This is a genomic window from Mycobacterium sp. IDUB_3 (genome assembly GCF_055419585.1).
Genome location: NZ_JBVAXZ010000002.1, coordinates 55,625 through 111,472 on the forward strand (window position 1 = coordinate 55,625; position 55,848 = coordinate 111,472).

A 55,848-nucleotide genomic window follows, 5' to 3' on the forward strand; every position below is an offset into this window, starting at 1 on the left:
ACACGGCACTGTCGGGGCCGAACCACCCCGGATCGCCGACGGGCGCGGCGAACTCCATGCCGCGGAAAAAGTACCGCCGCATGTTGTCGTCCAACTGCTTGTTGATCAGCTGCCCGACGATCTGGTGTGGCAGAAACACAGCGCACTCCCTCGAAAATTCTGGTCACGACTGTAGCCAGAATAAGTTTTGGCTACAGGTGTGACAAGACCCGGGCCATCCCGACTTACGCTGTAGGGATGTCGAGTCCCACCCGGTGGGCCGGTATACCGCTCAAGGACCGCCGCGCCGAGCGTCGTGCGCTGCTGGTCGATGCCGCCTATCGGCTGTTCGGCAGTGGCGGTGAGGCGGCCGTCTCGGTGCGTTCGGTGTGCCGCGAATGCGGGCTGAACACGCGGTACTTCTACGAAAGTTTCGGCGACACCGATGATCTGCTCGGCGCGGTCTACGACCGGGTGAGTGATCAGCTCAGCGAAGTGATCGAGGCCGCCATCGAACAGGCGGGAGATTCGCTGGGCGCCAGGACCCGGGCCGGCATCGCGGCGGTGCTCGGCTTCTCGTCCGCCGATCCGCGCCGCGGCCGGGTGCTGTTCACCGACGCGCGCACCAACCCTGTGCTGGCCGCCCGGCGCCGCGCCACGCAGGACATGCTGCGCGCGGGCGTGCTGACCGAGGGCTGGCGCCTGAATCCCGATTCCGATCCGGTGGCCGCCGAGGTGGCCGCCGCCCTGTACACGGGCGCCATGGCCGAGCTCGCGCAGCAGTGGCTCGCCGGGCATTTGGGCACTGACCTCGATGTCGTCGTCGACTACGCGCTGAAACTGGTGCTGCGGTAGGGAGCGGTTATGGGCGGAATCCAACACGCGATGGACCCGGTCCGGCGCATCCTCGGGCTCAAGGTCAGCGTCGGCGGGCTGATCGAGCTGGGGTTGTGGCTGTTGATCCCCTACCTGTGTATCGGGTTCGCGTGGACCGCTTTTCACCCCGAGCAGACCCAGAGAATTCAGGCGCGGATAGAAGCCGTGTCGCCCACCGCCGCCGACGCCGTGGCCTTCGGGGTGGCCACCGTGCTGTGGCCGGCGTCACTGCAGATCGCCGATTCCTGCCCGGCGCCGTGAGCGACTCTCGGGTGGAATGCGTGCACGATCGGACGGATTGCTCCTAGGCTCTCAGACCATGTCCATCGACCGGTTAGGCCTTCTTGCGGGCACCATCCGACTTGCCTCTGGCGTTTCCTTCCTCGTCGACCCGCTGCGGGCGAACAAGTTGTGGGGGGACCCGGACGAGCCGACACCGACCGCGCAGCTGTTGTTGCGGTCGATGGGCTATCGCGATGCGCTGATCGGTGGCCTGCTCGCTTCGGCGGCGCTGCGGGGTAAGAACACGCGGGGTTGGTTCCTGGCCTCCGCCGGTGCCGACGTGGCCGACCTGGTCGGCGGGTTGAGCGTGCACAGCGAGCTGAAGCCCTCGCAGCAGATCATCGGCCTCGGCGGTGCCGCCGTCGGCGTCGCCGCCGGCCTCTGGGGCGCGATACGTCCGAGGCCCCGTCAGGGCAGCCGGGCGGTGCCCGAAGAACAGCCGAGATACCGAGCGAATCCGTAAGTCTTTGCTGCCCTAGAACACGATGCAATCGGTACGCTCATTGCGTGCCGGAGACAGCGTATGCAGACTGCGGCGATCTCTGTCTCGCGTACCAGGTGTATGGCGACGGCCCAATAGACCTTGTCTTCGCTGGCTCATTCGTAAGTCACGTGGAAATGTTCTGGACGGTGCCCCAGTTCGAGGCGTTCATGGTGCGGTTCTCCAGCTTCTGCCGGGTGCTGCTGTTCGATAAGGCCGGGGTGGGCCTGTCCGACCCGGTTCCGAAAGTGCGCACGCTCGAGGATCGAGCGGCCGAGATCGAGGCGGTCATGGACGCAGCCGGCTTCGGGGAGGCGGTGTTGTTCGGGGCGAGTGAGGGTGGCCCCGCCACCATGCTGTTCGCCGCGACCCGTCCCGAACGGACGCGGGCGCTGGTCATCACCGGAGCCTCAGCGTTCGCCGGGTGGGGGACTTGGGACGACATGGAAAGCGACCCGGCTGCGCTCCGGGAACGGATGGCGCCTCTGTTGGGTGACGCCTATACGCCGTCCGTGGATCAGGTCGCGAGGTTCCAGACGTTCGGCAGGGCAATTCGCTCTTCGTGGGGCAGCGGTCAAGCGCTTCGGGCCCTGTTGCCGTCGATCCGCTCGACGCGCCAGCTCGCGATGCTGGAACGCATGAGCGCCAGCCCGGGAATGGCGCGCGCGACAATGGAATCCGCGTTCTCAATAGACGTCCGGGCGATTCTGCCGACGATCAGCGCGCCCGCTCTGGTCATCCATGCCACGAGCGATCTGGTCCCGTTGCAGTTCGGCCGGTATATCGCCGAGCACATCCCGAATGCGCGGATGTTCGAAGTGAATGGCAACGACCACGTACCGTGGCTCGCCGATCCGGACCGGATCGCAACGGTGATCGAGGAGTTTTTGACCGGCAGCCATGGCGCACCATCGCAATCACAACGCGCCCTGCGTACCGTGCTGTTCACCGACATGGTGGCATCGACGGAACGCGCCGCAGCGGCCGGTGACGAACGATGGCGTGCGGTCCTGCAGCGGTTCACTGAGATAACCAGCCAACTGACTGAGCGATTCGGCGGGAAGGTAGTCAAGAGCACCGGCGACGGTCACCTCACGACCTTCGACGGGCCGACCCAGGCGATCCGCTGCGCCGAGGCCTTACACGACGAGGCCGAGAAACTGGGTATCGAGATCCGCGTAGGCATCCACACGGGGGAGTGCGAATTGCTCGGTGCGGATATCGGAGGCATCGCAGTCCATATCGCCGCGCGCATCCTTGCTCTGACCGGCGCGGGCGAAATCCTCGTCTCCAGCACCGTCCGGGATCTGGTGGTCGGCTCGGGAATTCACTTCGAGGATCGTGGCAGCGTGCAACTGCGCGGTGTGCCGGGGACGTGGCAGATTCTCGCGGTCGATCCTCAGGGCGCGGACGCGTCATCGCGCGAGGTGCAGTTAGCGGCTGCGCCCACACCAGGTCCTCGAACGTCGATGCGACGATCGGACCGGGCGGTAGCGGTGCTGGCGCGGCGCACCCCGTGGATAATGCGCGGAATGGCGCGTTTGGTCCCGGTCACCGAGCGCGGCCAAGCAGCCGCCGGAACGACGTCGCGCTGACAGGCAAGCGATCATGCTGTTGACTGAGCGTCATGGGTTTCGGTGTGCTGACATTTGTTACCGACGACGGCGTTGGTCCCGTGGAGTTGGGGGAGGCGCTCGAGCAGCGCGGTTTTGAATCGCTCTTTATCGCCGAGCACTCGCACATCCCGGTCGACGCGAAGACCCCGTATCCGAGTGGCGGTCCAATTCCGCCGAAGTACTACCGCACGCTGGATCCGTTTGTGGCGCTGACCGCCGCGGCGGTCGCCACCGAGCGGCTCGTCCTGGGCACCGGGATCGCCCTGGTGCCCCAGCGAGATCCGATCCACACGGCCAAGGAGGTGGCGTCGCTGGACCTGGTGTCGCAGGGGCGTTTCCGATTCGGCGTGGGTATCGGATGGCTGCGTGAGGAGATCGCCAACCACGGCGTGAATCCCTCGGTCCGCGGGCGCGTCGTCGACGAGCGGCTTGACGCGATGATCGAGATCTGGACTCAGGAAAAAGCGGAGTATCACGGCGAATTCGTGAACTTCGACCCGATCTACAGTTGGCCCAAGCCGGTCCAGAAACCCTATCCGCCGCTTTACCTCGGCGGCGGACCGGCGGGCTTCAAGCGCATCGCCCGGCTGAACGCGGGCTGGCTGTCGATGACGGGATCGGCAGGGGAATTGTCTTCTCCACTCGAGCAATTGCGTGATGTGGCGGGCAAGGACGTGCCGGTGATCCACTTTCATGGCGGCAAGCCGACGGCGAAAGAACTCGAGGCTTATCGCGAACTGGGAGTGCAGCACCTTTTGGTGGATCTGCCGACCGAGCCTCGCGATGAGACACTACAACGCCTCGATGAGTTGCGGGCCGAGCTCGCCAAGGTGTCCTAAGGTCAAGTGCCGCAGAAGGTTTGATATTTGCCGAAGTCCTCGGGGGCGGGTGCGGCGTAGCGCTCCAGGCCGGGCCGTTCCGTATAGGGGTCTGTCGCTGCGGCGAGCAATTGCTGCAGTGGGCCGAGCTCGCCGGCCGTCGCGGCGATAAGCGCCTCCTCGACGAGATGGTTGCGCGGAATGTAGATCGGGTTGGTGCGATCCATCGTGTTGGCGTCGGGACCCAGTGCCCGCCAACGCGTCAGCCAGGCGTCAAAGCCGGCGAGGTCGGAGAACAATCCGCGCACGGGTTCGGCATCGGATTTGGCATCTCCACGCGCCGCCTGGCTGAGCCCGCGGAAGAACGAGGTGTAGTCGACGTGGTTCTGCTTGAGCAGCAGAAGCAGTTCCTCGACCAGCACCGTGGCGAGTTCGGCGTGGACGCCGTCGGGTAGGCCGAGTTTGGCGCGCATCCCGGAGCCCCACACGGCGTCGTAGCGGGTCTGGAAAACACCGAACGACTGTTCCGCGAGCGCGATGGCCTCCTCGGTGTTCTCCGCGAGCAATGGAAGAAGCGTCTCGGCGAAGCGGGCGAGGTTCCATCCGGCCACGACCGGTTGGTTGCCGTAGGCATAGCGTCCCCAGAAGTCGATCGAACTGAAGACGGTGTCGGGGTCGTAGGCCTCCATGAAGGCGCACGGCCCGTAGTCGATCGTTTCACCCGAGATGGTGGTGTTGTCGGTGTTCATCACGCCGTGGACGAATCCGATCAGCATCCATTGCGCGATCAGCGACGCCTGGACGGCAACCACCGCTTCGAACAGGGCCAGGTACGGGTTGTCCGCCTCGGCGGCACCGGGGTGGTGACGGGCGATCGCGTGGTCGGCGAGGCGGCGCAGCAGGTCCTCGTTCCCGGTGGCCGCGGCGAACTGGAAGCTGCCCACCCGCAGATGACTGCTGGCCACGCGGGTGAGCACTGCGCCCGGCAGTGTTTCCTCGCGATGGACCGGCCGTCCGGTGCCCACCACCGCCAGCGAGCGCGTCGTCGGCACGCCCAGCGCGTGCATCGCCTCGCTGACGATGTATTCACGCAGCATCGGCCCCACCGCGGCCAGGCCGTCGCCGCCGCGGGCGAACGGCGTGGCACCGGAACCCTTGAGGTGGATGTCCCGCAGCCGCCCGTCGCAGTCGGTGAGTTCGCCGAGCAGCAGCGCACGCCCGTCGCCCAACCGCGGAACGAAACCGCCGAACTGGTGACCGGCGTAGGCCTGGGCCACCGGGGTGGCCCCGTCGGGCACCGAGTTGCCGACCAGGAAGCGCAGCCCGTCAGGGCCGCGCAGCCAGGCGGCGTCGAGGCCCAGCGACTCGGCCAGCGGCTCGTTGAGCGCGAGCAGCTGCAACTCGGGGAACGTCTCCGCCTGCCAGCGGACCGCCATCTCCGGTAATTCGCGGAAGAACCGATCTTGGAGAGCAACGGTGGTATCCGGGGCAACGCTCATCTCATCGAGCCTACGGAAACCCGAAGGCGCTATCCGAGTGCTTTGCCGATGAGGTCGCGGGCGCGGTCGAGCATCGACGCGAACGGCCCGAGCGCGAAGTTCAGCTTCGCCGATTCCACGCCGGGGTGCGGGCGCGTCGGAGCGATCGCCTCAGCGGCGCGTACCGCCGCCCCCATTCGCTTGAGGTCGTTAGCATCTACCTTGCGATTCAAGACGGGGAATTCCTCGTCCTCCTCCTGCCGCGCGTGCTCAAGCACCGCTTCGCGCAATTTGGTGAGCTCAGCGATGAACTCGTCGGAGGTGATGTCGAGCTTTTCGATCGCCGACAGCAGTTCCTTGGCTTCATGCTCCTCTTTGAGACGCGCGTCGACGATGGCGTCGCCGGCAGCATCGTCCTCGCGCCGCACGCGCGGATGCACCACCATTTCCTCGGCCGTTTCGTGGACGGCCAGCAGCTGGCGCAACGTTGTGAACGGCTCCTCGCGCGCCTTGGGATCTGTAGCGTGCAGCACCTGGTCGAACATGTCCTCGATGAGGTTGTGCTGCGCTTTCAGAAACGCGACGACTTCGTCGGGCGACTCGATGATGAGGTCTGCCATCGCCGATACCTCCTGTGATTGGGGGGAAGTGGGAGACGCACATTGGGCTGTGTACGGCTTGAACGAGGCATACCCGCTGCACAAGTGGTCAAACGGACGCTGCGCTCCGCGCGACGCTCTGAGCCCCGAGGCAACAAATCAGAATCCACTGCGGCACAAGGTGTTTGTGTAGCAGCGTCGAGCACCCAGCAAGATCCCCGTCAGCTGCGTCGTAACTGACGGGGATCTTGGGGCTAGTGCAACGGGTTTTAAACGCGGGGGTCCCGGGTGGCGGCGGGTCCGACGCCGGTGCCGGCGACGTGGTCCTTCCGGCGCATCAGTCCGGCAAGTCCGCCCAGGCCCAAGAGGCCAACGAGGCCCCACAGCCCGTTGTTGTCGCTGTGGTGGTCACTGCTGTTGTTGCTGTTGTCCGCCAATGTCGTGGTGGTGGACGACGGTGCGGGCGCACTCGGACTGGCGGCGTTTGCGACACCGGCCCCACCGAACAACAATGCCCCGCTGGCTGAAACGATTGCTATGGCCCTACGCATATCTACTCCTTGTGGGTTTTCTCGGTCGAGCCCAGAGACGGGTGACCGAGACGCAGTTCGGGACCAGGTTGCTCTAGCCTCCGCAGGATCCGACGCACGACCGACGGTCGTAACGTGGTGAAGGGTGTTCTACCCCGGCTAGCCACGGTGGAAACGCGTCGAGCGGGCCCGTTTCGTTTGCTGGATGCCCCGGGCGAGGCCCGGCTCCGGCGGGTTTCCGGGCAGAAGCGAAAGGTGACACGGCCGTCCGGCGTGAGTTCCCACCCGGTCGGGCTACGGTAAAGGAGCCCAGGACCGCAACCACGAGAAGGCGACAGATCAGCGGACATGTACGAACAGGTCAACAGCACCGCCGCCGAGCCCGAAGACATAGGTTCTCGCATCGACCCGGTCCTCGCCCGGAGTTGGCTCCTGGTCAACGGTACGCATGCCGACCGCTTCCAATCAGCGGTGAACTCGCGCGCTGACATCGTCGTTTTCGACATCGAGGATGCGGTCGCGCCCAAGGACAAGAACGTCGCCCGCGACAACGTGGTGGGCTGGCTGGCTGCCGGCAACGTCGACTGGGTCCGCATCAACGGCTTCGGCACCCCCTGGTGGGCCGAAGACCTGGCCGCCCTGGCCACCACCCCGGTCGGCGGGGTGATGCTGGCGATGGTCGAATCGGTCGACCACGTGACCGAGACCGCGAAGCGACTGCCCGATGTGCCGATCGTGGCCCTGGTGGAAACGGCCCGGGGCCTGGAACGCATCACCGAGATCGCCGCGACCAAGGGCACCTTCCGGCTCGCCTTCGGCATCGGCGACTTCCGCCGTGACACCGGCTTCGGGGACGACCCGGCCACCCTGGCCTACACGCGATCACGGTTCACCATCGCCTCCAAAGCCGCCGACCTGCCCAGCGCGATCGACGGGCCGACCATCGGGTCCAATCCGCTGAAACTGATCGAGGCCACCGCGGTGTCCACCCAGTTCGGGATGACCGGCAAGATCTGCCTGACGCCGGATCAATGTGCCGTCGTCAACGAGGGGCTATCACCGTCGCAGGACGAAATCTCTTGGGCGAAAGAGTTTTTCGCCGAGTTCGAACGGGACGGGGGAGAAATCCGCAACGGCTCCGATCTGCCCCGCATCGCCCGGGCCACCAAGATCCTGGAGCTGGCCCGCGCGTACGGCATCGAGGCGTTGGACATCGACGAGGAAGAGCGCGATCACTCGCCCGCGCCGTCGGATACCTATCACTACTGAGCCGTGGCAAAGGGACGTGGGCGGCATGTCGAGCGAGTAAGACTCCGACGCGCAGGTCCACCTCGCTGGTGATCGTGAGTGTGGATGGCGGCACCACCGACCAACGCGCCGCTACGCTGGCAGGGTGAGCGCCAAGGGCCGGATCCGGGTGGCGCGGGTCTACGACGACGTCAGCCCCGACGAGGGCCAGCGTGTGCTGGTCGACCGCGTCTGGCCGCGAGGGGTACGCAAAGACGATCCGCGCGTGGGCATCTGGTGCAAGGACGTCGCCCCGTCGAAGGACCTCCGCGAGTGGTACCAGCACGATTCGGACCGGTTCGACGAATTCGCGGCACGCTACGAGCGCGAACTGCGCGACAGCAGCGCCCTGGACGAGCTGCGCACGCTCGCCAAGCGCGGTTCCGTCACGCTGGTGACGGCGACCCGCGACCTGGACATCAGCCAGGCGGCCGTCCTGGCCAAGCTGCTCAAACCTCACTGAACCGCGTTCGAACCAGCAACGTCGTAGGCTCGTCCCGTTGATATGACCAACCCGGACCCGATCCTCCCGCGGGAACTGACCGACCTTCCCGAGGCGATCCGCAGCGTCCCGCCACCGCCCATCCCGGAATTGCCCGCGCCGTACGGTCTGCGTGTCGCCGACCCGGACGACGACGCCGAGACGATCGCGGAGTGGATGAGCCGGCCGCATCTGGCCGAGGCTTGGGAGTCCAACTGGCCGGTGGCGCGGTGGCATCGCTACATGAAGGCGCAACTGGAGGGCGAGTTTTCTCGTCCGCTCGTCGCCGCGCTGGACGGAATCGACCGGGCCTATATCGAAATATACAGGGCAGCAAAGGATTCCATCGCCAGGCGGTATGAGCATGACCCCCACGACTTGGGTCTGCACGTCGCGGTCGCCGATCTGGACTACATCGAACGCGGGCACGTCAGTTACCTGCTGCCCTATCTGGTGGTCAGCACCTTCACCCTCGATCCGTTGTGTCGCCGCATCATGTTCGATCCCGATCACCGCAATGCGTTGGCACGCAAGTTCTGTGAGCGCAGCGGCTGCGCGTTTCTCGGCGAGCACGACATGTCGAATCGGCGGATGGCGCTATACGCGCTGCCCCGCACCCCCGAAGACGTCCCCCGTCAGTGCGACACCTGAACAGCCCATCAAAGCTGCTGTGCCAGCTGCTGTCCGATGAAGGCCGCCGCCTCACCGAGCAAGACGCTCACGACGATGTTGGCCAGCGCCGCGCGGAGTTGGCGTTCCTCGCCGAGCCGCTGCGTTTCCAGCATCCAGGTGGAGAACGTGGTGTAGGCACCGACGAAGGCGGTGCCGGCCAGCAGGGCCGCGTCCTTGTTCAACGCCAGGCCGCCGAGGAAGCCCAAAAGTGCTGCACCGCTGATGTTCACGGCAAGCGTGCCGAACGGAAACGGCCGGGAGAGCCGGCGCGCCAACGTGCGGTCGACGACGAAACGCAGCACGGACCCGATACCACCAATGAACACGACGCCGACCCAGACCAGAGCCGTCGTCACCGTCGCCGCGGTCATCGGCGCACCCGGACCCGGCGCACCAACTTGGTGGCAAGGTGCACCGCCAGCAGTCCGAGCACGATGCTGGTGACGGTGTAGCCGACGGCCAGGCCCCAGTGGCCGTGTTCGATCATCCTCAGCGTCTCGACCTGCATCGTCGAGAAAGTGGTTAAACCGCCGCACAATCCGGTGCCGAGAAGCGGCCGCCGATAGCTCGACGTCGGCAACCGCTCCAGCAGCCGGGTGGTGAAGTAGCCCACCAGGAACGCCCCGACGATGTTGACCGTGAACGTGGGCCACGGCCAGCTCGCCGGATCGCCGCCGGCGAGGGTGCTCAGCGCGGCACGGGCCAGGGAGCCCAGCGCACCACCGGCGAACACCGCGGCCAACTCGCGATAGTCCCGTTGAGCCACTGGCGTCGGTTCCCTTCGTTTGCCGGTGCGCTACGCAGCGTATGGCCGAAGTCCAGACCAGCGCAGCCCGGGGGACGCGGACACGGGCAGAATTGATAACCATGGTGGCCAACCCTCGCGCCGGTCAGCCGGCCCAGCCCGAAGACCTCGTCGATCTGCCCCACCTGGTGACGGCGTATTACTCGACTGCGCCCGACCCCGATGACGTCGCTCAACAGGTCGCCTTCGGCACGTCGGGCCATCGCGGGTCGGCGCTCAATGGCGCGTTCAACGAGGCGCACATCTTGGCGATCACCCAGGCGATCGTCGAGTATCGCGCCGCACACGGCGTGACGGGTCCGTTGTTCATCGGCCGGGACACGCATGGGCTTTCCGAGCCGGCCTGGGTGTCGGCAATGGAGGTGCTCGCCGCCAACGACGTCGTCGCGATGATCGATTCCCGCGATCGGTACACGCCCACCCCGGCGGTAAGCCACGCCATCCTCACCTACAACCGAGGCCGCACCGAGGCGCTGGCCGACGGAATCGTCGTCACACCGTCGCACAACCCGCCGTCGGACGGCGGCTTCAAATACAACCCACCCAACGGCGGCCCGGCCGACACCGACGCCACCAACGCGATTGCCAAGCGCGCCAATGAGATCCTGCGCGACGGGACTGGGGTCAAGCGCATTCCGCTGGCCCGGGCGCTGCGAACCGTGCAACGCCACGATTACCTGGGCAACTACGTCGACGACCTGCCCAACGTCGTCGACATCGACGCCATCCGCGCGGCCGGGGTGCGCATCGGCGCCGACCCGCTGGGCGGGGCCAGCGTGGACTATTGGGCCGAGATCGCCCAGCGGCATCGCCTGGACTTAACCGTGGTTAATCCGCTGGTCGACGCGACCTGGCGGTTCATGACCCTCGACCACGACGGCAAGATCCGGATGGATTGCAGTTCCCCGGACGCGATGGCGGGGCTCATCGCTAACCGCGATCGCTATCAGATCGCCACCGGCAACGATGCCGACTCCGACCGGCACGGGATCGTCACGCCCGACGAGGGTCTGCTCAATCCGAACCACTATCTCGCGGTGGCCATCGAATACCTCTATACCCGGCGGCCGTCGTGGCCGGGCGGCATCGCCGTCGGCAAGACCGCCGTCAGTTCGTCGATGATCGACCGGGTGGTCGCCGGCATCGGCCGCAAACTGATCGAGGTGCCGGTCGGATTCAAGTGGTTCGTCGACGGGCTGATCGGCGGCACCATCGGCTTCGGTGGCGAGGAGTCGGCCGGGGCGTCGTTCCTGCGGCGGGACGGCTCGGTGTGGACCACCGACAAGGACGGCATCATCCTGGCGCTGCTGGCCTCGGAGATTCTCGCGGTCACCGGGTCGAGTCCGTCGCAGCGCTATCAGCGGCTGACCGCCGAGTACGGCACGCCGTTCTATTCGCGGGTCGACGCGCCCGCCGACCGCGACCAGAAGACCCGGCTGTCGAAGCTCTCCGCCGACCAGGTGACCGCGACGGAATTGGCGGGGGAGCCGATCACCGCGAAGCTGACCGCGGCGCCGGGCAATGGCGCACCATTGGGCGGATTGAAGGTGACGACGGCCAATGCGTGGTTTGCTGCGCGGCCGTCGGGAACCGAAGACGTGTACAAGATTTATGCTGAATCCTTCATTGGGCCTGAGCATTTGGGCCAGGTGCAGGAAACCGCGCGCGAGGTGGTTAATAAAGTCATTGGGTGACCTTTTCCCTCCGTCGTGCCCGCTCGGGGGGGCGGGCGTCGCGTTCTGTCCGGCTGCCGCGCGAAGTCTGGATTCTGAGCTGGGCGAATATCATGATCGCCTTGGGCTACGGGGTGATCTCACCGGCGCTGCCGACCTTTGCACGTTCCTTCGGGGTCAGCATCAAGGCGGTGACATTCTTGGTCACCGTCTTTTCGTTGAGCCGGTTGTGTTTCGCACCGATCAGTGGCCTGCTCACCGAACGGTTGGGTGAGCGGCGGATCTATATCGGTGGTTTGCTGATCGTGGCGGTGTCGACCGCCGCGTGTGCGTTTTCCCAGGCTTACTGGCAGTTAATGCTTTGCCGGGTCTTCAGCGGCATCGGGTCCACGATGTTCTATGTCTCGGCGCTGGGTCTGATGATCCACATCAGCCCTCCCGACGCGCGCGGGCGAATCGCCGGGCTGTTCACCACCTCGTTCATGGTGGGTGCGGTCGGCGGTCCGGCGGTCGGCGGCCTGGCGGCGGGATGGGGGCTGACCGCACCATTCGTCGTCTACGGCGTCGCCATGCTGGGTGTCGCGGTGGTGCTCTTCTACGGCCTGCGGAATTCGGCGCTGGCCGCACCGCCGCCACCGTCCCGATCCACGGTGACGCTGCGCGAGGCGCTGCGGGTGCGCGCGTACCGGTCGGCGTTGCTGTCCAATTTCGCGACGGGCTGGTCGGCGTTCGGGCTGCGCGTCGCCCTGGTCCCGCTGTTCATCTCCGACGTCATGGGCCGGGGCATCGGCATCATCGGCGTGGTTCTCGCGGCGTTCGCGGGCGGGAATGCGCTGGCGGTCATCCCCAGCGGCTACCTATCGGACCGGATGGGGCGGCGCACCTTGTTGATCATCGGGCTGGTGACGTCCGGGCTGGCGACCGTTTGGCTGGGCTTTGTGTCATCGCTGCCGGTGTTCATGGTGGCGGCCGGCGTGGCCGGAGCGATGACGGGGATCTATATGTCACCGTTGCAGGCCGCCGTCGCCGACATCCTGGGCAATGAGGCGCGCGCGGGCCTTCCGGTGGCGACGGTGCAGATGATGTCGGACCTGGGTGCCATCGTCGGGTCGATGGCCGTCGGGTGGACCGCCGAGCAGTTCAGCTACACGTGGGGCTTCGTCATCAGCGGGATCGTGCTGCTGATCGCCGCCGTCGGCTGGGTGGTGGCGCCGGAGACCCGAATGGCTATGGATCTGGAGGCAGATCTGATGGCGTCCGAGTCGGACGTCGAGCCGGTATGAGCAGCAACTTTGAAGCTCAGTTACCGGTGGTGTAACTTCGATGGGCACGACTTCTTGGGGCTATGGCGCAGCTGGTAGCGCACCACACTGGCAGTGTGGGGGTCAGGGGTTCGAGTCCCCTTAGCTCCACCAAGAAACTGCAGGTCACAGCCTCAAGCTGATGTGACGCTGAAGTCACGTCAATCTAGCCGTCAAGATTCGGGGCTAGTAATGCGCCGCATGGCGTCAATTCGGCGGCGTGAGCTGCCTTCCGTCATATGGCCCCCGCTGGGGTGTGCTTCGGCGTAACCTCGGCGATGGGGCAGTCCTCCTGGGCCCAGAAGGGCACAAGATTATGGCCAACAAGCTGACGCCGCACTTCGCGGATGTGCAGGCGCACTACGACCTCTCTGATGACTTCTTCCGTCTGTTTCTGGACCCGACCCAGACCTACAGTTGCGCATACTTCGAGCGCGACGACATGACGCTGGAAGAGGCCCAGGTCGCCAAGATCGACCTGGCGCTGGGCAAGCTGGGCCTGCAGCCGGGCATGACACTGCTCGACGTCGGCTGCGGCTGGGGTGCCACCATGCGGCGGGCCATCGAAAAGTACGACGTGAACGTCGTCGGCCTGACGTTGTCGAAAAACCAGACCGCCCATGTACAGAGGTTGTTCGACGAGATCGACAGCCCCCGCAGCAAGCGGGTGTTACTGAACGGCTGGGAACAGTTCGGCGAGCCCATCGACCGCATCGTGTCGATCGGTGCGTTTGAGCACTTCGGCCCTGACCGGTATGACGACTTCTTCTCGCTGGCCGACAAGATCCTGCCCACTGACGGCGTGATGCTGCTGCACACCATCAGCAGCTTGACGGGACAGCAAATGTTCGATCGCGGCTTGCCGATTACAGCCGAGCTCGTCGGGTTCTTCAAGTTCATCTTGACCGAGATCTTCCCGGGCGGCGCGACGCCGACGATCGAGATGGTGGAGGAGCACTCGGCGAAGGCGGGTTTCACGCTGACCCGTCGCCAGTCGCTGCAACCTCATTACGCCAGGACCCTCGATCTTTGGGCCGAGGCCCTAGAGGCGCATAAGGACGAGGCCATCGAGATTCAGTCCGACGAGGTGTACGAGCGCTATATCAAGTACCTAACCGGCTGCGCCAAGCTGTTCCGGGTCGGCTACATCGACGTCAACCAGTTCACCTTAGAGAAGTAGGGATTGCCCGGGGCCGAACTGTGTGAGCTGGCCGGGCTAGATCGCGCCAAGGTCATGATCATGGGTTTCCCTCATACCGTGTCGTTTCCCTTTAAGAATTGCCCAGGCAGGTGGTCACGCCGGGGATCACAGTGGCCCCTGGATGCGCTCGTCGTCGCGCACGACGTGCTGAGCCGTTCGATCAGGCGGCAGTGGCATGCTGTGTCGCTGCTCGATGTCAAGCGCCGAATCCGCAGAGGCAACAGCCGTGCCTGGGTTCGAGTCCCCTTAGCTCCACCGAGAAACCGCAGGTCAGTTCAGATCCTCTTGAGGGTTTCCATCAGTATTCGGGCGTGAGGGCCGCGCATGGTCTCGCGCGTTCACAAGCCCAGCAGCGAATTCTCAGCTTTCTGGTACCGCCGGCACGCATGACCGGCGAGCCGCGCGGGTACGCGCTCGAGTGAACGGTTGTTCGCAGTGAAACGGCGCCTGCATTCCGGTTCGGTCACAGGTCGCCTCGTTTCTTTCGAAGGAGAAAGGATCGGCCGATTGAGCAACGGTCGGTCGGCGGGAGGAGCTTCTGATGCCCGAGATCCAACTTCACCACGAAGGACACCCCCGTTATCGCCGGATGGTCCGATTCGACTGGTCCGAGACGCCACTGCACTGGGTGCCCGACGACCCGTTTTCAACACACATGATGAACGTCTTGCACCTGCTACTACCCGAGGGCGAGCGGCACTTCATCAAGGCAGTGCTGGAAGCGTCGTCATTGGTCGACGACCCGGAGCTGGAGGCGGCGATCAAACCCTTTATCCAGCAGGAGTCCTGGCATGCCTGGGCGCACCAGGTGGTGCTGGACCATCTGGCCGAACAAGGCATCGACACCAAGCCCTACACCTCGCGGCTCCGGAAAATGCTGTCGGTGGCGCTGGGTGATCCGCCCAAGTGGTTCCCGCCGGCGTTGAAGCGCTGGTGGTTGTATCGGCGTCTGGCCGACGTGGCAGCGCTGGAACATTACACCGCGATGCTGGGCCAATGGGTGCTGCAGAACCGCGGTCTGGATTACGTCGGCACCGACCCGATGATGCTGGATCTGCTGCGCTGGCACGGGGCCGAGGAGGTTGAACACCGCTCACTGGTGTTCGACGTCTACCAGCACGTGTGCGGCAACTACTTCATCAGAGCCTTCTCGATGTTGATGACCACCCCGCTGTTTTACGGGTGGTGGATTGCCGGAGCGAAATACCTCATGGCTCACGACCCGACCATCGACCAGAAGTGGCGCTGGCGCGATTGGCTGCGCGCGGCACGCGAGTACAAGTTGCCCGGCCCCTGGCAGCTCATGGTGACGCAACCCGCCAGGTATATGCGGCCCCATCATCATCCGGGCCCCGAAGCGGTCACGGAGATGGCGGTTGAGTACATCAAGAACTCGCCCGCTGCCAAGGCCGCCCGCGAACGAGCTCAGCAAGATCGGAAGGCCGCAGTCCGATGAAAGTCTCAGTCGATCTCGATACCTGCGACGGCAACGGTGTGTGTATGAGCCTGTGCCGCGAGGTTTTTGACGTACGAGAAGACGGACTGCATCTGCTCGACGAGCAGCCGCCGCGAGAGCTACGCGGACCGTTGAAGGCCGCCGAAGTGTCCTGCCCCACCCGGGCGATTGTGGTGGAGGATTGATGCGAATGCCCGCGAATCGTCAGTTACAGCAAGTTGTCGTGGTTGGTGCCGGCGTGGCAGGAACGCGGGCGGCGGAGTCGCTGCGACAGGACGGCTACGACGGTGCCCTCACCATCGTGGGTGCCGAACGGCAGGCTCCCTACCATCGGCCACCGCTGTCAAAGAAGCTGCTCAGCGGTCAGGTGCACCGGGCCGGCGTGGACATGGCGCCGCAGTTCGACATGGATGCGCGGGTGCTCAGAGGAGCCTCCGCGGTCAGCCTCGACATGTCCGCACGTACGGTCCAGGTCCGCGACGAAGGCCAGAACCTGTCCTTGGGCTTCGACGGGCTTGTCATCGCCAGCGGCGCTGAACCGCGCGAATGGCCGGGACCGACTTTAGACGGGATGCACCTGCTGCGGACGGTCGAAGACTGCTTGGCGATTCGAAAGCGACTCGGTTCGCGTCCTCGTGTTGTGGTGGTCGGGGGCGGATTTATCGGCAGCGAGGTGGCTGCGACCTGCCGATTGCTGGGCCTGGATGTGGTGCTCGTGGAGAAGGCCGCCGGGCCGCTGGCCCAAGCGTTAGGTGGGGAGCTGGCGCCGTGCTGGGCGAAACTGCATCGCGAACATGGTGTGGACCTGCGCGTCGGCGTGGGTGTCGACGGATTCGTCGGCGACGGGCGGGTGGAAGCAGTTCGACTCACCGACGGTTCGCAGGTCCCAGCCGATGTCGTCATCGTCGGGCTCGGTGTTACTCCCGCCACCGGCTGGCTGGAAGGCTCGGGTCTGCATTTGGATGACGGGGTGGTCTGCGATGCCACCGGCGCCGCCGAGGGCAACACCGGCGACGGCAATGTGGTCGCCGCGGGGGATGTGGCGCGCTGGTGGCATCCGCTGTACGAGCGCCATCTGCGCACCGAACATTGGGACGATGCGGCGCGTCAGGGCGAGGCGGCGGCGCGCACACTGCTGGCGGGGCCCGAGCACGCCGAAGCCTTCGACGCGGTGCCGTATTTCTGGTCCGACCAATATGACGTCAAGCTGCAGATGCTCGGAGTGCCAACTGATTACGACGCTGTCGAGATCATCGAAGGCAATCCGGACGCCTGGGAGTTCATCGGCGCTTACGGGCGGGGCGGTCGCACCATCGCGGTGCTCGGGACGATCCCGGGTCGGGTGCATGCCTATCGGGAGGCCATCGAGAAGCGCGCCGAATTCCCGCCGAGCCGACCGGATTAGCACAGCCGGACTTGACTCGAGACACGCCTTTTTGGGTACAGCATCCACATGCATCGACCCGACACGATCATCGAAATTCACCGCGAACGCGTGCAGGATCAGACGGTCGAGATGTTCAGCGGCGACAAGTACACGCAGTCCGTCGACGGCGCCGGCTACTCCGCGACGGCCACCCTTGACCTCACCCTGGATCGCGTCTGGTTCATTCGCGACTCGCATCAGCGGCTGTGGCAGGAGGAAGCCGACGGTGAACGTCGGGACCCGCTGCGGCACTTCGCAATAGACCTGGTGATTTTCGATTCCAAGATCGTTATCGATTCGGTTACCTGCATTCCGTTGGTCTCGTTGCCCCCGGCTACCATCACGATCCCGGATGGTCCGCGTGCGGGGGAGTCGCGCGAAATTCCGTACAACGAGATTCCGCTGTTCGGGCGGTTGACAATTCACGACCAGCTCGAGCCGCACCAAATCGAGCCGGGCAAGCAGACGATCGCACTGAACTTCACCTCCCAGGACGCTCCCGCACTGGTGGCCACGCCGCTGCCGGACCAGCACGTCGGGTGGCTGTTCGGTCCGCACATCGAGCGGCGTGAGGACGGGAGCACGGTTCTCACCGGACAAGACCCGCGACTCAGCTGGGAACTCGACTATGCCGAGGCGTACTGGATAACCCACAGCATCGCCGGAGAACTGATGGTGAACCTGGAGAAAATGCGGCACCCCAGCCTGCCCGACGAGGAAGCCAGAACCCGGGTGCTCGACTCGCTGGCCGCCCAAATCGCCGATGCGGTCCGCCCGCAGCTGGAGACGATGGGAGACAACGGGATTCAGGCGTTACTGCCGTCGCCGGTGGACGTCGATCCTGAGGCCCAAGACGACAGCACGGTCAAGGAACTCGACGCCGTCGTGCAGCGCTTCGACATCGGCGAGGCCACCGAGGAGTCCATGGTGGTGCAGCTGCAGACACTGCGCGAATTGCCACCCGGTGAGGAATTACCCGCATCAGTCCTCGCCGAAAACCCTCGTGAGAGAGCAGCTTTGGCCGTCACCGGCTGGAGTATTCTGCGTCAGGTCCGCGACACCGTGATGAGCAGTTTCGATCTCGACGAGAGTGACTTCGACCCCGATGCACCGTGCGCGTTAGCGGGTCCGAAGACCATCAGCATCGGCGGCCAGGACCGCAACCTCGACGCTCTCGACGCCGATATCGTGCCGCGAACCGAGGACGGCCGACTGGTCGTCGACGGCACGGTGAGCGCCGATACCAAGCTCTACGATTTCAAGGCCACCTTCAAGGTGACGTACGAAATGGGCCTCGGCGGGATCCCGCGCGACCCGAAGGGAAAAGAGCTGCTGCGAGAGGACGTAGACAGCATCGAACTTCTCGAACAGACGCTGAGCCTGGCCGGTCAGAAGAAGCGTGCCGGTCACCTCAGCACCGCGGAATACGAGGCGGAAGTCAAGCGGGTGAGCGAACGATTCGATCGGCTACCGCGAACCGTGGGGGTGCGCCCCGCGCAGAACTGCGAGCCGGACGTGAATGCGGACTTCAGCCTGACGGCCGCCGGCAAAGTGGCCACGGCTGCAGGTGCGGCGGCCGTCGTCGGTCTGCTTGCGCTGCCGGTGACCTGGGTCGCGGGGGCTGCGGGGGTGGGAGCCGCCGGGGCGGGCGGATTGTTGACCCTGGCGATCGCGCAGTACATCACCACAGTCCTGACCGTCGACTGGTTCGGCACCGGCATCGGTTCTCGTCAGGTCAAGAAATCGCTGAACGACCAACCCGAGGGCACATCGCTTCCTCCGATCGGGATGCCGATCCACCTGAACCTCAACCGCCAACGCCTTGCGGTGTACTTCCGTCCGGTGCCGATGAAGTTGTGGATTGATTGCGTCACGGCCGATGCGGACGCAGGCGAGGAGGGTGATGACGACGGCATTCGGGTCGTCGGTGGCCGGTGGCCGAGCGATGGCCACCCGTGGCGGCTGTCGGAAGATGATGCCGTGTTGTTCGTCGACTCCAACGAACTGCAGCTTCTCGTTGATCCCGCCACCGCGCGGGGCGAGGAGTTACCCGTCGGCGTTGACACCGAGGAGGACGGACGCCGCCGCCTGCGGGTGCACAACGATCCCGACGCACTACGCCGGCTGCCGCGATGCTTGTCAGCAGAAGGCGGCGGCCGAGAACCATCCGCCGGCCACCAGCGCGATGAGGAGCGCGGCGGTGGTTTGTCCCATCAGCGCGGCGGCGATGACGCCCACGATCGCGCAGATAAACACGGTGACGGTCAGGAAGGCGACGAGCAGACGGTGTGAGTTGACCGCCGCGCCGGAACGGGGCGCGATGACGGTCTTACGAGGACGATCCACGCCAACCATGAAATCTCCTTAGGTGTGACGCCCGCAACATGCCCACATCATATGTGGCCTACGTCACATAATATCGGCGATAGGCGTTTCGCTGCTGAACCGGAGGACGTGGCGCGCCATGCCCTCGAATTGAGCGACGCAGGCCAAGTTCCCCGCCCACTTCGGCTAACGTTCGATAACGGTCACTTGCCCTATCGGCTCCGGGATCGGCACTGCGAATGACGCATCGGTGGGTTTGTGAAGCGTCCCGCTCACGCCGTCTGTCCCCCGAATTCAACGGCCGAAATCGCTTCGAGCCACGCGAGATTCACCCGAGCCCCCTCGGGCCGCGCCATCATCGGGAGGCGCGGCGCGACAAGGAATTCGAGCCCCGCGGCGGGTAGCGAGACATCACCTGCGGTGAGAGACGGTTCGCCGTTATCCGGCCGAGACCGCCGATTAGGTTTTCGCCTCGATGCCGATTAGTCTTGCCCGCGGTTCGTTCGCGACTCAGGAAAGCAGCCATGTCTGTTCAGCCCACTCTGCTGCGCCGTCAATCGTTGCGCAGCGCCCGCCGTAAGCGGGTAGCTCCCCGCGTGACGTGTCCGATGGTCGGCCAGTGCTTCGACGTCGAGATCATTCGCGACGCGGACGGATGGATGATCCGGGTCCCCGAGATCGGCAGGGCTACCCGCGCCAGCAGCCGGGCCACCGTCGAGCTGGCGGCACGCGAATGCATCGCGACCTGGACCGGCATCCCGATCGGGTACGTCGCCGTCTACGTCGCCAGCGAGACCGGCTAGTTACTCAGCCGCCCGGCGCGATCGCGATCGATTTCGTCTCCAGGTAACTGTCGAGCCCTTCGGGCCCGAGCTCTCGGCCGTAACCGCTCGCTTTGACGCCGCCGAAGGGCGCGAACGGATCCATCGTGTAGCCCTGATTGATGCCGAGTGTTCCGGTGCGGATCCGCGTGGCCAGTGCCAGCGCCCGGTCGGTGTCGTTGCCCCACACCGATCCGGCCAGTCCGTAGTCGGAATCGTTGGCGATCTCGACTGCCTGCTCCTCGTCGCGGTAAGGGATGACGGTGATGACGGGTCCGAAGATCTCTTCGCGTGCGATGCGCATGCCGTTGTCGGCCGCCGCGAACAGGGTGGGTTGGACGTACCAGCCGCGCTCGAGCCCGTCGGGCATGTCGGCGCCGCCGACGATCAGTCGGGCCCCTTCGTCCTGGCCGACCCGGATGTAGTCGCGAACGCGCTGCTGTTGGCGTCGAGACACCAGGGGACCGAGCTGGGTCTCGGGGTCGCTGGGATCGCCGACGCGAAGGCCGCTCATCTCGGTGGCGAGCGCATCGACGTATTCGTCATGGCGCGCTTGGGGCACCAGCACGCGCGTCAGCGCATTGCAGATCTGCCCGCTGTTGGACAGACTGGCCGATCGAACTCCGGTGGCGACCTTGTCCGGCGCCGCGTCGTCGAGAACCAGAGCTGCCGACTTCCCGCCGAGTTCGAGGCTGACCTTGGTGAGGTTGGCGGCACAGGCCGCGGCGACGGCACGGCCTGCTGCGGTGGAGCCGGTGAAGGACACCTTGTCGACCCCACGGTGGGCAACGAGGTAGGCGCCAAGCCCGGCGTCGCCAGGGAGCACGCTGACCACGCCGGGTGGCAGGCCGGCCTCATCGATCATCTCGGCCAAAAGCAGCGCGTCCAAAGGGCTTTCGGGCGCCGGCTTGAGCACGACGGTGCAGCCGGCCAGCAGCGCCGGCACCAGTTTGGTGACGATCAGGAACTGGGGCATGTTCCAGGGCACGATCGCCGCGACGACGCCGACGGGCTCCTTGCGGACCAGGACGTCGCTGCCGAAGAACCCCTGCCTGGTCTCCTGCCACTGGTGTCGCTCGGCCAGGTCGCAGAACGCGCGGATCATGAATGCGGGCAGGCCGACCTGGGCGCGCTGGGCGAAGCTGGTCGGGGCGCCGATCTCGGCGGTGATGGTGTCGACCATCTCGGGGCGGCGTCGGTCGTAGATGTCGGCCAGGCGCCGGATGGCCGCGACCCGTTCCGACGGCTCGCTGTGGGCCCAGGGCGACGAGGTCAGGGCCACGCGGGCGGCGGCGACCGCGGCGTCGACGTCGTCGGGTCCGGCCGCGTCGACCTCGGCGATGGGTTCCTCGGTATGTGGTGAGATGACTTGCACGACTTTGGGGTCCATCCGCGCCTCCCGGGCCTCAATATCAACTACTTGCTATTGATGGGTCGAGGATATACCGTCGGCCGTGACGGAGCTCTCAGGGATCGGTGAAACCGGTGCGCAGGTGGTTGTTTCGCGCGGGCAGTGCTGAAGTGAGCAGCTGGGCACACAGGGTTTCCCCACGTTGGACTGCATAAGGAGCGATCATGGCTCGATTCCCCAAACCGCGGGAGGGCAGCTGGACCGAGCACTACCCGGAGTTGGGCACCGACCCGGTGTCGTACGAGGACTCCATCAGCCCCGAGATCTACGAGCTGGAACGCGAGGCCATCTTCAAACGAGCCTGGCTCAATGTCGGTCGCGTTGAACAACTTCCGCGCAAGGGCAGCTACCTTACTCGGGAGCTGAAGGTCGTCAACACCTCGATCATCCTGGTGCGCACGACATCCGGTGACATCAAGGCCTACCACAACGTGTGCCGGCACCGCGGCAACAAGCTGGTGTGGAACGACATGCCGCAGGAAGAGACGCGCGGCGTGTGCCGGCAGTTCACCTGCAAATACCACGCCTGGCGCTACGACCTGGATGGCAACCTCACGTTTGTGCAGCAGGAGGAGGAGTTCTTCAACCTCGACAAGAGCCGCTACGGCCTGGTGCCGGTGCACTGCGACGTGTGGGAGGGCTTCATCTTCGTCAACTTCGCCAAGAAACCCGAACAGTCGCTGCGAGAGTTCTTGGGGCCCATGATCGCCGGGCTGGAGGGCTACCCCTTCGAGAAGATGACATCCCGCTGGTACTACCGCTCGGAAGTCAAGGCGAACTGGAAGCTCTACATGGATGCGTTCCAGGAGTTCTATCACGCACCCGTGCTGCATGCGAACCAGTCGCCGACGGCGTACTCGAAGGCGGCCGCCCAGGCGGGTTTTGAAGCCCCGCACTACCGGCTGGACGGGCCGCACCGGCTGGTCAGCACCTCCGGGGTGCGGGCCTGGGAACTGGCCGACGAGATGCGCAAGCCGATGGAGGACATCTGCCAGAGCGGGCTGTTCGGGCCATGGGACAAGCCGGATCTGGGGCCGATGCCCGCCGGGCTCAACCCCGCGAAATGCGATCCGTGGGGCCTGGACTCGTTCCAGCTGTTCCCCAACTTCGTCATCCTGTTCTGGGGCCAGGGCTGGTATCTGACCTATCACTACTGGCCGACGTCGTACAACAGCCACCTTTTCGAGGGCACGCTGTATTTCCCGGCGCCGCGCACCCCGCGCGAGCGGGTGGCCCAGGAACTGGCGGCGGTGTCGTTCAAGGAATACGGGCTGCAGGACGCGAACACGCTGGAGGCGACGCAGTCGATGCTCGAATCCCAGGTGATCGACGAGTTCTTGCTCTGCGACCAGGAGGTCCTGATCCGTCACCTACACAAGGAGGCCGCCGCCTGGATCGATGACTACCGCCGAACCTCCACGGCAGGAGTGTGAACACGATGCCGATGCTGCCCGCCGAGTTCGCCGACCTCGAACGGTTCGCGCAGTGGTGTCTGCCCAGCGAACCCGAACGCTACGCTAAGAGGCTGGCCAGCTCCATGACGGAAATGAAGGCCTTTTACGACGCGATCACGCCGCGTGCCGAAGAGGCATTGTCCTTCTGCGACAAGTTCTCTCTCGACGACCTGCCCGACGACGTCCAGAATCTGATGCACCTGCTCTATTCCATGATCATGGTCTCGTTCCCGGTGGAGTGCTGGAAACAGCCGCGCGTCCCCGACTCGGGTGCTTCGACGCTGGACTGCGTGTCCGAGCCCGTTCCATGACCTCGGTGCTGCGGGCGGCGCGGTGGGCCGACGTCGTGACCGGCCAGATCCGCACGCCTGCGGAGGTGGTGATCGACGGCGAACGCATCACCGCGATCAATCCCCAAGAGCCGCTTCCGGATTCGGCCACCGTCATCGATCTCGGGGACGTGACGCTGCTCCCGGGCCTGATGGACATGGAACTCAACCTGCTCATCGGCGGACCGGGCGGCCCCGAGGGCCTGCCGGCGCCTATGCATGGCGTGCAGGATGACCCCGCGTATCGCACGCTGCGCGGAGCCGTCAACGCGCGCACCACCCTGGAGGCCGGATTCACCACGGTGCGCAACCTCGGGCTGATGGTCAAGACCGGCGGGTATCTTCTCGACGTGGCGCTGCAGCGCGCCATCGACCAGGGCTGGCACATCGGGCCGCGCGTCTATCCCGCCGGCCACGCCGTCACCCCGTACGGCGGGCATCTGGACCCGACGGTCTTCCAGCGGCTGGCTCCCGGGATCATGCCGCTCTCGATCGCCGAAGGCATCGCCAACGGGGTGCCCGACGTGATCGCCTGTGTGCGTTACCAGATTCGGCACGGCGCCAAGCTGATCAAGGTGTCCGCCTCGGGCGGGGTGATGTCGCACAGCACCGCGCCCGGCGCCCAGCAGTACTCCGATGCCGAGTTCGCCGCCATCGCCGACGAGGCCCACCGCGCCGGCGTCCGGGTGGCCGCGCACGCCGTGGGCGACAGCGCAATTCAAGCGTGTATTCGCGCCGGGATCGACTGCATCGAACACGGCTTCCTGGCCAGTGACGAGACCATCCAGATGATGGTCGATCACGGTACGTTCCTGGTCTCGACCACGTATCTGACCGACGCCATGGCCATCGATCGCATCGCACCGGAGCTGCGCAAGAAGGCGCTCGAGGTGTTCCCCCGGGCAAAGTCGATGCTGCCCAAGGCGATTGACGCCGGCGTGCGGATCGCGTGCGGCACCGATGCGCCGGCCATTCCACACGGCGACAATGCCAAGGAACTGGGCGCGCTGGTAAAACGGGGCATGACTCCCGCGCAAGCGATCCGGGCGGCGACCGTGGTGGCCGCCGAGCTGATCGAGGCGGACGACGAATTGGGCAGGCTGGCACCCGGCTATCTGGCTGACATCATTGCGGTCCCTGGAGACCCGTTCGACGACATCGCCGCGACCCTCGACGTTCGCTTCGTCATGAAGAACGGGCAGATCTACAAGACCCCCGCGGCGTGATGGAGGCGGGCATGGAACTCACCGACAACATCCTGTGGCTGCTCAAGCAGGCCTTCTACTACTCGCTGACCACCATCAACGAGGCGATGCGCGAACACGGGGTGAGCACCGCCCAGATCGGTGTGCTGCGCCAATTGGCCAACGAACCAGGTTTGTCCGGCGCGGAATTGGCGCGGCGCCTGCTGATCAGCCCGCAGGGTGTCCAGCTCGCGCTCACCGCGCTGGAACGCCGCGGCCTGGTGGAAAGAAAGCAGGACCCCCAGCACGCCCGCATCCTGCGGGCCTGCCTGACCGGGGAGGGCCGCAAGGTCGCCGAAACGGTGGTCAACGACGCGATCGCCGCGCACCAGGAGGTATTCGGCGTGCTGAACGAGCAAGAACAGCGGACCTTGCGGGAATTGCTGGGCCGCGTGGTCGAAAAGGGTACTGGCCATGAGCTTTTCAACGATCACGTCGACGGCTGACGCCACCCCTGGCGGCGTGACCGCTGGCATCGACGTGCGGCGCCTGTATCTAGTACTTGAGACCAATCGCAAGTAGTTGATACTCTGACCGGGATGGGTGAAAAGCGCGTGACTGCGGACGTCGGTTCGGCGGCGGTGGCCGAGGCCGGATCGGGCGGTCTCGACCTCGCTGCCCTGCCGGATGGCTTTGTGCCACTGCGGATCAAGCGCGTGATCCCCGAAACCAGCGACGCCGTGTCGATCGTTCTCGATGTCCCGCCGGGAAGCGTGGAACAGTTCGGCTACCAGGCCGGACAGTTCCTGACGCTGCTGGTCAGCGTCGACGGCAGCGAGTACCGGCGGTGCTACTCGATGTCGTCCTCACCCGCTCTGGGCGAGGACCTGCGGATCACCGTCAAGCGCGACCGCGACGGCCTGGTGTCGAATTGGCTCAACGACAGGGCCGCGCCCGGCGACCAGCTGCCCGCCCTGCCGCCGCAGGGTCGCTTCGTGCTGCACGACAGCGATCGAGAGCTGATCGCCTTCGCCGGCGGAAGCGGTATCACGCCGGTCTTTTCGCTGCTGCGCACCGCGCTGGTGTCGGGCAAGCGCACCGCGCGACTGTTCTACGCCAACCGAAGCCGTGACGCGGTGATCTTCGACGGGGCGTTGGCGGCGCTCAACGCGCGGCACGCCGATCGCTTCGTCCTGCACCACCATCTCGACGACAACAGCGGCTTCGTCACCCCGGCGGACGTCGAGGCGTTCGTCCGCGACGCCGGCGACGCCGACGTTTACATCTGCGGGCCCAACGAATTCATGGAGACCGTGCGAGCCGCCCTGTCGGCGTCGGGTGTGCCGGCCGATCGCCTGCACGTGGAGCACTTCGACGTGAACGACATCGCCGCGGCGGCGCCGCCGGACACCGAAGTGGCGACCGACGAGGTCACCATCGTGCTGGACGGGGTCACGACCACGGCGTCCTACGATCCGGGCAACACGTTGCTGCAGACGGCCCGGATGGCCGGCCTGCGGGCCCCGTCCTCGTGTGAGATCGGTTCGTGCGGAACGTGTATGGCGCGCCTGACGCAGGGCAGCGCCCGGATGATCAACAACGACGCGCTCGAGGCGGATGAGGTGGAACAGGGCTGGGTGTTGACGTGTCAGGCCCTGCCCACCAGTGCCACGGTGCGGGTGGTCTACGAGTGAGCGAGAAGGCGGTCGATGGGAAAGCGGAGTCGATGAACAGGGTCGCGGTGGTGACCGGCGGCGCCTCGGGTATGGGCGAGGCGACCTGCCATGAATTGGGCCGGCGCGGACTCAAAGTCGCGGTCCTCGATGTCAATGAGCATGCCGCGCAGCGTGTCACCGACGACCTGCGTGCCAACGGTGTGACGGCGCTCGGGGCGGGCGCCGACGTCACCGATCGGTCCGCCGTGGAGCAGGCCTTCGCGAAGGTGCGCAGCGAGCTGGGCCCGGTGACGGTCCTGGTGACCAGCGCCGGCATGTTCGACTTCTCGCCGTTCTTGGAGATCAGTGCTGAAACCTGGTCGCGGATCATCGACGTCAATCTCACCGGGACCTTTCACTGCTGTCAGGTCGCGTTGCCGGACATGGTGGAGGCGAATTGGGGGAGGATCGTGATGATCTCGTCGTCGAGCGCCCAGCGTGGCTCGCCGTTCGCCGCCCACTACGCGGCGTCCAAAGGTGGAGTCATCACCTTGACCAAGTCGCTGGCCCGCGAATACGCGCCGCACGGGATCACGGTGAACAACATTCCGCCCTCGGGCATCGAGACACCGATGCAGCATCAGGGCCAGGCTGCCGGGTACCTGCCGTCCAACGAGCAGATCGCCAGCAATATCCCGTTGGGCTACCTCGGCACCGGGGCCGACATCGCCGCGGCCGTGGGGTTTTTATGTTCGGAAGAAGCCAGGTACATCACCGGCCAGGTGTTGGGCGTCAACGGCGGAGCGGTGATGTGATTGTGAGGATTCGATGACCAGAGAAGGCAGGCCCCCGGAGGGCTCCTGGACCGAGCACTATCCCGAATTGGGAACCGGCCCCGTGTCCTTCAAGGACTCGACGTCGCGGGAGTTCTACGAACTCGAGCGCGAGGCGATCTTCAAACGGGCGTGGCTGAACGTCGCCCGCGTGGAGGAGTTGCCACGCGTCGGCAGCTACCTGACCAAGGAGATCGAGGTCGCCGGCGTCTCGGCGATCCTGGTCAAGGGCAAGGACGAGCAGATCCGCGCGTTCTACAACGTGTGCCGTCATCGCGGAAACAAGCTGGTGTGGAACGACTTTCCGGGCGAGGAGACCCGCGGGACGTGCCGGCAGTTCACCTGCAAATACCACGGCTGGCGCTACGACCTGCAGGGCGCGTTGAAATTCGTCCAGCAGGAGTCGGAGTTCTTCGACCTCGATCTCGCGCAGTACGGCTTGCGTCCGGTGCGCTGCGACGTGTGGAACGGCTTCGTGTTCATCAACTTCGACGCCGAACCACGCCAGAGCCTGCGTGAGTTCCTCGGTCCGATGATCACCGGGCTCGACGACTATCCGTTCGGCAAGCTGACCGAACGCTACGAATGGGTGGCCCACAACAACAGCAACTGGAAGATTTTCGCCGACGCCTTCCAGGAGTACTACCACGTGCCCTCGCTGCACTCCCAGCAAGTGCCCTCCGAGGTGCGCGAACCCAACGCCGGATTCACCTGCGGGCATTTCCAACTCGACGGCCCGCACCGGTTGGTCTCCACGGCCGGACGGCGCCGCTGGCTGCTGCCACCGGAATACATGTATCCGATCGAGCGGGCCACCCGCAGCGGGCTGGTGGGACCGTGGCGGACGCCCGACATCGGCGAACTGCCGGCCGGTCTCAATCCGGGAAACATCGAGCCCTGGGGCATCAGCAATTTCCAGATTTTCCCCAACATCGAGATCCTGATCTATGGCGGCTGGTATCTGCTGTACCGGTACTGGCCCACCTCGCACAACACGCACCGGTTCGAGGCGTACACCTACTTCCATCCCGCGCGCACCGTGCGGGAGCGTATCGAGCACGAAGTCGCCTCGGTTGTTCTGAAAGAGTTTGCGCTGCAAGACGCCGGGATGCTCGGCGGGACGCAGGCGGCATTGGAATACGGAATCGTCGACGAGTTCCCCCTCAACGACCAGGAGATCCTGGTGCGCCATCTGCACAAGGTCGCTGTGCACTGGGTCGAAGCCTATCGTCGCGAGCGGGATTCGGTGGGGGTGCGATGATGCCTCCCATGCTGCCCAGTGCCTTCGCCGAGCTGGAGGACTACGCCCAAACCTGGTGTTTGGCAACCGAAACCGAGCGCTGGAACGCCCGGGTGAACGCGTCGATGCCGGAGCTGCGCGACTTCTACGACGCGTTCTTTCCCCGCCTCGAAGAAGCGATCGACTACTGCGACAAGTTCCCCCTCGACAATGTGCCCGACGACGCCCTGAACCTGCTCCACTTGATCTATTCGCTGATCATGGTCGCCATGGCGGTGGAGATCATGCACCAACCCGCACCGGTGGACGCCGCCGACGCGGTCATGATCCGCACCGGCGGACCGGTGCCCTGATGCATCCCTTCTTACGAAAGGCGCGACCATGAGTCTGCTCACCATCACCAAACTCACCGACTCCGTCGGTGCCGAAGTCGCGGGTCTGGAGCCGGCCGCACTGGCAAGCGACGACTCGGTCGGTGAGGCGGTGCTGGATGCATTGGAAGACAACGGAGTTCTGGTCTTTCGCGGTCTGCAGCTCGACCCGGCCGCCCAGGTCCGCTTCTGCCGTCGCCTCGGCGAGATCGACCACTCCTCCGACGGCCACCATCCAGTGGCCGGCATCTACCCGATCACGCTGGACAAGTCGAAGAACGCCTCGGCCGCTTACCTGAAGGCCACCTTCGACTGGCACATCGACGGCTGCACGCCGCTGGGCGACGAATGCCCGCAGAAGGCCACCGTGTTGTCGGCGGTACAGGTCGCCGAATGGGGCGGCGAAACCGAATTCGCCAACTCGTACGCCGCCTACGACGCCCTCAGCGACGAGGAGAAGGACCGGTTCGGCACCCTGCGTGTGGTGCATTCGCTGGAAGCCTCCCAGCGCCGCGTCTACCCCGACCCGTCGCCGGAACAGGTGCAGCGCTGGCGATCTCGCCGCACCCACGAGCATCCCCTGGTGTGGACGCACCGCAGCGGCCGCAAGTCGCTGGTGCTGGGTGCATCCGCGGACTACGTCGTCGGCATGGATCTCGATGAGGGACGCGCCCTGCTGGACAGCCTTCTCGAGCGCGCCACGGTGCCCGAGAAGGTCTACAGCCACACCTGGTCGATCGGCGACACCGTCATCTGGGACAACCGCGGGGTGCTGCACCGCGCGGCCCCGTACGACCCGGATTCACAACGCGAAATGCTGCGCACCACCGTGCTCGGCGACGAACCGATCCAGTGATGACCGCAGCCGCCCGGCATCCGCTGCGCCTGACACCGTTGCCCGCCCACGAGTGGGACGAGAGCGCCCGTGCGGCGCTGGCGTCGCTGATCCCGGCCGAGCGGGCGAATCCCGTGGGTGCCGGAAATGTTTTGTCCACCATGGTCCGTCACCCCGACCTGACGGCGGCCTACCTACCGTTCAACGCCTACCTGCTCACGCGATCGACCCTGTCGCCCCGGGTGCGCGAAGTCGCCTTGCTTCGCGTGGTGCACCGCAGCAATTGCGGCTACCTGTGGTCGCACCACATTCCGATCGCTCTGCGCGCCGGCCTGACCGAATCCGAGATCGAGGACATCCGCTCCGGCCGCTGCGCCGACCGGACCGACCAGGCCGTGGTCCGGGCCGTCGACGATCTCACCGGTGACAGCACGATCAGCCAAGCGACCTGGGATCTGCTGGGCGAGCTGTTCACGCGGCAGCAATGCATGGATCTGACGTTCACCATCGGCGGCTACCTCTTGCTGGCGTTGGCCGTCAATTCGTTCGGCATCCAGGAAGAGCACGGGTAGACCCGGTCCGTGGTGCGCGCTAGTCCTCGCGGGACAGGGCGGCGCGCGGGCACTCGGCGATGGCCTGCTCGACCAGCGCCTCCTGCTCGGCGGGGACCGGGTCCGCGATGACCACCGCGTAGTCGTCATCGTCGAGCTGGAAGACATTCGGCGCGATGTTCACGCAGTAGGCATTGCCTTCACACCGATCGAGGTTCACTACCGGCCGCATGAAGATCCTCCTTCTCCGATCCCTCTGTCCGACACTCGGAGTTTTTACAGTGCTTCTTGTGTAAACGCTAGCCTAGCGCGGCCGGGCGGGAAATGACGGGTGGCGACTTCTCAGTGACCTCTCAGTGGCGTGGACTTACGCTGGAAGTCTGGGTCCGGGAGGTCGATGATGAAGATCGCATCCGTCATCGCGCGCCAACTGCTGGACTGTAAAGCCCGGCCCCTGCTCGAGGTCGAAATCACCACGGACACCGGCGTTGTCGGCCGTGGCGCGTCACCGACCGGCAGCTCGGTGGGTTCACATGAGGCGTTCGTGCTGCGGGACGGCGATCGAACCCACTACAACGGGCTGAGCGTGCACCGCGCCATCTCCGCGGTGACCGACGAAATCGCCCCCGCGCTCATCGGCGCGGAGCTCGACGATCCGCGGACCCTGGACCGGGTCATGATCGACCTCGACGGCACGCCGGACAAGCGCCGGCTCGGCGGCAACGCGATCTACTCCACGTCGATCGCGCTGCTGCGGGCGGCCGCCGGGGCGGCCGGCACACCCACCTACACCTATCTCGGCGCACTACTCGGCCTCGAGCCACCGGCCACCGTCCCGGTGCCCAGCTTCAACATGATCAACGGGGGTCACTACGGCGACGTCTGCCAGACGTTCAGCGAGTTCCTCGTCGTGCCGTATCGCGCGGACTCGATCGAATGCGCGGTCGAAAAGGGGGTGAGTCTGTTCGAGACGCTCGGCGAGGTGCTCACCGAGCGGCTCGGCCGCGCACCGATGCTGGCGTCGTCGTACGGGTACATCGCGCCGTCCGGCGACCCGCGCGTCGTCTTGGAGGTGCTGGCCGAGGCCGTCGAGCGAGCCGGCTGCGCCGACATCATGGCGTTCGCCCTGGACTGCGCGTCCAGCGAGGTGTACGACAGCGAGTCCGCGACATACGCATTCAACGGCGAACGGGTGACTGCGGAGGCGTTGATCGACTATGCCCGGGGACTGTCGCGGGAGTTCCCGATGCTGTTCATCGAGGACCTGCTGGACGGGGATGACTGGGCCGGGTTCGCCAAAGCGGTGCAGGCGGTGCACCGTTCTCTGATCCTCGGAGACGACCTGATCGTCACCAACCGTTCCCGCTTGCAGCGGGCCGTCGAGACGTCCGCCGTGGACGGTTTCATCCTGAAGCCCAACCAGGTCGGAACCATCGCCGAAGCCCTGGACTGCTTCGAATACGCCACGCACAACGATGTTTTGGCAATCCCGTCGGGCCGCTCGGGCGGCGTCATCGACGACGTGGTGATGGACCTGGCGGTGGGCCTGGGGGCACCGTTTCAAAAGAACGGCGCGCCGCGTTCGGGCGAGCGCATCGCGAAGCTCAACTTTCTGCTGCGCGCCGCCGAAGGCATCCCGGACTGTGCGCTGGCCGATGTCTCGGCGCTGGCGCGGTTCTGAGGGCGTTTTCGGGTCAGCGGGCGGCGAACCACGTGAGCTCGGCCGCCACGGCAGACCCACACACCGCCACCACGATCGAAAGCGCCAGCCAGTCGGCGGGTTTCGGACGCGACGGGGCGGCGGAGATCTGGCCGGTGCCGCCGCGGGCGGTGATGGCGTCGCCCATCTCGTCGGCGCGGCGCAGTGTCACCGTGATGACCGCGACGACCACGTCGATCACGTCTGCCGTCGGACGTCGCAGCCTGGCCCAGCGGGTCTGCGGCGGCCGCTTGGGCCGCAGCCGGCGCGCCGCGAAGAGCACCCGGAATTCGTCGATGAGCATCGGGAAGGTGCGCAGCGCGAGCGCCAATGCGACCGACCAGTCGTCGACGGGGATCCGCAGCGGCCGCAGGAAGCGACCCAAAGTGGCGACCGCCGGGGCGATCTGGGCGACATTGGTGGTCCACGACACCAGTGCGCCCAGGGCGAGCAACACCACCGACAGTGCGGTGAGGCGCAGAAAGTCCAGCAGGCCGCCGAAGCCCAGCGACACCGTGCCCAGGTGTACCCTCGGGCTTCCACCGGCGAACGCCGCGTTGACGCCGACGATCACCAGCACGATCCACAGCCAGCGCGGCACCGACGGCAGCACCCCCCGGGGGATGCGCGCGAGCCATATTCCCGTCACCGCCAGCGCGCCCGTGAGCCCGATCGCGACCCAGCCCGGGAAAAACGTCAGAAGCAGCGAAATGCCAAACGCCACAAGCAGTTTGGTCCCGGCCCAGAGCTCGTGTATGGGCGAGCTGCCCGGCACCGGCCGCAGCAGCACCACCGGGCGCCGGCGACCGGACGCCCGCTTGGCCGCGGGGGCGGCAACCGCCGTATTGTCCTGGGCCGCAGCCGGTACCGGTTGCAGTGATCCTTCATGCAGGTGCAGGGTGCGCGGACACAGCTCCTGGAGCCCGGCGAAGTCATGCGAAATGACCACCACGGTCAGGCCGGTGTCGCGCCGCCGCTCGATGAGCAACTGGACGAGGCCGCGCTGACTGGCGGCATCCAGCCCCGCCAGCGGCTCGTCGAGGATCAACACGCGTGGCGATCGCGCCAGCAGCCCGGCCAGCACCACGCGACGCATCTGGCCACCGCTGAGCTGGTCGATGCGCCGCTTCGCCAGCCCGGCATCCAGGCCGACGGCGGCCAGGGCCGCGGTGACCCGGGCGTGATCGGCGGGTGAAAACCCGGCCGCCGAAGCCACTTCCAGATCGACCCGGCTGCGCATCAACTGCAGCCGCGCCGCCTGGAACTGCAGCGCGACAGCGCCCACCTGGTCGGCGATCGGGCGTCCGTCGAGCAGGCAGGCGCCGGTGGCCGGTGTGGTCAATCCGGCCATGATCCAGGCCAGTGTCGACTTGCCGGAACCATTTCCGCCGTGGATCAGCAGCCCGTCACCCTGGTGCACCGCGAAGCTGACATCGCGCAGCGCGGTCTGAGCCCACGGCGTGCCGCCGGCGTATTCGTGTCCGACGCGGACGAGTTCGAGGACCGCCGCGCCGGAGTCGAGATCGGTGGTCACCGTCGGCGCCGGGGCGGTCGCGCTCTGCACCAGATCGGAGTCGACCGACGTGTCGCCGAGTTTGATTGCGCGGTCCGCGTATTCGGCCTCGTCGTTGTAATGGGTGATGTGCACCAGCGCGGTTTGGTGGCGTTGGGTCAGGCCGGACAGCACCGCGAGCAGTTTCTCCCGGCCCTGCCGATCGACCATGCTGGTGACCTCGTCGGCGATCAGCAACGCCGGCTCGCGTGCCAGCGCCGCGGCGACGGCCAGGCGCTGCAGCTCTCCGCCGGACAGACTGCCGGTATCGCGGTCGGCCAGTGCGGCGAGGCCGACCTCGCCGAGTAGCCGGGGGATGTCGGTGGTCTTGCCGGGCGGTAGTCCCCAGACCACGTCGTCGGCGACCCGCGTGCCCAGCACCTGGCTCTCCGGGTGCTGCATGACGACCGCGGTGCCGCCGAGTTCGCCGAGCCCGACCGCCCCGGGACGATGTACGGTGCCCGAGGTCGGTTCGCGTCCGGCCAGGATCAACATCAGCGTCGTCTTGCCGGAGCCGTTGGCGCCGGTGACCGCGATGTGCTCTCCCGTTCGCACGTCCAGGTTGACCGCACGCAGCGCGTCGTGGTCGGCGTGCGGGTAGCGCAGGCGCACCTGGTCCAGCCGTACCGGGACGGGCCGGATCGGTCCGTCGCAGGCGGGCGCGTCCAGCTTGTGCACGTCAGGAATCCCGCGTAGCCGCTCCAGCACCCGGGACAACGCCCACCATCCGACCAGCGAGGCGCCCACGATGGCGAAGACGGCGTACCCGAGGACCAGCCACTGCCAGTAATGCAACGCCTCGGCGAAGAACGCCTTGAATTGTTGGGCGGCCGGACGCAGCGGCGGCACCCGCGACACGATCGTCGAGGCGCCGTCCACAGCGGCGCTGGCGGCCTGGAAGGCGAGTTGCCGGAACCGGGTCAGGACGTTCAGCGCGACGACCATCCCGGCGCCGACGACGACGCCCGCGCCGAAGGACACCACGATGACGGTGGGTGTGCCGCGGCGGTGACGCTTGACGGTTCCGGCCAGGCCCCCGACGTAGGCACAGAGCGCGATCGCGCCCAAACCACTCAGGCCGACGACCAGGAAGCCGATCACGCCGGCGGCGACCGTCGCGGCGATCAGGACGCGGATCCGGTAGCGATAGGCGAGCAGCCCGGTCGGCACGCTGCCGAGCAGGCCGAGGCCCCCGCCGTGCGGAAGGACGACCGCGATGATGGCGATCGCCGCGCACAGGGCGCCCATCACCGATGCTTGCGCCAGTTCGCCGGGTAGTAGCGATCCGGCACGCGTTTTCGGCGGTGCAGCGCCGGGTGCCTTCACGACACGATTATGCCCGTCGTCGGCGGTGCTCCCGGTGGCTCTCTTATCAGATCTTCAGGTAGCCCTTGTCGGCGGGAATTTGCGCGGCCGTCACCAGTGAGGAAGCGTCGCTGGCAAGCCACAAGACGATGTCGGAGACCAAGTTCGGGTCGGCGAGCGAGTCGGTGGGTAATGCGCCGGGGGAGAAGCTGTGAATGTAGGTCTGGTTGTCGGCGAAGAGCTGCCACATCGAGGGGTCATTGCCCATCGGGGTGTCGGTGCCGTACGGGTGTACCGAGTTCACCCGGATGCCGTATCCGCCGAGTTCGACCGCCAGCGAGTTCGTCAGCCCGACCACACCGAACTTGCTGGCGCAGTAATGACCGCAGCCCGGCACCGCCTTCACGCCCGCGGCCGAGCTGATGGTGATGATCGAGCCGCCGTTACCCGCCCGGATCATCGCGGGCACAGTGGCTTTGATGGTGTTCCAGACGCCGGTCAGGTTGGTGTCGAGGACGTCCTGCCATTGCTGAGCCGAAATCTCCCACAGCCGGCCCCAATTCAGCACGCCGGCGTTGGCGACCACGATGTCGAGGCGGCCGAACTGGGTGATCGCCTCGTCGACGATCCGTTGCTGCCCGGCCGCGTCGCGGACATCGACCTGCGCGGCCAGCATCTTGCGGCCTTCGCTTTCCACCAGGCTCGTCGTTTCGGCCAGGTCCTCCGGCGTGGATGCCGGGTAGCCGTTGTTCGCCGCCACCGGGCCGCAGGCGTCGATGGCGACGACGTCGGCTCCGGCCCGGGCCAGCCGCACGCAATGCGAACGGCCCTGTCCGCGTGCGGCACCTGTGACGAACGCGACCCGGCCGGCCAGGGGTTTGTCGTTGTCGCTCATGCGATTTGAGCCTTCTGTGTCGGCGGCAGCGGGCGGGTACGCACCAATGTCGGCCACCAGAACCAGGGTCCCATGATCCGCATGATGCACGGCACGACGAACGAACGCACGATCAGGGTGTCGAGCAGCAGGCCGATACACACGGTCGAACCCACCTGACCTACGGTTCTGAGCTGGCTGCTCAGCATTGCGAGCATGGTGAACGCGAACACCAAACCCGCTGACGTAACCACGCCGCCCGTACTTCCGAGCGCGCGGATCAGGCCGGTGTGAATTCCGGCGTGCAGTTCCTCTTTGACACGCAGGATCAACAGCAGGTTGTAGTCGGAACCCACCGCCACCAGGATGATGAACGTCAGCGGCAGGATCAGCCAGTACAGCGGCAGGCCGATCAGGTGTTGCCAGACGAGTATGGACAGCCCGAATGCTCCGGCGTACGAGAAGGCCACCGTGGCGGGGATGACGATGGCGGCCATCAGACTTCTGGTCAGGAACAACATGATCAAGAAGATCAGCACAAAGGCCGCGATCGCCACGATGAGCAGATCGGACGCAGCGTATTGCTTGATGTCCTTGTTGGTTGATCCCGAACCGCCGATATAAATCTTCGCGCCGGCTAGCGAGGTCTCTTTCAGCGCAGTGGTTATCGCGGTGGGGAACTGTTCGACGTGCTGCACACCATCCGGTCCATTTGCGTCCCCCGTGTGGGTGATGATGAACCGAGCAGCCTTACCGTCCGGTGACATCAAGAGCTTCATGCCGGTCTTGACGTCTTCGTTGTCGAAGCCCTCGTGCGGGATGTAGAAGAAATCGTCGCTGCGGGACTGGTCGAAGTCGAGCCCCACATTGACCTGGTCGAAGTATGTCTGGTCGGTTTGGGTGGTTTGCAGAGACGAGGATCCGTAGGTGTTAACCAAAAGAGCCGCCAAGGACTCCGAGTCGTCTGCCGTGAGTTTCAGTTGCTCGATGATCTGCGGGAACGCCTTATCCACCTCCACGAGAGAGACTCTCGCGAACTTGATGTCTTCGGCCAGGTGGTCAATGTGGTCGATGGTGTCCCACAACGATCTGAACGCCCAGCAGATGGGGATGTCGAAACAGTGCTTCTCCCAATAGAAGTAGCTCTTGACCGGGCGGAAGAAGTCGTCAAGGTTGGAGACTTCTTCGTTCATCTCGTTGCTGACCCGTTCCAGGTCCTCAACGGTGAGCACCGTCTGATGCAGTTCGTCGGACACCCTCTGAAAGAAGCCGATTTCCTTGCGCAAGACCTCGACAGTGTGCGTCGTGATCTGTGCCTGCTGGCTGGTATTGGCGTTTTGCTGCTGGTTGAAGGGGAGCTGTTGACCGTTCCCGCTGCCTTGTGTGGTGAACAAGTAGGGAATCGTGGCATGTTCCAAAGCTCGGCCCATGGGCCTGGTGATGCTTTGCACCATCGCGACGCCGGGAAGGCGTTCGAGCGCCTTCGCCGCTCGGTCTAGCGAGATGAAGTCAGCCGAGTTACGCAGGTCGTGGTCCGACTCGATCATCAGCATCTCGGAGAACAGCTTGCTCTTCGGGAAGTGCCGATCCGCCGCCGCGAAACCCTGATTGGCAAGACCCTTGATCGGCTGGTATTGACGGTCGTCATAGTTCTGCCGGTAGGTCGGCACGAAGATCGCGCCGAGTAACACCGCAGCGGAGCTGGCGAACAGGATCGGCACCGGCCACCGGACCACACTCGTCCCGATCCGCCGATACAAATGCGCCTTGGCCTTGCTTTTCGGGTCGAAGAGCCCGAAAAGGCTGCCGACGGTCAAGAAGGCCGGGCCGAGTGTCAGCGCTGCCGAGATGGTGAACAGCATGGAGATAGCGACGGCTGGGCCCATGGTGTGGAAGTAGTTGAGTCGCGCGAACGTCAAGCAGTAGCACGCCCCCGCGATCGTCAGCCCGGAGCCGAGAATGACCGGCACGACACTCTTGTATGCGGTGTAAAACGCCTCCTCCCTGCTTTCGCCGTCGTGTCGCGCCTCGTGATAGCGGCCGATCAAGAAGATGCCGTAATCGGTCCCCGCTCCCAGGGTCAAGGCGACGACGATGTTCACCGCGAACGACGAGAGCTCGATGTACCCGAGATGCCCGAGGGTCGCGGTAACCCCCTTCGCGACCAGCAGCTCGAACAGAACGCCGGCCAAGGGCACAAAAAGGGTGACGATGGAGCGGTACACCAGCAGCAACATCCCGAGGATGAGGAAGATCGTCACGATCGTGATGTTGTTCAAGCTGTTATTCGCAATGGCCACCGTGTCTTTGGCGAGCGGGGCCGCGCCGCTGACGTACACCTTGAGCCCCGGCGGTGGCGTGTCCTTCGCGACGATGTCCCGAACGGCAGCGACGGACTCGTTCGCTTGCATTTGGCCGATATCGCCCGCGAGACGCAACAGCACGTAGGTGGCCTTGCCGTCGAGGCTCTGCGCCCCCGCCGCGGTGATCGGCTTCCCCCACAGATCGATGGCGGACTGCACGTGCTTGGTGTCTCGCAACAGCCGGCGCATCAACTCGTCGTAGTACTGATGGTCTCCGTCGCCCAGCGGCCGGTTGGCTTCCAGCACGACCATGGCCAAGCTGGTCGAATTGGACTCCTGGAACTTCGCACCGATGGCCAGCAGCGCCCGTTGCGACGGCGCGTAGTGCGGGACCACCGGCCCCGCAAGCTGTTCCGCGACCCGCTCTACCTGCGGCATGAAGGTGTTTGTCGAAATAGCAAGAAGGGCCCAGAAGGCAATGATCGGTATCGCGAAGATGCGGACCATTCTGGGGACGAAAGGTCGTTTCACGCGGTGCTCGGCTAGATGCTCGCTCATGCGGATTTCACCAGACAAAAGACGTGTGCATCCTGATGGGTATCGGACTGTTCAGCGCGGACAACGCCATTCACCCGCAGCCGGCAGCCGACTGAACGACCATGAACCTGCGCCGAGATGCTGCCGGACACCACGGTGAGCGTGGTCGACTCCGTGTGCGACCACGGCAAGGTCGTGAGATTGACCGTATGCGGATGCCCGTCGTAGTCCACCCAGACGAGCGTGCCCCCTTGCCCGACGGAGCCGAATACCTCGTAGTCGATTCGTTTGATACTGAACTCTGGCGGCGCTGCTGGTTCATTGACAGTGACGACAGGCGGGGGTTCGGAGAACTGGTGCACCTTCCACATGGCCACCGCCCCCACGCCAACCGCAACGACTGCAACGACTGGCATCCAGACCCGGGCCAAGACGGTCCTACCGACTGAACGGGGGCTCACTCCATCACCCTTCGGAACCCGGTCCGCACATCGTGTTCTGGCCCCCGCTCCCGCGCTCGTGCACATGCGGATAGTAGACGGTCATGTATCCAATTGACATATGATCGTGCAAAGACTGGCGATAACGCAACCGCAACGCGACCCCGAACTGTTGCCGGCGTACCGACCTGCCCGTGACCGCATCAGACGCCCGGTCCGGTGTCTGATCAGGACAATTTCCGCAACCGCCTTCTCAAACGTATGCTGCGCAGAATCTGAGTCGTAAAGTTCATGGAGGCCAACATCGGGAACACCCCGAGAAATGTCCGTTCGGAGGGCGTCGCACCGTGCAAGTGGTAAAGACTGCCGAACACATAAAAGCATCCCGCACTGAATAGAGCGGCGGGGATGGAGAACGTCATCAACGAGCTGCGACGGCCAACGATCTCCCTCGCATAATCCAACTCTTCCTGCGACATTGGTTCGCCCTTGCGCACTTTACGCGTAACGGCTCTGGCACTGCCTATTTCGTCGCTTATCGGAAGAGGCTTTCGGTCTCCCAGCCGTTTCACGTATACCGCGGCGATAGCAACGAACGCCAACGCCAGCGCAAGGCTGACTATTGTGACAAAACCGAATAGACCCGACTCCAGCATTTCGGTCATTTGCTCTCCTGCCGAACCATCGAAGGCTCCTGAGAACGCTACCTCAGCCAGTGCCGCGGCGCTCAGCGCTTTCCGGAGTCCTGGTCCTTGACCACATCCCGAACGATCAAGACGACCAGGACGATCAGGGCGAGCGGCACCAGCAGCTTGAAGACGATTGACGCGTGACTGTACAGCAGGCCGTAAGCGACCGCTCCGATCACCACCATGACGAGCAGGATGGCGCGATTGATCTTGTCCGCACTCATTGAGGGAACCTAACTTCTCGACCTACCCGGCGTTGTGTCAGAACCCGAAGTCGCCGCCACCCCCGGAATCGGACCCGCCACCAAAGTCCGAACCACCGCCGAAATCGGAGCCGCCGCTGGAGTCCCAGCCACCACCGGAGTCCCAGCCGCCGCCGAAGCCCACGTCAGTTCCGCCGGAGTAGGTGGCGTCGCCGCCCGCGAATCCGATGCCCGCGCCGCCCGAGTCCTGGTAGCCGCCAGTGAATCCCACGTCCGCCGGTGCGCTGTCGTAGCCCGCGCCCTGCCCGCCGTCATAGCTGTAGCTGTCGGCATCCGCGTAGGCGGAGTCGCGGCCGGCCTCGAAACCGCGCTCGTAGCTGCCGCCCCAATGGTCGTCGAGCAGCGCATCCACCAGCAGCACGTCGGCCAACGCCCACGTCCAGCCCGGGCCCCAGAACGCGTACGGGTAATAGCCGGGGTAGAAGAACATCCCGTTGTGGTAGCCGCCGCCGTAGTAGTACGGGTAGCCGGGCTGCGCCGTGGTGCTGTAGTTGTTGTTGTTGATCGTCACCGATTCGCCCGTGTCGGGGTTCTTGGTGCGCACGCTGGCCTGCTTGCGATCGTCGGCCGGCACCGAAGTCACCGCGGCAACGTCGGGCCTGGGTTGGCGGGGGTCGAGTTTCCGGTTGGCCTTGGTGACCGTGGACTCGACCACCCGAAGATGCGCCCGCGCGGCGCCGTAATCGTCTTTGTCATATGCGTTTCGGGCGTCGTACAGGCTGGCGTTGGCTTTCAACGACTCGGCGCTGACGTCGGCACCGCTCTCGGTCAGCACCGCGTTGTCGAGGTCGCTGACACTCGACGTGGCCGCGATCAGCTCCTGCTTGATCTCCTCGCGCGACTCGGAGTCCTTGCGGTGCTTACGATTTCGGCTCACGGCGAACCAGAGCAGGCCGGCCATGGCCAGCCCGATGCCGGCAATGACCAGCGTCACCTTCAGCCAGGCCCAGTCGTCATGCTTTTCGTGCGCGACGGGCGAGGTGGTCACCGGACCGCGGGTGGCCGCGTTGACGCTCGCCAGTTTGCCGACAAAAGCGCTCGTCGCGCCGTACGGGTCGTTGCGATGATCTTTCGCCGACTGATTCATGAATTCATCGACGTTGTCCGCGATGACCTTGGGCACGTTGTAGGCGCGCACGTGATAGCCGCGAGAGTCGATCACCAGAATGACCCCGCTGGTTCCGGCGTTGCGGGCCAGCATGGCGTCATGGACGGCGTCGGCCGTGGTCACACCGCTCTGCGCGGGCGAGACCGCCGCGACCCACACCGGCGCACCCGAACTCCACGTCCACGAACTGGTGAGGATCTGCTCGTTGAGCTTGTCGGGGTTCTGCAGCGGCGGTCTGGCACCCGGGTCGACCACCACGTGCGTCTGGGCGTCGAACCTGTTCACCAGCTCGTCTGTGTAGGTGTCGGCCGACGCGGACGGAGCGAGCAGCAGTGCCAGCACCATGGTCAACGCAGCCAGGGCAAGGCTGCGGAAGCGTGAAGTCACATCTCTCCTGCCGTTGCGTGAGCGCCCACCCTAGCCCGTTTCCGGCGGATCCGCCGCCGGGGCCGCGTGCGCTGGCTACCGGGCCGGCCGGCCGGCCGAGAGCTCAGTGCCGGACTTGCCCGGTCACCCCTAGATCTTGATCGTCAGCGGCCAGACGTTCCAGATCTCGTCGCAGTACTCGGTGATGGCGCGATCCGACGAGAACTTGCCGCTGCGTGCGGTGTTGAGGATGGACATTTTGGTCCACGATTCCCGGTCCTGCCACGCAGCGCTGACCCTTTCCTGGCAGTCCAGGTAGGACGCGTAGTCGGCGCACACCAGGAAGGGGTCGTCGTAGCGCAGGTTGTCCACCAGGGGCCGGAACACTTCGGTGTCCCCGCGCGAGAACGTGCCTCCGGCAATGAGATCCAGCACCGCGCGCAGCTCGTCGTTGCCGTCGATGTAATCGGCCGGCCGATACCCGTCGGCCTTGACCGCCGCGACCTGCTCCTCCGTCAGGCCGAACAGGAAGAAGTTCTCCGGCCCGACCTCGTCGCGCATCTCGACGTTCGCCCCGTCCAGCGTGCCGACGGTCAGCGCCCCGTTGATCATGAACTTCATATTCCCGGTGCCGGAGGCCTCCTTGCCGGCGGTGGAGATCTGCTCGGACAGGTCGGCGGCCGGGTAGATCATATGGGCGTTCTGCACGTTGAAGTTCGGCACGAAAGCCACCTTCAGGAATCGGTTCACGTCCGGGTCCGCGTTCACCGTTTCCCCGACCGCGTTGATCAGCTTGATGATTCGCTTGGCCAGGAAATAACCGGGGGCGGCCTTGCCGCCGAAGATGAAGGCGCGCTGCGGGATCGACAGGCCGGGATTCTGCTTGAGCCGGTGGTAGAGCGCGACGACGTGCAGGACGTTGAGGTGCTGGCGCTTGTATTCGTGGATGCGCTTGACCTGGACGTCGAACATCCAGTCCGGGTTCAGTTCGACGCCGGCGACCGAGTGGATGTATTTGGCCAGGCGTGACTTGTTGTTGCGCTTGATGTCGCGCCACTCGCGCCGAAAGGCGGCGTCGTCGACGAACGGCTCGAGCCCGCGCAGGCGGCCCAGGTCGGTCAACCAGCCGTCACCGACGGTGCGGTCCAGCAGCTCGCGAAGCCCGGGGTTGGCCAGCGCGAGGAAGCGCCGTGGCGTCACACCGTTGGTCTTGTTGCTGAACCGTTCCGGCCACATCTCGTAAAAGTCTTTGAGCACACTGCTTTTCAGCAACTCCGAGTGCAGCGCGGCGACACCGTTGACGGCGTGGCTGCCGACGGTGGCCAGGTGCGCCATCCGGACGAACTTGCCGCCGTTCTCACCGATCAACGACATCCGAGCGACGCGGTCCTCGTCGCCGGGGAAGCGGCCGCGCACCTCGTCGAGGAACCGGCGGTTGATCTCGTAGATGATCTCCAGGTGGCGGGGCAGCGACTCGGCGAACATCTCCAGCGGCCAGGTCTCGAGCGCCTCGGGCAGCAGGGTGTGGTTGGTGTAGCCGAACGTTGCGACGGTGATGTCCCACGCCTCGTCCCAGTCCAATTCGCGCTCATCGACCAGCAGCCGCATCAGCTCGGCGACCCCGATCGAGGGATGGGTGTCGTTGAGCTGCAAGGCAAACCGCTGCGGCAGTTCCTTGACGGACACGTCGGCGAGGTCGTCCATGATGTGCAGCACGTGTTGCAGCGAGCAGGACACGAAGAAGTACTGCTGCAGCAGGCGCAGCCGCTTGCCGGCCTCGGGCTCGTCATTGGGGTACAGCACCTTGGTGACGGTCTCGGACGTGACCTCGTCCTCGACCGCCTTGTAGTAGTCACCGGTGTTGAAGGCCTCCAACGCGAACGACTTGACGGCGCGCGCGCTCCACAACGTCAGCACGTTGCAGGTGTTGACGCCGTAGCCCTGGATGGGTGTGTCGTAGGCGGTGCCCTTCAACATCCGCCCGGGCACCCAGCGGACACGGTCGTGGCCGGCCTCATCGGTGTAGTCCTCGGTGTAGCCACCCCACTTGACTCCGAAGCTGACGTCGGGTTTGGCGATCTCCCAAGGGTTTCCGTTGTCCAGCCAGTTGTCGGTCTGCTCGACCTGCCAACCGTCGTGGATTTCCTGATCGAAGATGCCGAATTCGTAGCGGATGCCGTAGCCGATCGCCGGGCGCTCCAGGGTGGCCAGCGAGTCCAGGTAACACGCGGCGAGCCTGCCGAGGCCGCCGTTGCCCAGCCCGGGTTCCTCCTCGCAGGCCAGAATGGTGTCAAGGTTCTGGCCCATCGCCGCCAGCGCCTCGCGCGCGGCCCGCTCCATCTGGAGATTCAGCAGATTGTTGCCCAATTGCGGGCCCATCAGGAATTCGGCCGACAGATAGCAGGTCACCTTGCGCCCGAGGTCGAGTGAGGTCTGCGTCGAGACCACCCGGCGGTCCTGCATGCGGTCCCGCACCGCCAGCGCGAGCGCGCGGTAGTAGTGCTCGGGGCGCCGCGCCGCCGCCGGGCGACCGATCGAGTAGCGCAGGTGGTCGTTGATCGCCCGCTGTAGCGCCGCCGCGCCCATCCCGGTGCGAGAGTGCTCGACCAAGTCGGCCCGGGTGGGGTTGCCGGGGGAGAGTCCGTCGGAGGGCGTCTGGTCGACGTCGGTCATGGTGGGTCCTACTCGCTAGAGATGGTGTCAGCACGGCGTGGCCTACCGAGTGGTGCGCAGGCCGTCAGTCTGGCAGCGATGTTTGCACACCAGGAGCGGAATTGACGTCTGCCACGTAAACGGAAGCACACGTACTGGGGACGAGACGGCGTTGCCAGCCGGGGTCGGTGACCCGGCGGCGATCCCCATGGCGCAGAATCCTCACCCGTGGACCGGCCTGGTGGCGGTGAATCAAGAGGGCCACGTCAACTGCCGTTGGCGTCGGCCGGTGCGCGCTGGCTGATCGCCGCGGCTGTCCTCGGTTCGGGAATTGCGCTGCTGGACGCGACCGTGGTCAACGTCGCGCTGCCTACCATCGGCAGGGAGCTTGGTGGGGGTCTGACCGGCCAACAGTGGGTCCTCGATGGCTACCTGTTGACGCTGAGCGCCTTGCTCCTCTGCGGAGGCGCTGCGGGCGACCGGTACGGCCGGCGGCGCGTCTTTCTTGCAGGACTGGTGGTTTTCAGCGTGGCTTCTCTCGGCTGCGGTTTGGCGCCGACGATCGGATGGCTGATCGGAACTCGGCTGGTGCAGGGTGTCGGCGCGGCGGCGTTGGTGCCCGGCAGTCTTGCACTGATCGACGCCGGCATCACCGACAGCGACCGCGGTCGTGCCGTCGGTCTGTGGGCGGGCATGTCCGGTGTGACGACGGCGCTGGGTCCGTTCATCGGCGGCTGGCTGGTCGACGCGGCGTCGTGGCGCTGGGTTTTCCTCTTGAACCTTCCGTTGGCCGTCGTGGTGGCATGGATCGCGACGCGGCATATCTCGGAATGTCACGATCAAACCGCACGGGGCGGCCCCGACATACCCGGGACTGCCGCCGTCACGGTCGGCCTGGCGGGGGCGATCTTCGCGCTGATCGAGGCCCCTTCGCGCGGTTGGACATTCGTGACTGTCACCCCGGCATTTGTGGGCCTGACGGCGTTGGTCGCTTTTCCCCTGATTGAACGGCGCGCACGGTCACCGCTGTTGCCCCCGAAGCTTTTCCGCTCAACGCAATTCGTCGGCGCCAACCTCACCACCTTGGCTGTGTACACGGCGATCGGCGGTGCGTTGTTTTTGTTGACGCTGCAGCTGCAACAAAGCCTGAACTACTCTGCCCTCGCGGCCGGGCTGGCGACGTTGCCGATGACGATCATCATGATGATCGGCTCCCCGTTCGCCGGTGCGTTAGGGGAGCGGACCGGCCCCAGGCTGCCCATGACGGTCGGCCCGTTCGTCGCTGCGGGCGGTCTGGCGTTGATGGCGCGTATCGTGCCCGGGGCAACTTACCTGGCTGTAGTCCTGCCCGCGGTGGTTATCTTCAGCGTCGGCCTGGCGATCACTGTGGCGCCTCTGACTGCAGCCGTTCTCTCTGCTGTTCCCGACAGCTATGCCGGGACGGCTTCGGGTGTCAACAACGCGGTTTCGAGGATCGCGAACCTTCTCGCAATCGCCGTGTTACCAGTCGCAGCCGGGATCGACGCAGCCCCCGGGACGCCGCTGGGCCCCGGCTTCTCGCTGGCGATGATCATCGCCGCGGCCGTATGTGTGGTCGGCGGAAGCGTCGCGCTGGTGACCATTCGCACCGGCGCCGACTTTGCGCATCAGTTGGTGCCGGGCATCAACCACGCCTGTCAAGACCCGTCCACCCGGCGACCGGCCAACCGCGCGCCCGACACTGTGTAGGTCTGCGACAGGAGCCAACGGATCGTTGGTTGCCACGGCGGATAAGCCAGCCGGTCAGTGGGCGCCGGTCAAATTCAGTGTGACCACTCCGGCGATGATCAGCGCGACCCCGGCGATCTTGGTCGCAGATATCGGGGATCCCAGGAACAGCACAGCGATCAGCACGATCAGGGCGGTACCGATCGCGGACCACAACGCGTAGGCGACGTCGGTCTGTATGCCGCGCGAAATCGACACCGCCAGCAGCGCGAAGGAGACGGCATAACCGATCAGGCACACCACGGTCGGCCACAGTCGGCTGAAGCCGTCGGTGCTCTTGAGCAGGCTGGTCGCTATCACCTCGGCGAATATGGCGCCGAGGAGAAAGAGATAGGTCAAAACGCCTCCTTGCATACCCGGGTACACGTACGTATTTACCTGACGGGGAGGCGATGGACGTCGTCTTCCAGCCGCCGACGAAGGGTCGCGAACAGCCCCGACATCACCACGATCGTGCTGGCTGACAGCGCGCACTGCCACAACATGGCGTCCAGCCGGCATCGGTTGTGGCGTCGTCTGCTCGCCTGGGCCGCCACCGTAACCTTGCCGGCGTGATGAATGGGCTCGACCGGAGACTCGCCCGCTACGCCCCTGCGGTGCTCAGCCTGTTTCGCTGCGTCTATGGTTTGCTCTTCGCCGCGTACGGGTCGAGGAGCCTTTTTGACTGGCCCGTCCGCTCGTCCGTTCATATCGGGTTCGGCGTCTGGCCGGAGTGGTACGCCGGGTTGATCGAAATCGTCGTGGGTCTGCTCATCGCCGGCGGGTTGTTCACCCGCGCCGCCGCGCTCGTCGCCTCGGGGGAGATGGCGGTCGCTTACTTCTTGATTCATCAATCCAAGGCCCTTTGGCCGGTCGGCGATCCGCCTGCGGGCAATGGCGGAGCTTTGGCGATCCTGTTCTGCTTCGCCTTCTTCCTGCTGGTCTTCTCCGGCGGCGGCGCCTACTCGCTCGATGCGCTACGAAAGGCGCACAGCCCAGGCTTCCCCTCGACTGGCGATAATGGCATTCTCTGATACGGAGAAGCTGTTTCCAAAGGACGGGTTCGGAGAGGTTGACGATGAGCGCACAACGCTGCGACGGAATGGTGGCCCTTGTCACCGGAAGCAGCCGCGGCCTGGGCAGGGCGATCGCCGTGCGGCTGGCCGAACGCGGGGCCACGATGGCATTGACCGCCCGCACGATGGACCCCGATCCGAAGTATCAGGGGTCGCTGAGCCAGACGCGCGACGAGATCGTCGCCGCGGGCGGGAAAGCCATTGCGGTCCAAGCCGATCTGTCCCGATCCGAAGACCGGGAACGTCTCTTCGCCGAGGTGACCGACGCCGTCGGCGCGCCCGACATCCTGGTCAACAACGCCGCGGTGACGTTCCTGCGGCCCCTCGATGAGTTTCCCGAGCGACGCGCCCGGCTGATGATCGAGATGCACGTGCTCGGGCCCCTGCATCTGTGTCAGCTGGCGATACCCGCGATGCGCGAACGTGGACGCGGCTGGATCTTGAACCTGACCTCGGTGGGCGGCGACCTGCCGCCCGGGCCACCGTTCTCGGAGTTCGACCAGACCGCCGGCTTCGGCATCTACGGCACGGCCAAGGCCGCGCTCAACCGGTTGACGAAAAGCCTTGCGGCCGAACTCTATGACGACGGCATCGCGGTGAACGCCGCCGCCCCGTCCAATCCGGTGGCCACGCCCGGCGCCGGCACCCTCGATCTGGCCAAGACCGACACCGAGGACATCGCACTGATCACCGAAACGGCGTTCCGGTTGTGCACGGGTGATCCGAAGACGCTGACCGGGCGCGTCGCACATACCCAGCCTTTCCTCGCCGAGGTGGGCTGGACGAGGACCGGCCCGCTGACCGGATGAGCAGAGCCGAGCTCGACCCCACCGAGCTGGGCCGGCGACTCGACCGCGCCCGCGTCGCCGACGTGGTCCCGCTGTCCGGGGGAGCCTCCAGCCTGACCTTCGCGGGTACCAGGGACGGCCAACGCGTGGTGATCAAGGTGGCCCCGCCGGGGGTCGCACCGGTCGCGCATCGCGACGTGCTCCGTCAGGCCCGCATCATCAAAGCGCTTGCCGCGACCAGTGTTCCGGTGCCGGCGGTGCTGTGGGAGGACGCGGGGGATCCGCCCGGCACGCCGCCGCTGTACGTGATGTCGCACATCGAAGGCGATTGTGTGGAGCCGTTATTCGATGGCTGCCCACCGGTGTCGGGGCTCGGCGATCGGTACCGGAACGCGTGCCGCGCCATGGCCGCCCTGCACAGGCTCGCGCCGAGCGACCTCGGGCTGGGCGACGAGCCGGTAGTCGACCCGGTCGCCGCAGTCCACCGGTGGTCCGGCACACTGCGGACCGTCGACCCGGCGCTGGTGCCCGACTGGCCGAAAGTGCGCGACGCGCTGCTGGATTGCGCACCGGGCGCGATGGCGCCCCGGGTGGTGCACGGTGATTTCCGGCTGGGCAACCTGCTCGCGGACGGGGCGCGCATCACCGCCGTCATCGACTGGGAGATCTGGTCGATAGGCGACCCCCGCCTCGATGCGGGCTGGTTTTTGATCAACTGTGACCCGGACACATACCGGCGGGTTAGCGCGCCCGATGGCATGGTGCCATCTATCGCCGAACTCGCCGAGTTATATGGGTCTGAGTTGGGTTGCGACGTCAGCGATTTGGGGTGGTTCACCGCGCTGGCGTGCTTCAAGTCGGCGGCGACCTGGTCGCTGATCGTCAAACACAATCGCCGGCGGACCGCGCCGCGGGCCGAATTGGAAGCCATGGCAGCGGTTTTGCCGAGACTGCTCGACCGTGCCGGGTCGATGCTGGCTTAGCGCCGGTATTACTGGCAGCGCACCAAGAGATTTTCGCAGATCATCCCGACGTCACCCGTGTCGTTCACGGGCTGGCCCTCATTGGACGGGTTGGTCCAGGTGGTCGGGAACGGGCTCCATACCTCGTCGATCCCCGGCGGTTGCGGGCGCGGATCGACGTTCGGGTCCGCGTGCGCGATGCCGGCTCCGCTCGCCAGGGCGATGGCCGCCGTCGCGCAGAGCAACAGTCCGCGAACGCGCGTGCGAAGCGTCATCGCCGCCTCCTCGGTTTCGGCCGGGATTGTTGGCTTTTCGACAGCCAAGTCTACCCGTGCCCCCATATCGCGTAACAGTCACAAACGCACAACGACTTCGAACGGCCACCCAGCAAATTTCGCTACTCGAATTGCCGGGTGCGTACGGTGACGCCCGTGAGGCCCATAGCTGTGGTCGTTCGTCGCGCGATGGTGGCTGCCGCCTGCCTGGTCATTTCGTTGCCCACGGCGGCCACGACGGGTGCAGATCCCGATGTCGCCCCTGCCGCTGCGGAAGCGGCGCCGGACGCCGAGGGAGCAATGCCCTCGAATCCTCCCGCAATCCTCCATACTCCCGATGGCTGGACCCTGGGTCTGGGCGCCAGGGACGAGCAGCAGGTTCCGGTGGCGCCGTTGACCACCGCTGTTTCGTCCCGTGAGTATCTCGCCAGCGGGATATTCGTCGGGTCGCTGGTGGGACCGGGACAGCCTCAGGGCGTCCTCGAGGTGGGTTACGAGATCGGTTGTGGAATCGACATGAGCACATCCGACGGCGTCACGATCGGCGGTACCGCCGGCGTCACCCCGGGCGTGACGGGCCCGGTGACCGGTGTGCCGTTCGACCTGCTGCCGTTGGTTCTTTTTCCCACCGCGGGTGTGCTCAATGTAGGCCTCAAGCCCGGCCTCGTGGTTGTGGTGCCAGTAGTCAAGAAACAGTTCCGGGGCCCGAATCCCTGGGTGATGGTCAGCAACTTCCACGTCAAGATCGACGGGTGCGTGGGCGAGTCGTTCATCCGTTCCTATGCGGTGCTGAACCGGGTGACCGACGAATCCGACGTGGTGCTGTCCTACGCCGGCGTCACCAAGAAAGTCTGAGAGGGCTAGCCGCGGGGAATGCCCGCCAGCTTGTCGGCGAACTTGGCCTCGGCGGCCGCGCGCAACCGCAGCAGATGTTCGGAGGGAAACAGATCGGGCGCGGGTTCACGGTCCCTCAGCAACAGCCTGGCGAGCGTGACCTTGTGCACTTCGGTCGGACCATCGGCGAGTCCGAGCACGAACGACTCGACCAGGTACTGCACGAACGGCATCTCGTGGGTGGTGCCTAATGACCCGTGCACCTGAAGCGCCCGCGACGACACGTCGTGCAGGACCTTCTGCATCATCGCCTTCACCGCCGAGATGTCGGCCCGCACGGCCTTGTAGTCGTTGAATTGGTCGATCTTCCAAGCCGTTTGAAGCGTCAGCAGCCGGAACGCCTCGATCTCCATCCACGAGTCGGCGACCATTTCCTGCACGAGTTGCTTGTTGGCCAGCGGCTCGCCCTGGGTGTAGCGTGAGACCGCCCGCTCGCAGATCATGTCGTAGATCCGGCGGACCAGGCCCACGGTGCGCATCGCGTGGTGAATCCGCCCGCCGCCCAAGCGAGTCTGCGCGACCACGAATGCCCCGCCGCGCGGGCCCAACATGTGATCGGCCGGCACGCGGACGTCTTCGTAGCGGACATAACCCTCACGTCCACCGCCGGTCGGCTGGTAACCCAGCCCGACGTCGCGCAGCACGTTGATCCCGGGGGTGTCGCCGGGAACGACGAACATCGAGTAGCGCTCGTAAGGTGGCGCCTCCGGGTCGGTCAGTGCCATCACGATGATGAACGACGCCATCGAGGCGAACGACGAAAACCACTTCTCCCCGTTGATGACCCAGTGATCGCCGTCCTGCACCGCGGTGGTGCGAAACACCTTCGGGTCGGCCCCGCCCTGCGGCTCGGTCATCGAGAAACACGAGATGATGCGGTTGTCCAGCAGCGGCTCGAGGTAGCGCTCCTTGAGCTCCGGTGTGCCGTAGTGCGCCAGGATCTCGCTGTTGCCCGAATCGGGCGCCTGCGAGCCGAAGACGATCGGCGCGCATTCCGAGCGGCCCAGGATCTCGTTGAGCAGCGCCAATTTCACCTGCCCGTAACCCGGACCGCCCAGGTGCGGGCCAAGGTGGGTCGCCCACAGCCCGCGCCTTTTCACGACCTCCTGCAGCGGCGGGATCAGCGCCTGCCGCACCGGGTCGTTGAGGTCGTGGGATTCCTTGACTATCAAATCGATCGGCTCGCACTCCTCGCGCACGAAGCCTTCGACCCAGTGCAGTTGTTCTGCCCACTCCCGGTCGGTGGCGAAGTCCCACGACATCTGTTACCCCTTCTTGCTCTGCGCCACCACGCCTGCGTCTTCCAGCTCGGTGATGGCCGTTGTGTCGAAACCCAGTTCGCCCAACAGCGCGCGGGTGTGATCGCCCGGCAACGACGGAGATGCCGGCGCGGCCGGACGGGTTCGGGAAAAGCGTGGCGCCGGAGCGGGTTGCGTGATGCCGCCGAGCTCGATGAACGTCTGCCGCGCGGTGTTGTGCGGATGCCGTGGCGCCTCGGTCAGCGAAAGCACCGGTGCCGCACAGCATCCCGGGGTATCGAGGAGACGCTCCCACTCGTCGCGGGTCTTCTCGGCGAAGCGCGCAGCCAGCGTGTCCCGGTGGGCGGCCCACGCCGCCGGGTCGCCCTCGTCGTGGGGCACATCCACGTCGAGCCGAGCGCACAGTTCGGCGTAGAACTTCGGCTCCATCGCGCCGACGGCGATGTGGCCCCCGTCGGCCGTCGCATAGGCGCCGTAGAAGTGCGCGGCGCCGTCGAGCAGATTGTCCTGACGCCGGTCGCGCCACGTGCCGGCCGCAAGCATCCCGAAATACGGTGCCAGCAGGGTTGCGACGCCGTCGACCATCGCCACGTCGAGGACCTGACCCACACCCGACTCGCGGGCCTCGAGGATCGCGCTGAGCAGCCCGACCGCCAACAGCATTCCGCCGCCGCCATAGTCGCCGACGAGATTCAGCGGCGGCACCGGTGATTCGGCGGTGCCGATGGCGTGCAGGGCGCCCGTCAGCGCAAGGTAATTGATGTCGTGACCCGCATGACCGGCTAGCGGCCCGTCCTGCCCGTAGCCGGTCATGCGGGCGTAGACCAAGCGGGGATTGCGTTCCCGCAGCGCGTCCGGTCCGATACCGAGGCGTTCGGCCACCCCGGGCCGGTACACGTCGACGAAGGCGTCGGCCCCGGCGGCCAGTCGGTGGACAAGGTCGCGGCCGCGAGGATCCTTCACGTCGGCGGCCAGTGACCGCTGGCTGCGCCGGACGGTGTGGTCGACGGGCACCGGGCCGTCCACGCCGGCCAGGCCGTCGATGCGGATGACGTCGGCGCCCAAGTCTCCCAACAGCATTCCGCAGAACGGTGCGGGCCCCAATCCGCCCATCATGACGATGCGCACGCCGCGCAGGGGTCCGGTCATCAAGACCACTTCTTGCGGCGATCGGCCGCCTCGTCGGTGGCGTGGGAGATCAGCTGATTGCGGTTTTCCAGTTCCATGGCCGACGCCAGGCTGGTGGCGTCGGTGTTGACCTGAAGGGCGCGCTTGGTCAGTTGGGCTCCGAGTGGGGCATGGCTCGCGATCAGCGACGCCAATTCCACCGCACGGTCGGCCAGCCGGTCCGGATCGACGACCTCACTCACCAAACTCCGTCGGTCGGCCTCGGTCGCCGACACGGTGCGCCCGGTGAGCATCCAGTCGGCGGCCACGCTGGTGCCGACGATGCGCGGCAGGTGGTAGCTCATGCCCATCTCGGCGCCCGAGAGCCCGAGCAGGATGGCGGCGTTGCCGAATGACGCTGCAGCCGAGCAGATTCGGATGTCGGCGGCCAGGCACAGCGCCAGTCCCGCGCCCACGCAGGGGCCGTTGACCGCGGCGATGACGGGCTGAGGCAACGCGTGCACCGCTTCGGCGAGGGCGGCCATCCGCTCCTGAAAACGCATCCGATCCAGCGCGGGCGCGCTCGCATCCAGCATGGAGGGGCCGAAGTCGCGCATGTCGATGCCCGCACAGAACCCGCGTCCGGCGCCGGTCAGCACGGCGGCGCGCACCGAGCGGTCGGCCGCCAAATCGTTGAGCACGTCCAGTAATTCGGTCTGCATAATCTCGTCGATGGCGTTGAGCCGCTGCGGGCGATTGAGCCGCAGAATGACGACACCATCGGCGGGCCGTTCGAGCTCCACGGTGTCCGGCATGCTCACACCCGCTCGATGATCGTCGCCGTGCCCATCCCGCCGCCGGTGCACATGGTGACCAGTCCCGTTGTCAGATCCCGGCGTTCGAGCTCGTCCAGCACGGTGCCGATCAGCATCGCGCCGGTGGCGCCGATGGGGTGCCCGAGCGCGATCGCGCCGCCGTTGACGTTGACCACCTCGGGGTCGATGTCGAGATCGCGCATGGTCTTGAGCGGGACGGCGGCGAAGGCCTCGTTGATCTCCCAGAGATCGATGTCGGCGACGGTCATTCCGGCCCGTTCGAGGCATCGCCGAGCGGCGGGTCCGGGTGCGGTGAGCATGATGACCGGTTCGCTGCCGATGGCCGCGGTGGCCCGGATCTGCGCTCGCGGCGTCACCCGATGGGTGTGCATCCAGTTCGAGGAGGCCAGCGCCACCGCCGCGGCTCCGTCGACTACCCCGGAGGAGTTGCCCGCATGATGCACGTGATCGATGCGGTCGATGCCCGGGTAGCGCTGCAGGCAGATCTCGTCGAACGTGCGCTGCTCACCATCGGCACACGCGGTGCCCATCGCAGCGAAGGCCGGTTTGAGGCGGGCCAGCGACTCGGTGGTGGTGCCCGCGCGGGGATGCTCGTCACACGTGATGCAACCGTGCGGCGTCGGCACGTCGACCAGCGAACGCTCGAAGCGTCCCTGCTCGATGGCAGCGGCGGCCCGGCTCTGGCTCTGTGCGGCGTAGGCGTCGACGGTCTCGCGGCTGAATCCCTCCAGGGTGGCGATGAGGTCGGCCGAAATACCCTGCGGAACAGTCGGATACAGCGCACGAAGGTCGGGGTTGTTGCCGTCGATGGTCGGGACGCCGGCCGTGACGTCCCAGCGTGACATCGACTCGACGCCGCCGGCGATCACCAGATCCTCGCTGCCCGCGGCGATGCCGGAGGCCGCAACGGTCACCGCCTGCTGGCCCGATCCGCAGAATCGGCTCAGCGTCATCCCGGGAACGCTCTCGGGCCAGCCGGCCAGCAGCACCGACAGGCGGGCGATGTCGTCGCCGTGGTCTCCGGACAGGATGCCGTTGCCGGCGATCACGTCGTCGACGTCGGCCGGGTCGAACCCGATCCGCTCCTCCAGCGCGGTGAGACACCGGGCGAGCAGGGCTTGCGGGTGCACACCGTGCAGTCCACCGTCGGGGCGGCCGCGCCCGCGGGGCGTGCGGACCGCGTCGAGAATCCAGGCGTCGATGATGGACTCCGATCGTCGTGGGTCGGGCGTTACCGGGGTCGGGGCGGGGCCGGCACAGGTCACCCGCGATCGTAATCCGTCTCTCGACTGCGGAGAACTACCTTCTCCAAAATGGCGAAGCTGTTCTCACTCGGCGGTGAGAAACGACGGGTTGCGCTGGTCTGGTCACAGGCGCCCCGCCAGTCCCCAGTGGAGGTGATGGGGTCTTTGCCCGCCTTCGAGCGACAACGCCGTGGCCGGCGGGGCGCGGTGGAGTTGTCGTGCAAAGGCGGGCACTCGGCACTGCGGTCCCGCGGCGTGAGGGGAGTGCGCGGTTCTTCGCGGCGTGGGAACCGGGCGTGCTGCCGCAAGTGCGCGGCTAGGGATCAGCCTTCGAAATCGGTGCCGCTGGTGAGCTGTTCCCACTTCTGGATCTCGGCCGCCCGCGCGTCCGCTGTGTAGCGATAGGCGGCCAGCGCGTCGGGCCCGAGCAACAAAAACGCCGGCGGCTCAGGCGACTCGACCGCGGCGATGATGGCGTTGCCGGCCTTGGCGGGGTCACCGGGCTGATTGCCATGCATGGTGTCGTTTTCCTTGCGACGCCGTCCCGCGGTGGCGGCGTAGTCATCGATGACGGTCGCCGACTGGACCAGTGAGCGGCCGGCGAAATCGGTGCGGAACGCGCCGGGTTCGACGATCGTCACCGAAATGCCCAGCGGGACAAGCTCACCGCGAAGGGCTCCGCTGATGCCTTCGATCGCGGCCTTCGCAGCCGAGTAGTACCCGGACCCCACCGGGGTCAACTGGGCGCCGATCGAGGAGATGTTCACGATGGCGCCGCTGCGCCGCGCCCGCATGCCGGGCAGCACCGCCTTGATCATGGCGACGGTGCCGAAGAAATGCGTCTCGAACAGTGCGCGGACGTCGGCGTCGTCGCCCTCCTCGACCGCGGCGCGATACCCGTAGCCGGCGTTGTTGACCAGCACGTCGATGTTGCCGAACCGCTCGACCGCCTGTCGTACGGCCGAGGCGACCTGCGTGGGATCGGTGACATCCAGGGCGGCGGCGAGCACCCGCTCGGGTGCGGTCTCGACAAGGTCGGCGACCGCAGCGGCGTCCCGCGCGGTGACGACGGCGTTGTGGCCGCCGCCGATGACGGCCTCGGCGAGCGCTCGACCGATCCCGGTCGAACACCCGGTGATGAGCCAAGTGGACATGATCGTTTCCCTTCGCCTCAGTCGGTCAGCGCCCGGCCCACAATCAACGGGTCAGGCTCGCCCACCACCTCATGGTCCTTATCGTCGTAGTCGGTTTTGGCGAGCAAGTAGCGCATGGCGTTGATCCGGGCCCGCTTCTTGTCGTTGCTTCTGACCACGATCCACGGGGCGTCGTCGGTGTCGGTCGCCTCGAACATCGCTTCCTTCGCCGCGGTGTAGTCGTCCCATCTGTTGATCGACTCCATGTCCATCGGCGAGAACTTCCAATTGCGCACGGGGTCGACCAACCGGATGGCGAACCGGGTGCGTTGCTCGGCGGGCGACACCGAAAACCAGAACTTCGTCAAGCTGATCCCGTTGTCGACCAGCATCTGTTCGAAAAGCGGTGCCTTGTCGATGAATTCGGCGTATTGCTGTGGGGTGCAGAATCCCATCACCCTCTCCACGCCGGCGCGGTTGTACCACGACCGATCGAACAAAACGATCTCGCCGCCGGCCGGCAGGTGGCAGATGTAGCGCTGGAAATACCACTGCGTTTGTTCACGTTCGCTGGGCTTATCCAGCGCCACCACCCGCGCGCTGCGTGGATTGAGGTGTTCCATGAACCGCTGAATGGTGCCGCCCTTGCCGGCGGCATCACGTCCCTCGCACACGATCACGTGCCGGCCCCCGGTGCGTTTGGCGTGATTTTGCAACTTCAGCAGCTCAACTTGTAGTCGCCGCTTGAGCCCCTCGTATTCGTCCCGCGA

Annotated in this window: 56 protein-coding genes, 1 tRNA gene and 1 pseudogene (2 of these 58 only partly in view); 34 read left to right on the forward strand and 24 right to left on the reverse strand. The window is 65.8% G+C overall.

The genetic code is table 11. The features are described from left to right. A protein-coding gene (locus ACZYVJ_RS21080) for an oxygenase MpaB family protein (protein ID WP_463833151.1) crosses the window boundary here: on the reverse strand, positions 1-139 show its start. Its footprint begins 866 nt before the window's first position; the window shows 139 of its 1,005 coding nt (coding positions 1-139); its start codon is at positions 137-139; its stop codon lies off the left edge, out of view. 98 nt (positions 140-237) lie between these two features. On the opposite strand from ACZYVJ_RS21080, the gene ACZYVJ_RS21085 reads away from it, so the two are divergent. Genes ACZYVJ_RS21085 through ACZYVJ_RS21105 form a run of 5 tightly spaced genes read left to right on the forward strand, consistent with a single transcriptional unit; the run spans position 238 to position 4,073 of the window. Next, positions 238-834, forward strand: coding sequence for a TetR/AcrR family transcriptional regulator (locus tag ACZYVJ_RS21085; RefSeq protein WP_463833152.1), 597 nt, complete (start codon positions 238-240; stop codon positions 832-834). Between the two features lie 9 nt (positions 835-843). Then, complete coding sequence (locus ACZYVJ_RS21090; protein ID WP_463833153.1) at positions 844-1,116, forward strand: hypothetical protein; 273 nt, start codon at positions 844-846, stop codon at positions 1,114-1,116. Between the two features lie 58 nt (positions 1,117-1,174). After that, positions 1,175-1,600, forward strand: a complete 426-nt coding sequence (locus ACZYVJ_RS21095; protein WP_463833154.1) for a DUF4267 domain-containing protein — start codon at positions 1,175-1,177, stop codon at positions 1,598-1,600. A gap of 44 nt (positions 1,601-1,644) precedes the next feature. Next, positions 1,645-3,213, forward strand: coding sequence for an adenylate/guanylate cyclase domain-containing protein (locus tag ACZYVJ_RS21100; RefSeq protein ID WP_463833155.1), 1,569 nt, complete (start codon positions 1,645-1,647; stop codon positions 3,211-3,213). 32 nt (positions 3,214-3,245) lie between these two features. Continuing rightward, positions 3,246-4,073, forward strand: a complete 828-nt coding sequence (locus tag ACZYVJ_RS21105; protein WP_463833156.1) for an LLM class F420-dependent oxidoreductase — start codon at positions 3,246-3,248, stop codon at positions 4,071-4,073. Positions 4,074-4,075: 2 nt separating this feature from the next. On the opposite strand, the gene ACZYVJ_RS21110 is transcribed toward ACZYVJ_RS21105, so the two are convergent. The 3 genes from ACZYVJ_RS21110 to ACZYVJ_RS21120 form a co-directional block, all read right to left on the reverse strand. Further along, positions 4,076-5,551, reverse strand: a complete 1,476-nt coding sequence (locus ACZYVJ_RS21110; RefSeq protein WP_463833157.1) for a protein adenylyltransferase SelO — start codon at positions 5,549-5,551, stop codon at positions 4,076-4,078. Between the two features lie 29 nt (positions 5,552-5,580). Further along, complete coding sequence (locus ACZYVJ_RS21115) at positions 5,581-6,150, reverse strand: hemerythrin domain-containing protein (RefSeq protein ID WP_463833158.1); 570 nt, start codon at positions 6,148-6,150, stop codon at positions 5,581-5,583. Positions 6,151-6,398: 248 nt separating this feature from the next. Next, a complete protein-coding gene (locus ACZYVJ_RS21120; protein WP_463833159.1) occupies positions 6,399-6,680 on the reverse strand; it encodes a WGxxGxxG family protein in 282 nt (93 codons plus the stop codon). 327 nt (positions 6,681-7,007) lie between these two features. On the opposite strand from ACZYVJ_RS21120, the gene ACZYVJ_RS21125 reads away from it, so the two are divergent. From ACZYVJ_RS21125 to ACZYVJ_RS21135, 3 genes are all read left to right on the forward strand, one after another. Beyond that, positions 7,008-7,928 (forward strand): HpcH/HpaI aldolase/citrate lyase family protein, encoded by a 921-nt coding sequence (locus tag ACZYVJ_RS21125; protein ID WP_463833160.1) that lies wholly within the window; start codon positions 7,008-7,010, stop codon positions 7,926-7,928. A 124-nt stretch (positions 7,929-8,052) separates the two neighbouring features. Further along, positions 8,053-8,409, forward strand: coding sequence for a DUF488 domain-containing protein (locus ACZYVJ_RS21130; RefSeq protein ID WP_463833161.1), 357 nt, complete (start codon positions 8,053-8,055; stop codon positions 8,407-8,409). Between the two features lie 42 nt (positions 8,410-8,451). Continuing rightward, positions 8,452-9,078 (forward strand): GNAT family N-acetyltransferase, encoded by a 627-nt coding sequence (locus ACZYVJ_RS21135; RefSeq protein WP_463833162.1) that lies wholly within the window; start codon positions 8,452-8,454, stop codon positions 9,076-9,078. 8 nt (positions 9,079-9,086) lie between these two features. Here ACZYVJ_RS21135 and crcB (ACZYVJ_RS21140) read toward each other — a convergent pair whose 3' ends face one another. Then, positions 9,087-9,470: a fluoride efflux transporter CrcB gene (crcB, locus tag ACZYVJ_RS21140; RefSeq protein WP_463833163.1), complete on the reverse strand. Its 384-nt coding sequence runs from the start codon at positions 9,468-9,470 to the stop codon at positions 9,087-9,089. Further along, positions 9,467-9,865: a fluoride efflux transporter CrcB gene (gene crcB / locus ACZYVJ_RS21145; protein WP_459967168.1), complete on the reverse strand. Its 399-nt coding sequence runs from the start codon at positions 9,863-9,865 to the stop codon at positions 9,467-9,469. Before crcB (ACZYVJ_RS21145) ends, crcB (ACZYVJ_RS21140) begins: the two co-directional genes overlap by 4 nt. A 101-nt stretch (positions 9,866-9,966) precedes the next feature. On the opposite strand from crcB (ACZYVJ_RS21145), the gene pgm reads away from it, so the two are divergent. The 9 genes from pgm (at position 9,967) to ACZYVJ_RS21190 (ending at position 20,089) form a co-directional block, all read left to right on the forward strand. Further along, positions 9,967-11,598 (forward strand): phosphoglucomutase (alpha-D-glucose-1,6-bisphosphate-dependent), encoded by a 1,632-nt coding sequence (pgm, locus tag ACZYVJ_RS21150; protein WP_463833164.1) that lies wholly within the window; start codon positions 9,967-9,969, stop codon positions 11,596-11,598. A 53-nt stretch (positions 11,599-11,651) separates the two neighbouring features. Continuing rightward, positions 11,652-12,860: an MFS transporter gene (locus ACZYVJ_RS21155; RefSeq protein ID WP_463833803.1), complete on the forward strand. Its 1,209-nt coding sequence runs from the start codon at positions 11,652-11,654 to the stop codon at positions 12,858-12,860. Between the two features lie 56 nt (positions 12,861-12,916). Then, positions 12,917-12,992, forward strand: a tRNA-Ala gene (locus tag ACZYVJ_RS21160). Positions 12,993-13,194: 202 nt separating this feature from the next. Then, entirely contained in the window at positions 13,195-14,058 is an 864-nt protein-coding gene (gene mmaA2, locus ACZYVJ_RS21165) for a cyclopropane mycolic acid synthase MmaA2 (RefSeq protein WP_463833165.1), read from the forward strand. A 562-nt stretch (positions 14,059-14,620) separates the two neighbouring features. Beyond that, entirely contained in the window at positions 14,621-15,535 is a 915-nt protein-coding gene (locus tag ACZYVJ_RS21170; protein ID WP_463833166.1) for a metal-dependent hydrolase, read from the forward strand. Then, a complete protein-coding gene (locus tag ACZYVJ_RS21175; protein ID WP_463833167.1) occupies positions 15,532-15,720 on the forward strand; it encodes a ferredoxin in 189 nt (62 codons plus the stop codon). The genes ACZYVJ_RS21170 and ACZYVJ_RS21175 overlap by 4 nt, the downstream gene beginning before the upstream one ends. Positions 15,721-15,725: 5 nt before the next feature. After that, positions 15,726-16,940, forward strand: coding sequence for an NAD(P)/FAD-dependent oxidoreductase (locus ACZYVJ_RS21180; RefSeq protein WP_463833168.1), 1,215 nt, complete (start codon positions 15,726-15,728; stop codon positions 16,938-16,940). A gap of 48 nt (positions 16,941-16,988) precedes the next feature. Further along, entirely contained in the window at positions 16,989-19,253 is a 2,265-nt protein-coding gene (locus ACZYVJ_RS21185) for a hypothetical protein (protein ID WP_463833169.1), read from the forward strand. Between the two features lie 641 nt (positions 19,254-19,894). Further along, complete coding sequence (locus tag ACZYVJ_RS21190) at positions 19,895-20,089, forward strand: long chain fatty acid-CoA synthetase Faa4p (protein ID WP_463833804.1); 195 nt, start codon at positions 19,895-19,897, stop codon at positions 20,087-20,089. A 4-nt stretch (positions 20,090-20,093) separates the two neighbouring features. Here the strand turns inward: ACZYVJ_RS21190 and ACZYVJ_RS21195 are convergent, their stop codons facing one another. Beyond that, positions 20,094-21,497 (reverse strand): aldehyde dehydrogenase, encoded by a 1,404-nt coding sequence (locus ACZYVJ_RS21195; RefSeq protein ID WP_463833170.1) that lies wholly within the window; start codon positions 21,495-21,497, stop codon positions 20,094-20,096. Between the two features lie 185 nt (positions 21,498-21,682). On the opposite strand from ACZYVJ_RS21195, the gene ACZYVJ_RS21200 reads away from it, so the two are divergent. From ACZYVJ_RS21200 to ACZYVJ_RS21245, 10 genes are all read left to right on the forward strand, one after another. Next, positions 21,683-22,951 (forward strand): aromatic ring-hydroxylating oxygenase subunit alpha, encoded by a 1,269-nt coding sequence (locus ACZYVJ_RS21200; RefSeq protein WP_463833171.1) that lies wholly within the window; start codon positions 21,683-21,685, stop codon positions 22,949-22,951. Then, on the forward strand, positions 22,948-23,283 hold the full coding sequence (locus ACZYVJ_RS21205) for a hypothetical protein (protein WP_463833172.1): 336 nt from the start codon (positions 22,948-22,950) through the stop codon (positions 23,281-23,283). The genes ACZYVJ_RS21200 and ACZYVJ_RS21205 overlap by 4 nt, the downstream gene beginning before the upstream one ends. Further along, positions 23,280-24,527, forward strand: a complete 1,248-nt coding sequence (locus tag ACZYVJ_RS21210; RefSeq protein WP_463833173.1) for a metal-dependent hydrolase family protein — start codon at positions 23,280-23,282, stop codon at positions 24,525-24,527. Before ACZYVJ_RS21205 ends, ACZYVJ_RS21210 begins: the two co-directional genes overlap by 4 nt. An 11-nt stretch (positions 24,528-24,538) precedes the next feature. After that, the gene (locus ACZYVJ_RS21215) at positions 24,539-24,991 is read left to right on the forward strand and encodes a MarR family winged helix-turn-helix transcriptional regulator (protein ID WP_463833174.1); all 453 of its coding nucleotides are present in this window, start codon (positions 24,539-24,541) and stop codon (positions 24,989-24,991) included. Between the two features lie 93 nt (positions 24,992-25,084). Then, positions 25,085-26,179: a 2Fe-2S iron-sulfur cluster-binding protein gene (locus tag ACZYVJ_RS21220; RefSeq protein ID WP_463833175.1), complete on the forward strand. Its 1,095-nt coding sequence runs from the start codon at positions 25,085-25,087 to the stop codon at positions 26,177-26,179. Positions 26,180-26,211: 32 nt separating this feature from the next. Continuing rightward, entirely contained in the window at positions 26,212-26,955 is a 744-nt protein-coding gene (locus ACZYVJ_RS21225) for an SDR family NAD(P)-dependent oxidoreductase (protein ID WP_463833805.1), read from the forward strand. A gap of 13 nt (positions 26,956-26,968) precedes the next feature. Continuing rightward, positions 26,969-28,234: an aromatic ring-hydroxylating oxygenase subunit alpha gene (locus tag ACZYVJ_RS21230; RefSeq protein WP_463833176.1), complete on the forward strand. Its 1,266-nt coding sequence runs from the start codon at positions 26,969-26,971 to the stop codon at positions 28,232-28,234. Next, the gene (locus ACZYVJ_RS21235; protein WP_463833177.1) at positions 28,231-28,566 is read left to right on the forward strand and encodes a hypothetical protein; all 336 of its coding nucleotides are present in this window, start codon (positions 28,231-28,233) and stop codon (positions 28,564-28,566) included. Before ACZYVJ_RS21230 ends, ACZYVJ_RS21235 begins: the two co-directional genes overlap by 4 nt. Before the next feature lie 28 nt (positions 28,567-28,594). Beyond that, a complete protein-coding gene (locus ACZYVJ_RS21240; RefSeq protein ID WP_463833178.1) occupies positions 28,595-29,440 on the forward strand; it encodes a TauD/TfdA dioxygenase family protein in 846 nt (281 codons plus the stop codon). Further along, positions 29,440-29,991 carry a carboxymuconolactone decarboxylase family protein gene (locus ACZYVJ_RS21245; RefSeq protein ID WP_463833179.1) on the forward strand — a complete coding sequence of 184 codons (552 nt, stop codon included), beginning with the start codon at positions 29,440-29,442 and terminating at the stop codon, positions 29,989-29,991. Before ACZYVJ_RS21240 ends, ACZYVJ_RS21245 begins: the two co-directional genes overlap by 1 nt. 19 nt (positions 29,992-30,010) lie before the next feature. On the opposite strand, the gene ACZYVJ_RS21250 is transcribed toward ACZYVJ_RS21245, so the two are convergent. Continuing rightward, positions 30,011-30,202 (reverse strand): ferredoxin, encoded by a 192-nt coding sequence (locus tag ACZYVJ_RS21250; protein WP_064877339.1) that lies wholly within the window; start codon positions 30,200-30,202, stop codon positions 30,011-30,013. Between the two features lie 165 nt (positions 30,203-30,367). Between ACZYVJ_RS21250 and eno the strand changes: the two genes are divergently transcribed. Continuing rightward, complete coding sequence (eno, locus tag ACZYVJ_RS21255) at positions 30,368-31,651, forward strand: phosphopyruvate hydratase (protein WP_463833180.1); 1,284 nt, start codon at positions 30,368-30,370, stop codon at positions 31,649-31,651. A 13-nt stretch (positions 31,652-31,664) separates the two neighbouring features. On the opposite strand, the gene ACZYVJ_RS21260 is transcribed toward eno, so the two are convergent. The 8 genes from ACZYVJ_RS21260 to ACZYVJ_RS21295 form a co-directional block, all read right to left on the reverse strand. Then, a complete protein-coding gene (locus tag ACZYVJ_RS21260; protein ID WP_463833181.1) occupies positions 31,665-34,547 on the reverse strand; it encodes an ATP-binding cassette domain-containing protein in 2,883 nt (960 codons plus the stop codon). Between the two features lie 46 nt (positions 34,548-34,593). Beyond that, a complete protein-coding gene (locus ACZYVJ_RS21265; RefSeq protein ID WP_065127500.1) occupies positions 34,594-35,421 on the reverse strand; it encodes a mycofactocin-coupled SDR family oxidoreductase in 828 nt (275 codons plus the stop codon). After that, positions 35,418-38,261: an MMPL/RND family transporter gene (locus tag ACZYVJ_RS21270; RefSeq protein WP_463833806.1), complete on the reverse strand. Its 2,844-nt coding sequence runs from the start codon at positions 38,259-38,261 to the stop codon at positions 35,418-35,420. The genes ACZYVJ_RS21265 and ACZYVJ_RS21270 overlap by 4 nt, the downstream gene beginning before the upstream one ends. Further along, a complete protein-coding gene (locus tag ACZYVJ_RS21275; protein ID WP_463833807.1) occupies positions 38,258-38,656 on the reverse strand; it encodes an MmpS family transport accessory protein in 399 nt (132 codons plus the stop codon). Before ACZYVJ_RS21275 ends, ACZYVJ_RS21270 begins: the two co-directional genes overlap by 4 nt. A gap of 251 nt (positions 38,657-38,907) precedes the next feature. Continuing rightward, entirely contained in the window at positions 38,908-39,345 is a 438-nt protein-coding gene (locus tag ACZYVJ_RS21280; RefSeq protein ID WP_463833182.1) for a hypothetical protein, read from the reverse strand. A 62-nt stretch (positions 39,346-39,407) separates the two neighbouring features. Beyond that, entirely contained in the window at positions 39,408-39,593 is a 186-nt protein-coding gene (locus ACZYVJ_RS21285; RefSeq protein ID WP_463833183.1) for a hypothetical protein, read from the reverse strand. 37 nt (positions 39,594-39,630) lie between these two features. Next, complete coding sequence (locus tag ACZYVJ_RS21290) at positions 39,631-41,127, reverse strand: hypothetical protein (RefSeq protein WP_463833184.1); 1,497 nt, start codon at positions 41,125-41,127, stop codon at positions 39,631-39,633. 129 nt (positions 41,128-41,256) lie between these two features. Then, positions 41,257-43,692, reverse strand: coding sequence for a glycogen/starch/alpha-glucan phosphorylase (locus ACZYVJ_RS21295; protein WP_463833808.1), 2,436 nt, complete (start codon positions 43,690-43,692; stop codon positions 41,257-41,259). 294 nt (positions 43,693-43,986) lie between these two features. Here ACZYVJ_RS21295 and ACZYVJ_RS21300 point away from each other — a divergent pair, with 294 nt between their 5' ends. Then, positions 43,987-45,486: an MFS transporter gene (locus tag ACZYVJ_RS21300; protein ID WP_463833185.1), complete on the forward strand. Its 1,500-nt coding sequence runs from the start codon at positions 43,987-43,989 to the stop codon at positions 45,484-45,486. A gap of 54 nt (positions 45,487-45,540) precedes the next feature. Here the strand turns inward: ACZYVJ_RS21300 and ACZYVJ_RS21305 are convergent, their stop codons facing one another. Further along, the gene (locus ACZYVJ_RS21305) at positions 45,541-45,864 is read right to left on the reverse strand and encodes a DMT family transporter (RefSeq protein WP_463833186.1); all 324 of its coding nucleotides are present in this window, start codon (positions 45,862-45,864) and stop codon (positions 45,541-45,543) included. 90 nt (positions 45,865-45,954) lie between these two features. Here ACZYVJ_RS21305 and ACZYVJ_RS21310 point away from each other — a divergent pair. The 4 genes and pseudogenes from ACZYVJ_RS21310 to ACZYVJ_RS21325 form a co-directional block, all read left to right on the forward strand. Next, positions 45,955-46,080, forward strand: a pseudogene (locus ACZYVJ_RS21310) (alpha/beta hydrolase); the annotation flags it as partial. Next, positions 46,077-46,538, forward strand: a complete 462-nt coding sequence (locus ACZYVJ_RS21315; protein WP_463833187.1) for a DoxX family protein — start codon at positions 46,077-46,079, stop codon at positions 46,536-46,538. The pseudogene ACZYVJ_RS21310 and the gene ACZYVJ_RS21315, both read left to right, overlap by 4 nt. 44 nt (positions 46,539-46,582) lie before the next feature. Further along, the gene (locus ACZYVJ_RS21320) at positions 46,583-47,389 is read left to right on the forward strand and encodes an SDR family NAD(P)-dependent oxidoreductase (protein ID WP_463833188.1); all 807 of its coding nucleotides are present in this window, start codon (positions 46,583-46,585) and stop codon (positions 47,387-47,389) included. Next, a complete protein-coding gene (locus ACZYVJ_RS21325) occupies positions 47,386-48,351 on the forward strand; it encodes a phosphotransferase family protein (protein WP_463833189.1) in 966 nt (321 codons plus the stop codon). The genes ACZYVJ_RS21320 and ACZYVJ_RS21325 overlap by 4 nt, the downstream gene beginning before the upstream one ends. Before the next feature lie 8 nt (positions 48,352-48,359). Here ACZYVJ_RS21325 and ACZYVJ_RS21330 read toward each other — a convergent pair whose 3' ends face one another. Next, complete coding sequence (locus ACZYVJ_RS21330; RefSeq protein WP_463833190.1) at positions 48,360-48,605, reverse strand: hypothetical protein; 246 nt, start codon at positions 48,603-48,605, stop codon at positions 48,360-48,362. A gap of 171 nt (positions 48,606-48,776) precedes the next feature. Here ACZYVJ_RS21330 and ACZYVJ_RS21335 point away from each other — a divergent pair, with 171 nt between their 5' ends. Then, positions 48,777-49,460 carry an MspA family porin gene (locus tag ACZYVJ_RS21335; RefSeq protein ID WP_463833809.1) on the forward strand — a complete coding sequence of 228 codons (684 nt, stop codon included), beginning with the start codon at positions 48,777-48,779 and terminating at the stop codon, positions 49,458-49,460. Between the two features lie 5 nt (positions 49,461-49,465). Here ACZYVJ_RS21335 and ACZYVJ_RS21340 read toward each other — a convergent pair whose 3' ends face one another. The 6 genes from ACZYVJ_RS21340 to ppk2 all read right to left on the reverse strand — a co-directional run. Beyond that, the gene (locus ACZYVJ_RS21340) at positions 49,466-50,761 is read right to left on the reverse strand and encodes an acyl-CoA dehydrogenase family protein (protein ID WP_463833191.1); all 1,296 of its coding nucleotides are present in this window, start codon (positions 50,759-50,761) and stop codon (positions 49,466-49,468) included. Between the two features lie 3 nt (positions 50,762-50,764). Next, positions 50,765-51,907, reverse strand: a complete 1,143-nt coding sequence (locus ACZYVJ_RS21345) for a CaiB/BaiF CoA transferase family protein (protein ID WP_463833192.1) — start codon at positions 51,905-51,907, stop codon at positions 50,765-50,767. Further along, positions 51,907-52,680: an enoyl-CoA hydratase/isomerase family protein gene (locus tag ACZYVJ_RS21350; RefSeq protein WP_463833193.1), complete on the reverse strand. Its 774-nt coding sequence runs from the start codon at positions 52,678-52,680 to the stop codon at positions 51,907-51,909. Before ACZYVJ_RS21350 ends, ACZYVJ_RS21345 begins: the two co-directional genes overlap by 1 nt. 2 nt (positions 52,681-52,682) lie before the next feature. Further along, positions 52,683-53,891, reverse strand: coding sequence for an acetyl-CoA C-acetyltransferase (locus ACZYVJ_RS21355; RefSeq protein WP_463833810.1), 1,209 nt, complete (start codon positions 53,889-53,891; stop codon positions 52,683-52,685). A gap of 377 nt (positions 53,892-54,268) precedes the next feature. Beyond that, positions 54,269-55,099 carry an oxidoreductase gene (locus tag ACZYVJ_RS21360; protein WP_463833194.1) on the reverse strand — a complete coding sequence of 277 codons (831 nt, stop codon included), beginning with the start codon at positions 55,097-55,099 and terminating at the stop codon, positions 54,269-54,271. Between the two features lie 17 nt (positions 55,100-55,116). Further along, a protein-coding gene (ppk2, locus tag ACZYVJ_RS21365; RefSeq protein WP_463833195.1) for a polyphosphate kinase 2 crosses the window boundary here: on the reverse strand, positions 55,117-55,848 show its 3' portion. The gene runs 147 nt beyond the window's last position; 732 of the gene's 879 nt are visible here — the last part of the coding sequence; its start codon lies beyond the right edge, outside the window; it ends in the stop codon at positions 55,117-55,119.

Bases quoted from the DNA above. Each gene is read 5' to 3' on its own strand.
- ACZYVJ_RS21085 (WP_463833152.1), top strand. From the start codon at position 238: ATGTCGAGTCCCACCCGGTGGGCCGGTATACCGCTCAAGGACCGCCGC.
- ACZYVJ_RS21090 (WP_463833153.1), top strand. From the start codon at position 844: ATGGGCGGAATCCAACACGCGATGGACCCGGTCCGGCGCATCCTCGGG.
- ACZYVJ_RS21095 (WP_463833154.1), top strand. From the start codon at position 1,175: ATGTCCATCGACCGGTTAGGCCTTCTTGCGGGCACCATCCGACTTGCC.
- ACZYVJ_RS21105 (WP_463833156.1), top strand. From the start codon at position 3,246: ATGGGTTTCGGTGTGCTGACATTTGTTACCGACGACGGCGTTGGTCCC.
- ACZYVJ_RS21110 (WP_463833157.1), bottom strand. From the start codon at position 5,551: ATGAGCGTTGCCCCGGATACCACCGTTGCTCTCCAAGATCGGTTCTTC.
- ACZYVJ_RS21115 (WP_463833158.1), bottom strand. From the start codon at position 6,150: ATGGCAGACCTCATCATCGAGTCGCCCGACGAAGTCGTCGCGTTTCTG.
- ACZYVJ_RS21120 (WP_463833159.1), bottom strand. From the start codon at position 6,680: ATGCGTAGGGCCATAGCAATCGTTTCAGCCAGCGGGGCATTGTTGTTC.
- ACZYVJ_RS21125 (WP_463833160.1), top strand. From the start codon at position 7,008: ATGTACGAACAGGTCAACAGCACCGCCGCCGAGCCCGAAGACATAGGT.
- ACZYVJ_RS21135 (WP_463833162.1), top strand. From the start codon at position 8,452: ATGACCAACCCGGACCCGATCCTCCCGCGGGAACTGACCGACCTTCCC.
- crcB (WP_463833163.1), bottom strand. From the start codon at position 9,470: ATGACCGCGGCGACGGTGACGACGGCTCTGGTCTGGGTCGGCGTCGTG.
- pgm (WP_463833164.1), top strand. From the start codon at position 9,967: ATGGTGGCCAACCCTCGCGCCGGTCAGCCGGCCCAGCCCGAAGACCTC.
- mmaA2 (WP_463833165.1), top strand. From the start codon at position 13,195: ATGGCCAACAAGCTGACGCCGCACTTCGCGGATGTGCAGGCGCACTAC.
- ACZYVJ_RS21170 (WP_463833166.1), top strand. From the start codon at position 14,621: ATGCCCGAGATCCAACTTCACCACGAAGGACACCCCCGTTATCGCCGG.
- ACZYVJ_RS21175 (WP_463833167.1), top strand. From the start codon at position 15,532: ATGAAAGTCTCAGTCGATCTCGATACCTGCGACGGCAACGGTGTGTGT.
- ACZYVJ_RS21180 (WP_463833168.1), top strand. From the start codon at position 15,726: ATGCCCGCGAATCGTCAGTTACAGCAAGTTGTCGTGGTTGGTGCCGGC.
- ACZYVJ_RS21185 (WP_463833169.1), top strand. From the start codon at position 16,989: ATGCATCGACCCGACACGATCATCGAAATTCACCGCGAACGCGTGCAG.
- ACZYVJ_RS21190 (WP_463833804.1), top strand. From the start codon at position 19,895: ATGGTCGGCCAGTGCTTCGACGTCGAGATCATTCGCGACGCGGACGGA.
- ACZYVJ_RS21195 (WP_463833170.1), bottom strand. From the start codon at position 21,497: ATGGACCCCAAAGTCGTGCAAGTCATCTCACCACATACCGAGGAACCC.
- ACZYVJ_RS21200 (WP_463833171.1), top strand. From the start codon at position 21,683: ATGGCTCGATTCCCCAAACCGCGGGAGGGCAGCTGGACCGAGCACTAC.
- ACZYVJ_RS21210 (WP_463833173.1), top strand. From the start codon at position 23,280: ATGACCTCGGTGCTGCGGGCGGCGCGGTGGGCCGACGTCGTGACCGGC.
- ACZYVJ_RS21215 (WP_463833174.1), top strand. From the start codon at position 24,539: ATGGAACTCACCGACAACATCCTGTGGCTGCTCAAGCAGGCCTTCTAC.
- ACZYVJ_RS21220 (WP_463833175.1), top strand. From the start codon at position 25,085: ATGGGTGAAAAGCGCGTGACTGCGGACGTCGGTTCGGCGGCGGTGGCC.
- ACZYVJ_RS21225 (WP_463833805.1), top strand. From the start codon at position 26,212: ATGAACAGGGTCGCGGTGGTGACCGGCGGCGCCTCGGGTATGGGCGAG.
- ACZYVJ_RS21230 (WP_463833176.1), top strand. From the start codon at position 26,969: ATGACCAGAGAAGGCAGGCCCCCGGAGGGCTCCTGGACCGAGCACTAT.
- ACZYVJ_RS21235 (WP_463833177.1), top strand. From the start codon at position 28,231: ATGATGCCTCCCATGCTGCCCAGTGCCTTCGCCGAGCTGGAGGACTAC.
- ACZYVJ_RS21240 (WP_463833178.1), top strand. From the start codon at position 28,595: ATGAGTCTGCTCACCATCACCAAACTCACCGACTCCGTCGGTGCCGAA.
- ACZYVJ_RS21245 (WP_463833179.1), top strand. From the start codon at position 29,440: ATGACCGCAGCCGCCCGGCATCCGCTGCGCCTGACACCGTTGCCCGCC.
- ACZYVJ_RS21250 (WP_064877339.1), bottom strand. From the start codon at position 30,202: ATGCGGCCGGTAGTGAACCTCGATCGGTGTGAAGGCAATGCCTACTGC.
- eno (WP_463833180.1), top strand. From the start codon at position 30,368: ATGATGAAGATCGCATCCGTCATCGCGCGCCAACTGCTGGACTGTAAA.
- ACZYVJ_RS21265 (WP_065127500.1), bottom strand. From the start codon at position 35,421: ATGAGCGACAACGACAAACCCCTGGCCGGCCGGGTCGCGTTCGTCACA.
- ACZYVJ_RS21270 (WP_463833806.1), bottom strand. From the start codon at position 38,261: ATGAGCGAGCATCTAGCCGAGCACCGCGTGAAACGACCTTTCGTCCCC.
- ACZYVJ_RS21275 (WP_463833807.1), bottom strand. From the start codon at position 38,656: ATGCCAGTCGTTGCAGTCGTTGCGGTTGGCGTGGGGGCGGTGGCCATG.
- ACZYVJ_RS21280 (WP_463833182.1), bottom strand. From the start codon at position 39,345: ATGACCGAAATGCTGGAGTCGGGTCTATTCGGTTTTGTCACAATAGTC.
- ACZYVJ_RS21285 (WP_463833183.1), bottom strand. From the start codon at position 39,593: ATGAGTGCGGACAAGATCAATCGCGCCATCCTGCTCGTCATGGTGGTG.
- ACZYVJ_RS21295 (WP_463833808.1), bottom strand. From the start codon at position 43,692: ATGGGCGCGGCGGCGCTACAGCGGGCGATCAACGACCACCTGCGCTAC.
- ACZYVJ_RS21320 (WP_463833188.1), top strand. From the start codon at position 46,583: ATGAGCGCACAACGCTGCGACGGAATGGTGGCCCTTGTCACCGGAAGC.
- ACZYVJ_RS21325 (WP_463833189.1), top strand. From the start codon at position 47,386: ATGAGCAGAGCCGAGCTCGACCCCACCGAGCTGGGCCGGCGACTCGAC.
- ACZYVJ_RS21330 (WP_463833190.1), bottom strand. From the start codon at position 48,605: ATGACGCTTCGCACGCGCGTTCGCGGACTGTTGCTCTGCGCGACGGCG.
- ACZYVJ_RS21340 (WP_463833191.1), bottom strand. From the start codon at position 50,761: ATGTCGTGGGACTTCGCCACCGACCGGGAGTGGGCAGAACAACTGCAC.
- ACZYVJ_RS21345 (WP_463833192.1), bottom strand. From the start codon at position 51,907: ATGACCGGACCCCTGCGCGGCGTGCGCATCGTCATGATGGGCGGATTG.
- ACZYVJ_RS21350 (WP_463833193.1), bottom strand. From the start codon at position 52,680: ATGCCGGACACCGTGGAGCTCGAACGGCCCGCCGATGGTGTCGTCATT.
- ACZYVJ_RS21360 (WP_463833194.1), bottom strand. From the start codon at position 55,099: ATGTCCACTTGGCTCATCACCGGGTGTTCGACCGGGATCGGTCGAGCG.